General features: G+C 42.1%; 63 protein-coding genes (2 of these 63 running past the window's edge). 43 read left to right on the top strand and 20 right to left on the bottom strand.

The window, feature by feature from the left end; translation table 11 throughout:
* The 7 genes from vanXY to A5870_RS12160 form a co-directional block, all read right to left on the bottom strand.
* Positions 1-95: the start of a D,D-carboxypeptidase/D,D-dipeptidase VanXY gene (vanXY, locus tag A5870_RS12190; RefSeq protein ID WP_086293086.1), read on the bottom strand. 478 nt of this gene lie to the left of the window's left edge; the window shows 95 of its 573 coding nt (coding positions 1-95); it begins with the start codon at positions 93-95; its stop codon lies off the left edge, out of view.
* Positions 92-1,144, bottom strand: coding sequence for a D-alanine--D-serine ligase VanC (gene vanC, locus A5870_RS12185; RefSeq protein WP_086293084.1), 1,053 nt, complete (start codon positions 1,142-1,144; stop codon positions 92-94). The genes vanXY and vanC overlap by 4 nt, the downstream gene beginning before the upstream one ends.
* A 338-nt stretch (positions 1,145-1,482) precedes the next feature.
* Positions 1,483-2,031, bottom strand: a complete 549-nt coding sequence (locus tag A5870_RS12180; RefSeq protein WP_077453516.1) for a TIGR01440 family protein — start codon at positions 2,029-2,031, stop codon at positions 1,483-1,485.
* A 5-nt stretch (positions 2,032-2,036) separates the two neighbouring features.
* On the bottom strand, positions 2,037-2,516 hold the full coding sequence (locus tag A5870_RS12175; RefSeq protein ID WP_015510153.1) for an ECF transporter S component: 480 nt from the start codon (positions 2,514-2,516) through the stop codon (positions 2,037-2,039).
* On the bottom strand, positions 2,513-3,301 hold the full coding sequence (gene thiD, locus A5870_RS12170; protein ID WP_086293079.1) for a bifunctional hydroxymethylpyrimidine kinase/phosphomethylpyrimidine kinase: 789 nt from the start codon (positions 3,299-3,301) through the stop codon (positions 2,513-2,515). Before thiD ends, A5870_RS12175 begins: the two co-directional genes overlap by 4 nt.
* Before the next feature lie 103 nt (positions 3,302-3,404).
* Complete coding sequence (gene zwf / locus A5870_RS12165) at positions 3,405-4,931, bottom strand: glucose-6-phosphate dehydrogenase (protein WP_086293078.1); 1,527 nt, start codon at positions 4,929-4,931, stop codon at positions 3,405-3,407.
* 9 nt (positions 4,932-4,940) lie between these two features.
* A complete protein-coding gene (locus A5870_RS12160; protein WP_008377371.1) occupies positions 4,941-5,588 on the bottom strand; it encodes a metal-dependent transcriptional regulator in 648 nt (215 codons plus the stop codon).
* A 240-nt stretch (positions 5,589-5,828) separates the two neighbouring features.
* Between A5870_RS12160 and A5870_RS12155 the strand changes: the two genes are divergently transcribed.
* Positions 5,829-7,124 carry an ISL3 family transposase gene (locus A5870_RS12155; protein WP_086292156.1) on the top strand — a complete coding sequence of 432 codons (1,296 nt, stop codon included), beginning with the start codon at positions 5,829-5,831 and terminating at the stop codon, positions 7,122-7,124.
* 128 nt (positions 7,125-7,252) lie between these two features.
* Here A5870_RS12155 and A5870_RS12150 read toward each other — a convergent pair whose 3' ends face one another.
* A complete protein-coding gene (locus tag A5870_RS12150; RefSeq protein ID WP_086293076.1) occupies positions 7,253-8,488 on the bottom strand; it encodes an aminopeptidase in 1,236 nt (411 codons plus the stop codon).
* 231 nt (positions 8,489-8,719) lie between these two features.
* Here A5870_RS12150 and A5870_RS12145 point away from each other — a divergent pair, with 231 nt between their 5' ends.
* Entirely contained in the window at positions 8,720-9,295 is a 576-nt protein-coding gene (locus tag A5870_RS12145) for a TetR/AcrR family transcriptional regulator (RefSeq protein ID WP_005228861.1), read from the top strand.
* A 54-nt stretch (positions 9,296-9,349) separates the two neighbouring features.
* On the opposite strand, the gene A5870_RS12140 is transcribed toward A5870_RS12145, so the two are convergent.
* Positions 9,350-9,796 (bottom strand): flavodoxin, encoded by a 447-nt coding sequence (locus A5870_RS12140; protein ID WP_086293074.1) that lies wholly within the window; start codon positions 9,794-9,796, stop codon positions 9,350-9,352.
* A gap of 176 nt (positions 9,797-9,972) precedes the next feature.
* Here A5870_RS12140 and map point away from each other — a divergent pair, with 176 nt between their 5' ends.
* The 8 genes from map to A5870_RS12100 all read left to right on the top strand — a co-directional run bounded on the left by map (position 9,973) and on the right by A5870_RS12100 (position 18,324).
* A complete protein-coding gene (gene map, locus A5870_RS12135) occupies positions 9,973-10,737 on the top strand; it encodes a type I methionyl aminopeptidase (RefSeq protein WP_008377375.1) in 765 nt (254 codons plus the stop codon).
* A 79-nt stretch (positions 10,738-10,816) separates the two neighbouring features.
* Positions 10,817-11,740 (top strand): YihY/virulence factor BrkB family protein, encoded by a 924-nt coding sequence (locus tag A5870_RS12130; protein ID WP_086293072.1) that lies wholly within the window; start codon positions 10,817-10,819, stop codon positions 11,738-11,740.
* Between the two features lie 19 nt (positions 11,741-11,759).
* On the top strand, positions 11,760-12,986 hold the full coding sequence (locus tag A5870_RS12125; protein ID WP_086293070.1) for a glycosyltransferase family 4 protein: 1,227 nt from the start codon (positions 11,760-11,762) through the stop codon (positions 12,984-12,986).
* 285 nt (positions 12,987-13,271) lie between these two features.
* Positions 13,272-14,258 carry an aldose epimerase family protein gene (locus A5870_RS12120; RefSeq protein ID WP_086293068.1) on the top strand — a complete coding sequence of 329 codons (987 nt, stop codon included), beginning with the start codon at positions 13,272-13,274 and terminating at the stop codon, positions 14,256-14,258.
* A 141-nt stretch (positions 14,259-14,399) separates the two neighbouring features.
* On the top strand, positions 14,400-14,846 hold the full coding sequence (locus A5870_RS12115) for a CopY/TcrY family copper transport repressor (RefSeq protein ID WP_008377382.1): 447 nt from the start codon (positions 14,400-14,402) through the stop codon (positions 14,844-14,846).
* Positions 14,847-14,883: 37 nt separating this feature from the next.
* On the top strand, positions 14,884-15,093 hold the full coding sequence (gene copZ, locus A5870_RS12110; protein WP_005228873.1) for a copper chaperone CopZ: 210 nt from the start codon (positions 14,884-14,886) through the stop codon (positions 15,091-15,093).
* A gap of 127 nt (positions 15,094-15,220) precedes the next feature.
* Positions 15,221-17,695 carry a heavy metal translocating P-type ATPase gene (locus tag A5870_RS12105; RefSeq protein WP_086293066.1) on the top strand — a complete coding sequence of 825 codons (2,475 nt, stop codon included), beginning with the start codon at positions 15,221-15,223 and terminating at the stop codon, positions 17,693-17,695.
* Between the two features lie 101 nt (positions 17,696-17,796).
* Positions 17,797-18,324, top strand: coding sequence for a hypothetical protein (locus A5870_RS12100; protein WP_010749742.1), 528 nt, complete (start codon positions 17,797-17,799; stop codon positions 18,322-18,324).
* A gap of 161 nt (positions 18,325-18,485) precedes the next feature.
* On the opposite strand, the gene A5870_RS12095 is transcribed toward A5870_RS12100, so the two are convergent.
* Positions 18,486-19,205, bottom strand: coding sequence for a DUF2087 domain-containing protein (locus A5870_RS12095; RefSeq protein WP_086293064.1), 720 nt, complete (start codon positions 19,203-19,205; stop codon positions 18,486-18,488).
* A gap of 178 nt (positions 19,206-19,383) precedes the next feature.
* Here A5870_RS12095 and A5870_RS12090 point away from each other — a divergent pair, with 178 nt between their 5' ends.
* From A5870_RS12090 to A5870_RS12080, 3 genes are all read left to right on the top strand, one after another.
* Complete coding sequence (locus A5870_RS12090) at positions 19,384-20,553, top strand: pyridoxal phosphate-dependent aminotransferase (protein WP_086293062.1); 1,170 nt, start codon at positions 19,384-19,386, stop codon at positions 20,551-20,553.
* Positions 20,554-20,740: 187 nt separating this feature from the next.
* Positions 20,741-21,649 (top strand): phosphate ABC transporter substrate-binding protein PstS family protein, encoded by a 909-nt coding sequence (locus A5870_RS12085; protein WP_016608721.1) that lies wholly within the window; start codon positions 20,741-20,743, stop codon positions 21,647-21,649.
* A gap of 120 nt (positions 21,650-21,769) precedes the next feature.
* A complete protein-coding gene (locus A5870_RS12080) occupies positions 21,770-24,007 on the top strand; it encodes a GH25 family lysozyme (RefSeq protein WP_086293060.1) in 2,238 nt (745 codons plus the stop codon).
* A gap of 70 nt (positions 24,008-24,077) precedes the next feature.
* Here the strand turns inward: A5870_RS12080 and pnpS are convergent, their stop codons facing one another.
* Positions 24,078-25,808: a two-component system histidine kinase PnpS gene (pnpS, locus tag A5870_RS12075; RefSeq protein WP_086293058.1), complete on the bottom strand. Its 1,731-nt coding sequence runs from the start codon at positions 25,806-25,808 to the stop codon at positions 24,078-24,080.
* Entirely contained in the window at positions 25,808-26,512 is a 705-nt protein-coding gene (locus tag A5870_RS12070; protein ID WP_081118430.1) for a response regulator transcription factor, read from the bottom strand. Before A5870_RS12070 ends, pnpS begins: the two co-directional genes overlap by 1 nt.
* Positions 26,513-26,662: 150 nt before the next feature.
* Between A5870_RS12070 and A5870_RS12065 the strand changes: the two genes are divergently transcribed.
* The 4 genes from A5870_RS12065 (at position 26,663) to A5870_RS12050 (ending at position 29,479) form a co-directional block, all read left to right on the top strand.
* Positions 26,663-27,136, top strand: coding sequence for a DUF523 domain-containing protein (locus A5870_RS12065; protein WP_077453503.1), 474 nt, complete (start codon positions 26,663-26,665; stop codon positions 27,134-27,136).
* Entirely contained in the window at positions 27,126-27,464 is a 339-nt protein-coding gene (locus A5870_RS12060; protein ID WP_005228897.1) for a putative DNA-binding protein, read from the top strand. Before A5870_RS12065 ends, A5870_RS12060 begins: the two co-directional genes overlap by 11 nt.
* A 14-nt stretch (positions 27,465-27,478) precedes the next feature.
* On the top strand, positions 27,479-28,897 hold the full coding sequence (gene ffh, locus A5870_RS12055) for a signal recognition particle protein (protein ID WP_005228902.1): 1,419 nt from the start codon (positions 27,479-27,481) through the stop codon (positions 28,895-28,897).
* A 381-nt stretch (positions 28,898-29,278) separates the two neighbouring features.
* On the top strand, positions 29,279-29,479 hold the full coding sequence (locus A5870_RS12050; protein ID WP_008377398.1) for a CsbD family protein: 201 nt from the start codon (positions 29,279-29,281) through the stop codon (positions 29,477-29,479).
* Between the two features lie 46 nt (positions 29,480-29,525).
* Here A5870_RS12050 and A5870_RS12045 read toward each other — a convergent pair whose 3' ends face one another.
* Genes A5870_RS12045 through A5870_RS12035 form a run of 3 tightly spaced genes read right to left on the bottom strand, consistent with a single transcriptional unit; the run spans position 29,526 to position 31,963 of the window.
* Positions 29,526-30,686 carry an ABC transporter permease gene (locus tag A5870_RS12045; RefSeq protein ID WP_086293056.1) on the bottom strand — a complete coding sequence of 387 codons (1,161 nt, stop codon included), beginning with the start codon at positions 30,684-30,686 and terminating at the stop codon, positions 29,526-29,528.
* 12 nt (positions 30,687-30,698) lie between these two features.
* Positions 30,699-31,580, bottom strand: a complete 882-nt coding sequence (locus A5870_RS12040) for an ATP-binding cassette domain-containing protein (protein WP_086293054.1) — start codon at positions 31,578-31,580, stop codon at positions 30,699-30,701.
* Positions 31,577-31,963, bottom strand: coding sequence for a GntR family transcriptional regulator (locus A5870_RS12035; protein ID WP_005228910.1), 387 nt, complete (start codon positions 31,961-31,963; stop codon positions 31,577-31,579). The genes A5870_RS12040 and A5870_RS12035 overlap by 4 nt, the downstream gene beginning before the upstream one ends.
* A 100-nt stretch (positions 31,964-32,063) precedes the next feature.
* Here A5870_RS12035 and A5870_RS12030 point away from each other — a divergent pair, with 100 nt between their 5' ends.
* Both A5870_RS12030 and A5870_RS12025 read left to right on the top strand, forming a co-directional pair.
* Entirely contained in the window at positions 32,064-32,633 is a 570-nt protein-coding gene (locus A5870_RS12030; RefSeq protein ID WP_034869182.1) for a DNA-3-methyladenine glycosylase I, read from the top strand.
* 13 nt (positions 32,634-32,646) lie between these two features.
* Positions 32,647-33,180, top strand: a complete 534-nt coding sequence (locus A5870_RS12025) for a dihydrofolate reductase family protein (protein ID WP_086293052.1) — start codon at positions 32,647-32,649, stop codon at positions 33,178-33,180.
* A gap of 82 nt (positions 33,181-33,262) precedes the next feature.
* Here the strand turns inward: A5870_RS12025 and A5870_RS12020 are convergent, their stop codons facing one another.
* Positions 33,263-33,814, bottom strand: a complete 552-nt coding sequence (locus A5870_RS12020; protein ID WP_016613846.1) for an NADPH-dependent FMN reductase — start codon at positions 33,812-33,814, stop codon at positions 33,263-33,265.
* Between the two features lie 254 nt (positions 33,815-34,068).
* Here A5870_RS12020 and rpsP point away from each other — a divergent pair, with 254 nt between their 5' ends.
* From rpsP to rplS, 7 genes are all read left to right on the top strand, one after another.
* Positions 34,069-34,344, top strand: coding sequence for a 30S ribosomal protein S16 (gene rpsP / locus A5870_RS12015; RefSeq protein WP_005228917.1), 276 nt, complete (start codon positions 34,069-34,071; stop codon positions 34,342-34,344).
* Positions 34,345-34,355: 11 nt separating this feature from the next.
* Positions 34,356-34,601, top strand: a complete 246-nt coding sequence (locus tag A5870_RS12010) for a KH domain-containing protein (protein WP_005228918.1) — start codon at positions 34,356-34,358, stop codon at positions 34,599-34,601.
* A gap of 112 nt (positions 34,602-34,713) precedes the next feature.
* Positions 34,714-34,971, top strand: coding sequence for a hypothetical protein (locus A5870_RS12005; RefSeq protein ID WP_005228919.1), 258 nt, complete (start codon positions 34,714-34,716; stop codon positions 34,969-34,971).
* 87 nt (positions 34,972-35,058) lie between these two features.
* Complete coding sequence (locus A5870_RS12000; RefSeq protein WP_086293050.1) at positions 35,059-35,883, top strand: hypothetical protein; 825 nt, start codon at positions 35,059-35,061, stop codon at positions 35,881-35,883.
* A 155-nt stretch (positions 35,884-36,038) separates the two neighbouring features.
* Positions 36,039-36,563 carry a ribosome maturation factor RimM gene (gene rimM, locus A5870_RS11995; protein ID WP_081118437.1) on the top strand — a complete coding sequence of 175 codons (525 nt, stop codon included), beginning with the start codon at positions 36,039-36,041 and terminating at the stop codon, positions 36,561-36,563.
* Positions 36,553-37,299, top strand: coding sequence for a tRNA (guanosine(37)-N1)-methyltransferase TrmD (trmD, locus tag A5870_RS11990; RefSeq protein ID WP_086293048.1), 747 nt, complete (start codon positions 36,553-36,555; stop codon positions 37,297-37,299). The genes rimM and trmD overlap by 11 nt, the downstream gene beginning before the upstream one ends.
* Positions 37,300-37,465: 166 nt before the next feature.
* Entirely contained in the window at positions 37,466-37,813 is a 348-nt protein-coding gene (rplS, locus tag A5870_RS11985; protein WP_002357176.1) for a 50S ribosomal protein L19, read from the top strand.
* 229 nt (positions 37,814-38,042) lie between these two features.
* Here rplS and A5870_RS11980 read toward each other — a convergent pair whose 3' ends face one another.
* Positions 38,043-39,095, bottom strand: coding sequence for a zinc-binding dehydrogenase (locus A5870_RS11980; protein WP_074536033.1), 1,053 nt, complete (start codon positions 39,093-39,095; stop codon positions 38,043-38,045).
* A gap of 544 nt (positions 39,096-39,639) precedes the next feature.
* Here A5870_RS11980 and A5870_RS11975 point away from each other — a divergent pair.
* From A5870_RS11975 to A5870_RS11935, 11 genes are all read left to right on the top strand, one after another.
* Positions 39,640-40,062 carry a hypothetical protein gene (locus A5870_RS11975; RefSeq protein ID WP_236598521.1) on the top strand — a complete coding sequence of 141 codons (423 nt, stop codon included), beginning with the start codon at positions 39,640-39,642 and terminating at the stop codon, positions 40,060-40,062.
* A gap of 344 nt (positions 40,063-40,406) precedes the next feature.
* Entirely contained in the window at positions 40,407-41,420 is a 1,014-nt protein-coding gene (gene adhP, locus A5870_RS11970; RefSeq protein WP_086293046.1) for an alcohol dehydrogenase AdhP, read from the top strand.
* 50 nt (positions 41,421-41,470) lie between these two features.
* Entirely contained in the window at positions 41,471-41,875 is a 405-nt protein-coding gene (locus tag A5870_RS17665; protein WP_242596030.1) for a response regulator transcription factor, read from the top strand.
* Positions 41,796-42,104 (top strand): helix-turn-helix domain-containing protein, encoded by a 309-nt coding sequence (locus A5870_RS17800; RefSeq protein WP_369596787.1) that lies wholly within the window; start codon positions 41,796-41,798, stop codon positions 42,102-42,104. Before A5870_RS17665 ends, A5870_RS17800 begins: the two co-directional genes overlap by 80 nt.
* The gene (locus tag A5870_RS17660) at positions 42,085-42,243 is read left to right on the top strand and encodes a helix-turn-helix domain-containing protein (protein WP_252086074.1); all 159 of its coding nucleotides are present in this window, start codon (positions 42,085-42,087) and stop codon (positions 42,241-42,243) included. Before A5870_RS17800 ends, A5870_RS17660 begins: the two co-directional genes overlap by 20 nt.
* Before the next feature lie 270 nt (positions 42,244-42,513).
* Positions 42,514-42,918: a VOC family protein gene (locus A5870_RS11960; RefSeq protein WP_086293044.1), complete on the top strand. Its 405-nt coding sequence runs from the start codon at positions 42,514-42,516 to the stop codon at positions 42,916-42,918.
* A 191-nt stretch (positions 42,919-43,109) separates the two neighbouring features.
* Positions 43,110-43,535 (top strand): Rrf2 family transcriptional regulator, encoded by a 426-nt coding sequence (locus A5870_RS11955; protein ID WP_034878711.1) that lies wholly within the window; start codon positions 43,110-43,112, stop codon positions 43,533-43,535.
* 135 nt (positions 43,536-43,670) lie between these two features.
* Complete coding sequence (locus tag A5870_RS11950; RefSeq protein ID WP_086293042.1) at positions 43,671-44,321, top strand: NAD(P)H-binding protein; 651 nt, start codon at positions 43,671-43,673, stop codon at positions 44,319-44,321.
* A 176-nt stretch (positions 44,322-44,497) separates the two neighbouring features.
* Positions 44,498-44,959 (top strand): GAF domain-containing protein, encoded by a 462-nt coding sequence (locus tag A5870_RS11945; RefSeq protein ID WP_086293039.1) that lies wholly within the window; start codon positions 44,498-44,500, stop codon positions 44,957-44,959.
* Positions 44,960-45,139: 180 nt separating this feature from the next.
* The gene (locus A5870_RS11940) at positions 45,140-45,367 is read left to right on the top strand and encodes a hypothetical protein (protein WP_005237217.1); all 228 of its coding nucleotides are present in this window, start codon (positions 45,140-45,142) and stop codon (positions 45,365-45,367) included.
* Positions 45,368-45,537: 170 nt separating this feature from the next.
* On the top strand, positions 45,538-46,311 hold the full coding sequence (locus tag A5870_RS11935) for a hypothetical protein (protein WP_086293037.1): 774 nt from the start codon (positions 45,538-45,540) through the stop codon (positions 46,309-46,311).
* Between the two features lie 74 nt (positions 46,312-46,385).
* Here the strand turns inward: A5870_RS11935 and A5870_RS11930 are convergent, their stop codons facing one another.
* Positions 46,386-46,721 carry an antibiotic biosynthesis monooxygenase family protein gene (locus tag A5870_RS11930; RefSeq protein WP_086293035.1) on the bottom strand — a complete coding sequence of 112 codons (336 nt, stop codon included), beginning with the start codon at positions 46,719-46,721 and terminating at the stop codon, positions 46,386-46,388.
* A gap of 707 nt (positions 46,722-47,428) precedes the next feature.
* On the opposite strand from A5870_RS11930, the gene A5870_RS11920 reads away from it, so the two are divergent.
* From A5870_RS11920 to A5870_RS11905, 4 genes are all read left to right on the top strand, one after another.
* Positions 47,429-49,090, top strand: coding sequence for a peptide ABC transporter substrate-binding protein (locus tag A5870_RS11920; protein ID WP_086293033.1), 1,662 nt, complete (start codon positions 47,429-47,431; stop codon positions 49,088-49,090).
* Positions 49,091-49,278: 188 nt separating this feature from the next.
* Positions 49,279-50,352: a dipeptide epimerase gene (locus A5870_RS11915; RefSeq protein WP_086293031.1), complete on the top strand. Its 1,074-nt coding sequence runs from the start codon at positions 49,279-49,281 to the stop codon at positions 50,350-50,352.
* A 21-nt stretch (positions 50,353-50,373) separates the two neighbouring features.
* Entirely contained in the window at positions 50,374-51,288 is a 915-nt protein-coding gene (locus A5870_RS11910; RefSeq protein ID WP_170924072.1) for a C40 family peptidase, read from the top strand.
* A gap of 36 nt (positions 51,289-51,324) precedes the next feature.
* Positions 51,325-52,089, top strand: coding sequence for a serine hydrolase (locus A5870_RS11905; RefSeq protein ID WP_086293027.1), 765 nt, complete (start codon positions 51,325-51,327; stop codon positions 52,087-52,089).
* A gap of 53 nt (positions 52,090-52,142) precedes the next feature.
* Here A5870_RS11905 and A5870_RS11900 read toward each other — a convergent pair whose 3' ends face one another.
* A complete protein-coding gene (locus tag A5870_RS11900) occupies positions 52,143-52,844 on the bottom strand; it encodes a GntR family transcriptional regulator (protein WP_077454231.1) in 702 nt (233 codons plus the stop codon).
* A gap of 171 nt (positions 52,845-53,015) precedes the next feature.
* Here A5870_RS11900 and A5870_RS11895 point away from each other — a divergent pair, with 171 nt between their 5' ends.
* Entirely contained in the window at positions 53,016-54,320 is a 1,305-nt protein-coding gene (locus A5870_RS11895; protein ID WP_015510115.1) for a PTS sugar transporter subunit IIC, read from the top strand.
* A 15-nt stretch (positions 54,321-54,335) separates the two neighbouring features.
* Positions 54,336-55,751 carry a glycoside hydrolase family 1 protein gene (locus A5870_RS11890; protein WP_086293025.1) on the top strand — a complete coding sequence of 472 codons (1,416 nt, stop codon included), beginning with the start codon at positions 54,336-54,338 and terminating at the stop codon, positions 55,749-55,751.
* A gap of 53 nt (positions 55,752-55,804) precedes the next feature.
* Here the strand turns inward: A5870_RS11890 and A5870_RS11885 are convergent, their stop codons facing one another.
* Positions 55,805-56,543, bottom strand: partial view of a mandelate racemase/muconate lactonizing enzyme family protein gene (locus tag A5870_RS11885; protein WP_086293023.1) — the 3' portion only. 362 nt of this gene lie beyond the right edge of the window; the window shows 739 of its 1,101 coding nt (coding positions 363-1,101); its start codon lies beyond the right edge, outside the window; the stop codon is at positions 55,805-55,807.

Below are 56,543 nucleotides of genomic sequence, written 5' to 3'. Positions count from 1 at the left end.
TCGTCTTCACTAAAGGCAGCAAGGACCAAATGAGGCGGTTCTTGTTTTTTTTCTAATGGAAACTCTTTGCTAACTAACTGTAGATAGGGATTCATTTGACTTCCTCCTTTGCTAAGACAAGCAGTTTTTGTAGTAGTTCTTGATAGGATAAGCCGACCGCTGCCATCATGGCAGGATAGCGGGAGTGACTCGTAAAGCCCGGCATAGTATTGATTTCATTCAAGTATAGTTCTCCTTGATCCGTGACAAAAAAGTCGATGCGAGCAAGACCTTTAAGACCAAGACTACGATAGAGCAACTGAGCTTGTTCTTTGACCTTGGTTTCAATCGTTTCAGGCAATGGCGCAGGAACGGTGATCTTGGCGCTGATCAGCTGGTACTTTTCTTCAAAATCGAAAAAGCCGTCTACTAATGAAATAGCGTCACAAGCACCGACAGTCAAAGAGTCGTTACCCAAAATACCGCAACCGATCTCAACACCGGCAATATTTTTTTGTAGGAGCACTGCGGAACAATAAGCGAAGGCTTCCTTCAAGGCAGGAGCGATTTCTTCAACACAAGTTACTTTTGTGATCCCTTTTGAGGAGCCCGCTTCATTAGGCTTAAAGAAAACTGGAAAGCCATGGGTCTGGATGAAGGCTTCGATTTGTTGCTGTTGGTTGTCTTGATTTGTCAAGAGAATCGTAGGGGCGCTTTGTACGCCAATGGTTGCTGCAGCTTGATGCAGCAACCATTTGTTCATACATAAGGCAGAGGCTGCCACCCCACAGCCTACATAAGGCAGCTTCATCAATTCAAACAATCCTTGGATACTGCCATCTTCCCCGTATTTACCATGCATAATGGGAAATAAAACATCAGGTACCAACGTTTGCTGCGCTTCACTTAGCCAAAAGCCGTTTCCTTCGAATAGCGGCTGGATTTTCTGTGTATGTTTCCTATCCAACAACCACGTGTCTTGTCGGATGTTTTCCAGTTCTCCTGTATACAAATACCAATCCATAGCATCAGGGGCGATCCCGATCAGAGAGAGGTCATAGTCATAGGGAGATGATTGGAGTGCTTCGATTGCGCTAGTTGCTGAGGCTAAAGAAACGGTGTATTCCGGTGAATTGCCTCCAAAAATAATGGCGATTTTTTTCATGTTTTTCTTCCTTCCACTTTTCGATTCTTGCTACATTCAGTCTATCAAGGAAAGAAAAAAGAAATTTACGGGCTTACTGGTATCTTTCTTTTCTTTTTGTGATGAAATTCTGACGAATTTATGACAAAAGGAAGGCGACAGCTGCCGCTCTTATTACACCAGAAAGAAACTAGCCTTTGAAGTAGAAAAAGCTGCCATATGATGGAGTGGAGAAAATAGTGAAAGGAGAGCACTCTTAAGGAAAAGGGAGACAATAGCAGGTTTGTTGACACAAAAAAAGCACGCCGAAGCATGCTTTTTGCTTTTGAAGATGGCTTTTCGCTTATTATACGATTCGCTTATTGTGCGTAATGCGCACGAGGACCACCAATATATTTGGGCCGTGATCCCAGAGCTGTGACATGGGCAGCGCCGAGGGTCTTAATAGAGGGACGGATCGGGATTTGTACATGTTTGACATGCATGCCGATCGCTGTGTCACCAATATCGATGCCAGCTTTTGCCACTATGTGCTCCACTTCAATAGGCTCATCGAACAGCTGGAAAGCCGCGACTGAGCAAGCACCGCCTGCATGCAGCTGGGGCACTACAGCGACTTCTTCTAAGTGATAGAGCTGAGCCGTTTTACGCTCAACGGCTAAAGCCCGATTGAGGTGTTCACAGCCTTGAACGGCTAAATGAATATTTTTAGGACGCAAGATCGCTCGCAGTGTTTCGACGATGATCATGCCTACTTCTTGACTGGAATTTTTGCCAATCAAGCCGCCCACGACTTCACTTGTTGAACAGCCAAGGACAAAAAGATCGTTTTCACCAACGTTCGCTGTCGTAATGACTTCTTCAACGATCGTAGTTAAATCCGTTTTTAATTGATTGATATCTGTCATAAGAATCACCTTTCATTTAAAGAAAACTTTTTCGTGCGGCGCAAGGCATGCGTCAGAGGTAAAGCAACGATGCTGCCAAAGACCGTTTGGATCAAATTACTTGGAATCGAGGCGATCCCAGCGCCTAACCCGAATAGTAAAACTGTTGCTGCTGCATAGCCAGCAATCATGATCAAGCTGCCGACAATGACGGCTGCTAGTGGCCGGTGGCTCATTCTGCCTACGATCCAGCCTTGTACACCATGAATCACGATGGAAAAGAAGGCCCATTCAGGGTAACCTGATAGAAAATCAATGATGCCGCCGCTCATTCCACCGACGAAGGCCCCGGCGCTAGGTCCAAACAAAAGGGCCGAGATATAGATTCCTGCTTCACATAAGGTCACAAAACCCTTCGTTTGCGGAACAGGAATGATAAAGGTCAAAGAAAGTGCACACGTGAGTGCGGTCAGCATGGCGATCGTCGTTAGGTTTCTTACTTTCATACGTATTCATCCTTTCTGAAGTAGGCAAGTTGATTGATGTTTCCGGAGGTACCTAAAGGTAGCCCTTCTTCAATTCCTGCCCAAACAAATGCTTTTGCAGTTTGAACAGCTGTTTCCAATGAAGTACCTTTGGCAAGTAAAGCGGCAATCGCCGATGAAAGGGTACAACCAGCACCGTTGGTTGTGGGTCGGGTACTTTTTTCTGCTTCAAAAACAGTATACTGTCCAGAGTGGTATAAAAGGTCGTAGGCTGTTTCCCCGGTTAGTCGACTGCCACCTTTGATCAGAACATTTGGGGCACCCAATGCATGGATTTTTTTTGCCGCCGTTTTCATCTCCGCTAAGGAGGTAATCCTTTGTCCAGATAAGTGTTGTGCTTCGAGCAGATTAGGTGTCACTAATGCTGTGTAAGGAAACAAGGAGATCAATCCTGCTTGATAGGAGTTGTTAAAGGCAGTATCTCCTTCTTTGAAGGCGAGAACGGGATCGAGCACGATTGGTCCGGTAAATGCTTGTAAAAAATCCCGCAGCAATTCAATGATGGCCGTTTGATGAAGCAGCCCGATTTTGATTGCATCTAGTGATACGACCGAACGCAGTGAATCTAGCTGTGCTTGGACCACAGGCTCAGGAAGATCATGGAACATAAGATCATCCTTGATGGCGACCACACATGTTAATAGGGCATGGCCAAACACCCCGAATTCCTCAAATGTTTTCAAATCAGCCGTCATGCCGCCACCTGCCAAACTGTCGAGACCGGCGATCGATAAGACTTGTTTCATGTCTGCTGCTCCTTTCATTTCTCATTTCTTTCTATTATAAACAGTCGGTAAAAAAGAAAAACGGCCAATTGGATGTTTTTTCCTCATCCAATTGACCATTTGCTTATTTCTCATTTAGTAAATCTCGCTCACGATACCATTCATCGGGACGCCAGATCCATTCAAAGCCATCGGCAGCTAAGAGATCATAGGCAGCTTGAGGTCCCATCGTTCCTGCGGCATAGTTTGGAAAATCAGGTGTTTCTTGGTCCCAAGCGTGACGGATCACATCAACGATGCGCCAAGATTGGGCAACTTCATCCCAGTGGGTAAAGTTAGTGCCATCCCCGTTCAAAGCATCTAAAATCAATTTTTCGTAGGCTTCAGGGGTGTTTTCGACGATTTCAGTACTATTTCGGTAATCGAGCTTCACTGGCAATGTTTCAAACCCTTGGCCAATCTCTTTTCCGTTCAAGGAAAGAGAGAAGCCTTCCGTCGGTTGAATGTAAATCGTCAGCACATTCGGTGCCAAACTCTCGATTTGCTTTTGTTCATTCAGGTCTTGCTTAAAGACATTGACTGGGACTTGTTTAAAGACAATGTTGATGCGAGTGCCTTTTTCCGTCAAGCGTTTCCCGGTGCGTACATAAAATGGTACGCCGGACCAGCGGAAGTTATCGATCAAGAATTTCCCAGCAACGAAGGTTTCCGTTGCCGATTTTTCATCGACATTGGCTTCTTCACGGTAGCCAACAAATTTCTTGTCTTCTAATTGTCCTTTATCGTATTGACCACGAACGAAGTGTTGTTTCACTTCTTCTTCGGAGTAGATACGGATCGCATTTAAGGCTTTGATTTTTTCTGTCCGTAACTCTTTTTCAGAAAAAGCCACTGGCGGCTCCATGGCTAATAAGGAAAGAATCTGCAGAATATGGTTTTGGACCATATCTTTTAAGGCGCCGCTCTTATCATAATAACCACCGCGTTCTTCAACACCTAAGTTTTCTGCGATATTGATCTGAACATTGTCAATGTACCGATTGTTCCACATCGACTCAAAAATGTTATTGGCAAAACGAATCGCAGAAATGTTTTGGATCATTTCTTTTCCTAAATAATGATCGATCCGGTAGATTTCTTGTTCTGTAAAGACTTGATTGATCTCTTCATTCAATTCTTTTGCTGAGTCGTAGTCGCTTCCAAATGGTTTTTCGATGATCACCCGATGGTAGCCGTCAGTATCCAGCATCCCTTGGGATTTCAAGTGAGAAACGATCGTCCCAAAGAAGTTAGGAGACATCGCTAAGTAAAAAATTTTATTGCCTTCTAAATGGTATTTCTGATCTAAGGTTTCCGCCAAATCCTTTAAGGAATCATAATGGCTCGTATCTGTTACATCATGTGATTGGTAGTAGAAATGAGAAGCGAATGTCTCTGCTTGTTCTTGTGAGTCACTCAACTCTTTGATCGTACCCATCACCACTTCACGATAGTGTTCATCCGACCAAGGACGGCGTGCAGTACCAATGACTGCAAAATCTTCTTTCAAATCGCCTTTTTTGTACAACCGAAACAAAGAAGGGTATAGTTTGCGTTGGGCAAGGTCGCCCGTACCGCCAAAAATCGTAAAAAGGACCTTTTTTTCCATCATCTTCACTCCTTACAGTTTATCGACAAAAATCGTGCTGGCGGCTTTGTAGCTGACAGCAATTTCTTTTGTATCATTTTTGATCGTAATCGGACCCTCGTATGCTGCCGCATCGATGATCTCGTATTCTTCATGAATATTCAATTGGATCGAAACGAGGTAATCCAGCAGTTCTCGTTCGTCAAGGACACGGGCGATACGAATCTTGGTTCCTACCGGATAGGAACTCATGGTGTTTTTTTCGCCTTCGTGAATGAGTTCTCCTTGTTCAGGGATCATTCCGCCATGTGGGCAATACCGAGGATGATCAAGGTAGGCTTCTAAGCGGCTCGCCAGTGTTTCCGAGGTGACGTGTTCTAAAACTTCTGCGTCATCATGAACTTCATTCCATGAGTAATGCAGGTGCTCCACAAGAAAGACTTCCCATAAACGATGCTTGCGGATCAGAGCACTTGCAGAAGCTAAACCCGTTTCAGTCAACTGTACCCCTTGATAAGGTGAATGTTCCACTAAGCCTTCTTTTAATAATTTTGAAATCATTTCACTTACTGAAGCTGCTGAGACGTCCAGACCTGACACGATTTGTTTGTTATTGATTTTCTTTTGGTCACCACCAAGCTCTAAGATGAGCTTTAAATAATCTTCACGATTTGGTGTCATCGGATCCATCCTCTCTTATCAAAGACTATCAAAGTAGATTTTATCAAAAAAGCCGGCTGATTACTACGAAAAAAGCCGCCGGTTTCCAATATTCTATGTAAAAGGGCTCTATAATTTATGGGACTGATGAATCAGAATTGATTCTTCAGCCCCATTTTCATTTTAGGTATTAAAAAACATATCGTTCTCTAGTATGATTAAATCACCACAAAATAAACAACTGAGAGGACGATATGCTATATGAATGATTCTATCAAAAAAATGCTGAGAATAACAGAGAAAGATTTGATGATTACAGAGGTCTCTTACGAGACCCTTCAGAAGAAAAAGACATTGGTCGTCGATGCTGTTCTCTCGCCTAATCCTCGTGCTTGTAGAAGTTGTGGTTCTACTGTGGTAGATGGAAACGGGAAATCAATTATAGTGAAAAATGGGAAGAAGGAAACGATTGTCCGTTTTGAGCAATACAATCATATGCCTTTGGTTATGCGCCTAAAAAAGCAGCGCTATACCTGTAAAAACTGTCGCACCCATTGGACTGCTCAAAGTTATTTTGTCCAACCCAGACATTCAATCGCAAATCATGTGAGATATAAAATTGCTTCTTTACTGACTGAAAAAGTATCTTTATCTTTTATTGCGAAAAGCTGTCAGGTATCTTTGACCACCGTTATTCGTACATTAAAAGAGTTTAAAAGCTATTTACCAAAACAATCTAAGAAGATTCTCCCAAGAGTATTGATGGTTGATGAATTTCGTTCGCATGCTTCCATAGAAGATAAAATGAGCTTTATTTGCGCAGATGGTGAAACAGGAAAATTAATCGATGTTTTGCCTACGCGTAAATTACCTCGATTAACAAGCTATTTCTTAGGGTGTACCAATCCAGAAGAAGTAGAATTTTTGGTGACAGACATGAACGCCGCCTACTTCCAGCTCACCAAACGTGTTCTGCCAAAAGCGAAAATAGTGATTGATCGGTTTCATATTGTCAAACACATGAATCAAGCGTTCAATGAGTTGCGTATCCGTGAAATGAATGAACTTCGTAAAGCAGGACAGAAAAGCCAGGCAGAAAAACTGAAAAAGAATTGGCGCTTTTTGCTAAAAAATCGTGCAAACATCAACCATTATGAATACAAAACATGGAAAAGTTTCCGAGCACCAAAATACCCATTTCTTACTGAAGCAATGATGATTGATCGATTGCTTGAGTTTTCTACGCCCCTGAAGGAGGCGTATCCCTTTTTTCATGAATTAGTTGAAGCCTTTCGAGACAAAGACCCTGACTTATTTTTCTCCTTATTGACAGAACTTCCTGAAACGTTAGATGACAGCTTTCGGGAAAAGCTTCAAAACCTTCTTACCCATGAAGAAGGCATCACCAACGCAATGATCTATCCTTATTCCAATGGAAAAATAGAAGCGAAGAATACCCACATAAAGACAATGAAACGAGTATCCTACGGATTTAAATCATTCGAGAACATGAGAATTAGAATCTTTTTGATCAATCAATTAATCAAAGTGAGATAACAAAAAATCTGAGCCAGAATGTGGTTCATTCTGACCCAGATTTGATTTTGCACAACTCATCAGTCCTTATTGACAAAGAGCCTGTAAAAGAAGGCCGAGGGGAGCAACTCCACCTCAGCCTTTTTTTATTAAGCCCAGTCACCATTGCGGAAGACAGGAACCGTGGTGCCATCTTCTTTGATGCCATCGATGGACATTTGGTCAGAGCCAACCATGAAATCTACGTGGGTTTGGCTGCGGTTCAAACCAGCCGCTGCCAGTTCTTCTTCACTCATCTCAGTGCCACCTTGCAAGCTGAAGGCATAAGCGGAGCCTAAAGCTAAGTGGTTTGAGGCATTTTCATCGAACAACGTATTGAAGAAGATAATGCCGGATTGTGAGATAGGGGAAGGATCAGGAACTAATGCGACTTCACCTAAAGATTTTGCTCCTTCATCGATTGCTAGCAGTTTGCCCAGCACTTCTTCGCCTTGTTCCGCAGAAAAGTCCACGACTTTGCCGTCTTTGAAGGTGAACTTCATCCCAGAGATGATGGTGCCTGCGTAGCTCAATGGTTTTGTACTTGAAATATAGCCATCGATGCGACGATTATCTGGGGCAGTAAAGACTTCTTCTGTTGGCATGTTCGCCATGAATTTTTCATTGCGGGTATTGTAACTGCCAGCACCTTCCCACAAGTGGTTTTTAGGCAAACCGATGATCAAATCGGTACCCGGTGCCGTATAGTGTAATGCGCTGAATTGTTCTTTGTTCAATTCTTCGGCTTTAACTTGCAAGGTTTCATCGTGTTTTTTCCAAGCTGCGACAGGATCTTCTTCATAGATACGTGTTGTTTTGAAAATTTGATCCCAAAGCTTGTCTTGTGCTTCTTCAGGGGAAGCATCAGGGAAAACTTTTTGGGCCCAATCTTGACCAGCAGCCGCAACCACAGTCCAGCTGACTTTGTTGGCTTGTGTTGCTTGACGTAATTTCATCATCGCTTTACCAGAAGCAGCTTGGAAAGCGGCCACTCGGTCTGAGTCAACGCCCGCTAACACATCGGGATTGGCAGAAACGACACTGATGCGGCTCGCACCTTTTTCAACCCAATCTTCTGTTTGATCAATTTTATGCTGAGGAATCGTAGACAAACGATCTTCGGCCGCATGAGTAAGAAATTCTTTTTGGATCTCATCGTCGGTCCATTGGACGATTACTTCGTCTGCACCTAATTCATACGCTTTTTTCGTTAATAGACGAGCTAACGGTGCTTGGTCCACGGCGATTTGGATGACGATCGTGTGCCCTTTTTGGACATTTACGCCAACTTCAGTGATCAGTTGGGCATATTTTTCAAGGTTCTGATTAAAGTTTGGTAAAACCATTAAAATTCCTCCATTTATTCTAAATTTATAACTGTCTTCATGATAGCACTAAGTATTTTTGAAAACAAACGAAAAAGTGAGCAAAAAAACAGTGGTCTTCAAATTGAAAAACTGGAAACACTAAGGGCAATAATTTTAAAAGTTTTTTTGCAAACTTAAAAAAACATGATACAATAAGTAAAAGGTATTTCTGAAAGCGATGTATAGCAGAATTAAGGAGATTAAAAAATTATGGCAAGAAAGAAAACTATTACTAGAGACCAGATTTTAAAAGCTGCCTATGAAGTTGTCGCAACCGAAGGATTTACACGTTTTACCGCACGCAATATCGCAGCGAAGATGAAATGTTCAACGCAACCGATCTACTTAGAATTTAAAAATATGGATGACTTAAAAAATGCATTGATCAATCAGATTTACGACTACTTAGCGACAGAAGTCTTTCCAGTTGAGAGACGGGGAGATGTCATCGTTGACTTAACGTTAAATTATATTGGCTTTGCAAATAAAGAAAAACGATTATACCGAGCGCTATACTTAGAAGAGCATGGTGGTGGGGATTCCATGCAACAGTTTTCATTTGACCTTTTTGTGAAATCAGTGAAAAAAGAACCAAAATATCAAGATCTATCTGATGTAAAATTACAATCTTTGCACACCGGTGTCTGGATCGTCGCTACTGGCTTAGCGGCATTGATGTCTTCGGGAATCATTCATCCGACAGAAGATCAGATTGCTAAGCTGATGACGGAAACCACCGATAATATTTTAGCAAGAGAAACACCCATCGATATCAGCTATCATTAAGCAAACAATAAACCTCCGGCAGAATCAAGTGATTTTGTCAGAGGTTTTCTTGTTTTATTCAGCGAATGCTTCTGCTAGTTTATTGGCAAAGGCTTCTAAGTTTTGAATATCGTCTTCTTCTGCAGCCAAGTCAACTTTGACGCTGTCTGCTCCTTTTGTCGCACCAGTTTTGCTAAAGGCGGCTTCAAAGTCGTCAACGGATTTACAAAAGTCATCATAAAACGTATCGCCGGAGCCACAGACTCCAAAGATTTTGCCGCTTAAATCAAGTTCTTGCAAATCTTCATAAAAATCGACGATCTCATCCGGTAGTTCTCCGTCTCCATATGTATACGTTGCGACGATACAGATATCAGCATCTTCAAAGTCATCTGCATCCACTTGGGTACACTCATTCATTTCTACTTCCATGTCAAGGTTTTCAAGGGCTTCAGAAACGATATCCGCAATTTCTTCCGTATTCCCCGTCATGCTTGCATAGACGATTTTTGCTAAAGCCATGGGCTTTTTCCTCCAATCTCATTCCTATTCTCAAGGAAAACTCTCTTACAGATTATAGCAAATGCAAGAAAGTTTGAAAACAAAACTTGAAAAACTCTTTACAATGTCTGTGAATTTTGTAAAATAAGGGATTTCTATGGTAAAATAAGAGGAATTTAATTAAGGGAGACGAGAACATGATTACATTAAAATCTGCCAGAGAAATTGACCGCATGGCCGAATCCGGCGCGCTGTTAGCAGATGTCCACAAACAATTACGCAGTTTCATCAAACCAGGTATCACGAGTTGGGATATCGAAGTGTTTGTCAGAGATTATATTGAAAGCCACGGTGGCATCGCTGCCCAAATTGGTTTTGAAGATTACAAATATGCCACTTGCTGCAGTATCAATGATGAGATTTGCCACGGGTTTCCTCGAAAAAAACCATTGAAAGACGGCGATCTGATCAAAGTCGACATGTGTATTGATTTAAAAGGCGCTATTTCTGATTCTTGTTGGAGTTATGTCGTAGGGAACTCGACGCCTGAGATTGATCGATTAATGGAAGTAACCAAAAAAGCGTTGTATCTAGGAATCGAACAAGCCCAAGTGGGCAACCGAATCGGTGACATCGGTCATGCCATTCAAACGTATGCGGAAAAAGAAGGGTATGGGGTTGTGCGTGATTTCGTAGGACACGGTATTGGCCCAACGATCCATGAAAGTCCGATGATCCCTCACTACGGAGAAGCCGGCAAAGGGTTACGTTTAAAAGAAGGAATGGTTATTACCATCGAACCTATGATCAATACAGGGACGTGGAAAATGAAAATGGATCCTAATGGCTGGACCGCCTATACATTAGATGGCGGCTTAAGCTGCCAATATGAACATAGTTTGGCGATCACCAAAGATGGTCCGAGAATTTTAACTTCTCAAGGAGAAGAAGGAACCTACTAAATTTTGGTGGTAGGAGACTTCTGATTGTTACGTATGACAAAGAAAAAAAGGCAAATGATTCGCTGGCGGAGGAAGAAACATGAAAATCGTTGATAAAGTAAAAAGCAATCAAAAGCTGATACGTTTCATTGAAACAACGCAAAATAGAATAACCGATTCAGAAATGGGGACTACATCAGTCGTTGTGGCCTACTATTTATTGCTTTCACTTTTCCCATTAATGATTGCGCTGGGGAATCTTTTGCCTTATTTATCAATTGATCCGAACACGGTTTTATCTTATGTACAGGAATTGATCCCGAATCAAATCTATGATTTTATCGGACCAGCGATCGAAAACCTCCTCACCACCAGCTCTGGTGGACTGTTATCGATCTCCGCCTTGGCTGCGTTGTGGTCTGCGAGTCAAAGTATCAATGCCTTGCAAATTGCGATGAACAAAGCCTTCGGTGTGGACCAGCGTTCCAATTTTATCGTGGTGCGCGCAGTATCGTTTGTGATCATTCTGCTCTTTATGATTGCGATCGTTGGTGTTACGATGGTATTCGGGCTTGGAAAAATCATTCTTGATTTTTTACAGCCGATTTTTAAGTTTCAAGACAATCTGATCGATACGTTCCAAACAGTCAAATGGCCAGTCACGATCGTTGCTTTGCTGTTCATCATGATGCTGATCTATTGGTTAGTCCCTAATGCGAAGGTCAAGTTGCGTTCGACTTTGCCGGGGGCGATCTTTGCAACGATTGGCTGGATGTTGCTGTCACAAGTGTTTGGCTTATACGCCCGTTACTTTGCTGCGAAAATCATTGGCTATCAAATTATTGGAAGTTTTATTGTTTTAATGATCTGGTTGAATCTTGCTGCGACGATTATTATCTTGGGTGGAATCATCAACGCAGTGGTAGAAGAGTATGTATCGGGACAAGAGATCAAAGAACGAACAGATCCTGTTCAGCGGATTTCTTCGAAAATCGAGGATACATTTACCAATAAAGAGAAATAACGGAAAGCGAGAATAAACGATGGATTTTGCATTCAAATTTGTAATGCGCTTATTTATAACAATGATCGTGTCTTTAATCCTAACACCGATCATTAAATTGATTTCTTTTAAGATCGGCGCAGTCGATCGACCAGGAGATCGACGAATCAACACCAAAACAATGCCGACCGCAGGGGGATTAAGCATCTTTCTCTCCTTCTCTTTTGCATTGCTTTGGGAATTTCGCGCAATGATTCCTTTTGACTACGTCTGGCCGATGCTTTTAGGGGCAGCCATCGTCGTAGTTACTGGATTATTGGATGATATCTTCGAGTTGACCCCTATGCAAAAAACGCTAGGCTTGACGTTAGCGGCTTTGGAGATCTATTTTGTTGCCGGCATCAAAATCAGTACGGTTTCGATCCCTTATCTTGGGGTTTTTGATTTGGGGTGGCTTGGACTGCCTATGACCATCCTGTGGATTTTGGCGATCACGAATGCAGTCAACTTGATTGATGGTTTGGATGGTCTAGCGAGTGGGGTCTCTATTATCAGTCTGACGACCATTGGGATCATCAGTTACTTCTTTTTACCGAATTCAGTTGAAGTACCGATGGTGATCTTTACGCTGATCGCTGCGATCGTTGGCTTTTTTCCTTATAATTTTTATCCAGCCACGATTTTTTTAGGGGACACTGGGGCACTTTTTCTAGGTTTCATGATCTCCGTCCTATCGTTGCAAGGCTTAAAAAATGCGACCTTCATTACAGTGGTTACCCCGATGCTGATATTAGGAGTACCGATCACGGATACCGTCTATGCCATGATTCGCAGAAAATTTAATAAACAAAAAATCTCATCGGCGGATAAAATGCACTTGCATCATCGCTTACTTTCATTAGGGTTTACCCACCGTGGCACGGTCTTGACGATCTATGCCTTGGCGATGGTTTTTTCATTTATTGCGTTATTGATGAATTATGCCAGCAACACCGCAATCATTTTACTGATCATCAGTACAGGATTCGGTATTGAATTGTTTATCGAATTGATTGGTTTGGTAGGAGAAAATCGTCAACCATTGATGTGTGCACTGAAATTCCTGGGAAACCGTCGATTTAGGCAAAAAGTCCTCATGGCGCGGGCAGAAAAAAGACAAGACAAGCAAGAAGAGAGAAGCGAGGATTTGGATTTGGCTTCCAGTGCTTCTCAAATCAAAGAAAAGCGACGAAAGAGAAAACATTACCAAGCAAAACACAAAAAATAAACGATACAATTGCGGCATAAGAGCCTAACAGGTGAAGCGAATGTGATTGATCATTGAAGAAAAGACAGGAGCAGCCAGTGCTTCTCCTAGTACTTTCTCTCACGATCGGCTGACCATGATTCAATCAACCCGTTGGCCCTTCTTGCCGCTTTTTATTTGTGTAAAACGGCCCGGCATAAAATAAATTCCTACTGAATCCTTCCGTCTTGAATTGACGGATCTAGCCCATAACGGCTATACTTAAAAAGAGTAGCAGACTAATCAAAGAAAGAAGGATATGAACGAATGCCAAATGTGAAACAACTGACGTCAGAAAGAATGGGAACAATTTATGAGCTTTCCAATGATAGCGGTACCATCGTAAGGCTAAGTCCTGAAGGCGCACGCTTATTGGATTGGGTCGTTCCAGTAGAAGAAGGTCGCGACATCGTGGTCGGTTATGACACGATCGAAGGACATCGCCAAGCACGTTATTATGGCGCAACGATCGGCCCTGTGGCGGGAAGGATCGCAGGTACTCGCTTTGAGATCGACGGACAAGAATACCAAACGGAAGACAATGATGGCGGCAATACGCTTCATGGCGGTTCAAAGGGGCTGGATACTGATACATGGATCACTGAAACCTTTGAAGAAGCAGACAAAGCTGGGGTGATTTTTACTACCACACGGCAAGATGGCGATGGCGGGTTTCCTGGGAATGTTCGTTATCAAGTCACCTATACGTTGACGAATGACAATGAACTATTGCTTGCTTATGATGCCAACACTGACAAAGCGACTTTATTTAACCCAACGAACCACGGTTATTTCAATTTGACAGGTGATACCCAACAGCCGATCGATGACCACTTGGTTCAAATCAATGCCGAACATGTGGCTGAAACGAATGACGATGTGACGACGACCGGTGAAAAAACGCCTGTCGCAGGCACAAAGTTTGATTTTAGACAAGAACGCCCGATGGGAACGACGATGTTGGATGATCCGTTCTTATTAGACCATGTGCAAGAGTGGGATCTAAAAGTAACCAGTCCCGATCAAAAAGTGCAGCTGACTGTAACTACTGACCGTCCTGCCGTTGTTATTTACACAACGGGTGAGGGAGAAGCTGGTGCACCAATGAAGACTGGTCCTTTTGCCAATCATGGCGGGATGGCGATCGAAACACAAGGTGTTCCTGGCTCTGAGAAATTTACCCACTTTGGTGAGATCGTGTTGCGTCCAGAAGAACCCTTCCACTCTGTGACGACGTATCAGGTCCACTTTTAAGCATAGGAACCAAATCATTTTTAATGAAATAGAAAAAAGCATTGTCAAAACTCAGAAAGTTTGGCGATGCTTTTTTTTGACAAAATCCGATTACAGATGTAAACTTAAAAGTGTGAATCACTTATGAAAGGAAGTGGACAAATGCAATCTGTGGTCGAACCAATCAAAATCAGCGATTCTGAATGGGAAGTCATGCGTGTGATCTGGACATTAGGACAATCCGACGCGAAAGAGATCACCGCTTTATTGAGCGAAAATAAAAATTGGAAAGCAGCAACGGTCAAGACGCTTTTAGGACGACTCGTCAAAAAAGGCGTATTGAAAACAGAAAGCCAAGGGAAAAAATTTGTTTATTCGCCGCTTGTTTCCGAAGAAGCAACCGTTCGCAGCGCAGCTGAGAATCTTTTTTCTCATATTTGTGCCAAAAAAGTTGGGCAGACATTAGCAGAAATGATCCAAGAAGCAGCATTGACGGCAGAAGATTTGGCGATGCTCCAAGCAGCAGTCGACCAAAAAGTGCCAGTAGCAGCGATTTCATGTAATTGTATTCCTGGTCAGTGCCAATGCAAAACCCATGCAACAAAATAAGTAGCCAACGAACTGTTAAAAGAAATGAGGAATCGTAATGAAAAAAAACATGCAAATCAGCGGAATGAATTGTGCCCATTGTGCCGCAAAAGTTGAAAAAGCGCTTAGTGAAGTACCGGGTGTGAAAAAAGCCAAAGTGGACTTGAAAAAAGCTCGCGGAACAGTCAAGTTTGACGAGTCGCAAGTGACAGAAACAGCCTTAGTCAATGCGGTCACCGAAGCGGGTTATCAAGGGGTATTTGAGTAAGCAATGGAATTGCTAAAGTGAAAAGGAAAAAATCAAAACAAATGAAAAGTGTCCAGCCGCTTGAAGCTTTTGTATGAAGGAGCAAGACTGTACGCACATTCAGTGAAATAGGAAGGGGAATACTAGGATGAATCAGAAAAAAACGTCTTCCGCAAGTAATAGTCAGACGTCAAGCCATCATAGGCATGAACCTGCTTTGAATGAGCGGGATAATGGTACACAGGGAAAAGAGCAACATGCGCAATCACAAGTGACAGAAGTCCCTGAGCCTAGCCATGAGATGAATGGGATGGATCATCACAAGGCGACATCAAAACAGCAGGAGCATGAAAGCTCCGATAGTAACCATGGTCCTATGGATCATGAAGTGTCCAGCATGGACTATAGCCATAAGGGCCATGAGATATCTGGCATGGATCACGGCCACAAGGACCACGAGATGTCTGGCATGAACCATAGTCACATGAATCATGAGATGTCTGGCATGGAACATAGTCACACGGATCATGAGATGTCTGGCATGGATCACGGCCATAAGGACCATGAGATGTCTGGTATGAATCATAGTCACATGAATCATGAGATGTCTGGTATGGATCATAGTCATATGGATCATGGAATGGGTGGCATGGATCATAGTATGCATATGGGAAATTTTAAGCAAAAGTTTTGGCTATCCTTGGTTTTGGCGATTCCAATCGTCATTTTATCACCAATGATGGGCATCGAATTGCCCTTTCAGTTCACGTTTCCCGGCTCAGATTGGATCGTATTGCTTTTAGGAACGATCCTGTTTTTCTATGGCGGTCAGCCGTTTTTAAGTGGTGCGAAAATGGAATTGAAACAAAAAAGCCCAGCCATGATGACGTTGATTGCTATGGGGATCACGGTTTCTTATTTTTATAGTCTTTACGCGTTTATCGCCAATCATTTTCTTGCTGTTCCTCATGTAATGGATTTCTTCTGGGAACTAGCGACTCTGATCGTGATCATGTTGTTAGGGCATTGGATCGAGATGAATGCCGTTTCTAATGCTGGCAATGCATTACAGAAATTAGCAGAACTATTGCCAAAAGAAGTGATTCGGAAAAATGCGGATGGATCAGAAGAACAGATTCCATTAGAAGAAGTGACCAACAAAACACAGTTGATCGTTCGCTCAGGAGATAAGATTCCTACAGACGGAACGATTCTTGAAGGAGAAACAACGATCGATGAGTCGGCAGTTACTGGTGAATCCAGACGGGTACCTAAAACCATCGGCAGTACTGTCATTGGAGGATCGGTCAACGGCAATGGTACCATCACGATGGAAGTCACAGGGACTGGGGAAGACAGTTACTTAGCGAAAGTCATGGAAATGGTACGAAAAGCCCAAGCTGATAAATCCCGCTTAGAAGCACTTTCGGACAAAGTGGCAAAATGGTTGTTTTATATTGCGTTAGTTGCTGGTGTCTTGGCATTTGCTGTGTGGCTGTTTGTTGCTGACCTACCGACTGCTCTTGATCGAATGGTCACGGTATTCGTCATTGCCTGTCCCCATGCGTTAGGTCTAGCGATTCCCCTCGTAGTGGCTCGTTCGACCTCGATCGCTGCCAAAAATGGCTTGCTCTTAAAAAATCGCAACGCACTGGAGAATGCGCATCATGTTGATTATCTGATCCTCGATAAGACCGGTACGTTAACAGAAGGAACGTTTACCGTAACTGGCATCGAGGCGACAGGCAGCCTTTCTGCATCAGAAGTACTATCTTACCTAGCAGGTCTTGAGAAAACCGCCAATCATCCGATCGCAGAAGGCATTTTAGCCCAAGCAGAAAAGGAAAACATTACAGCCAAAAAGGCGACTGATGTTCAAACAAGGACAGGGATTGGTCTGGAAGGCGTGATCGATGGACAGAAGTGGTTGATCGTCAATCAAAAAGGATTGGAGCAATTAACCATTCAATATCAAGGGAACTCCTTGAAAAATTATCAAGAACAGGGCAATACCATCAGCTATTTGGTTCATGACGTCAAAGTGGAAGGAATCGTCGCATTAGGGGATAAGGTGAAACCAGAAGCGAGTCAATTTATTCAAAAAGTGAAAGACTTAGGCATCACGCCAGTTATGGCTACAGGGGACAACCAAGAAGCGGCGCAAGCCGTAGCCGATTACCTAGGAATCGAAGCCTTCCATGCGGCAATGTTGCCAGACGATAAAGAACGTCTAGTCAGCGACTATGTCAAAGAGGGCAAGCGCGTCGTAATGGTAGGCGATGGGATCAATGACGCCCCAAGTCTTGCAAGAGCGACGATCGGGATTGCGATCGGAGCGGGTACCGATGTAGCGATCGATTCAGCCGATGTCGTTTTGACGAATAGCGAACCTCAAGACATCTTGCACTTCTTGACTTTGGCGAAAAAAACAAGACGCAAGATGATTCAAAATCTCTGGTGGGGCGCAGGATACAATATTTTTGCCATTCCTTTGGCAGCTGGCGTCCTCGCACCGATCGGGATCATTTTGAACCCAGCAGTCGGAGCTGTCTTGATGTCTATGAGCACGATCATCGTTGCCATCAATGCAATGACCTTATCAATCGAAAAAAGCGGCGATTAGCCGCTTTTTTGTTTCTTTTCCTAGGAGCAGTGAAATACCTCTATAATCTGCTTCTGGATTTATGCTATAATGTGTTCGTTGAGACAAGGAGGATGTTGATTATGGAACTGAAGAAATTGGATGTTCCCACTACTTCAATTACTGAAGTAAAAAAATCTCCGATGGATGTATTTAATCAAGCGCGAGAAGCAGGAACAGCAGTATATGTATTCAATCGTGAAAAAGTGGCGGGGGTCATGTTGACACAAGAGCAGTATGAAACGTTATTGCAGGAATTAGATTATTTGCGTCAGCGACCGATGATGGAAGAAGAACCCGAACAGCCGCCAGTGGCAGGGCTAGAGGAATTCTTACAAATCATGCGGCAAGCGCTGATCACCGGTGCGAGCATCTCGGCAAAAAATTTAGATGAGCGAATGGTGGCGTTGGGGTTCATCACTCGTAAAACTGGTTTTGGCGGTGTCGTTGACATGGTGAACGAATTGAAAGAAACAGGCAAGATCGTTTACCAGCTACGTAAAAAACAAGATGGTAAATCGGTGACCGCTGAAGTCATTGGAGAACAAGACAATCAGACGCAATTATTTGATAAATTGATCATCAAAAAAATCTTTCTAAAAGAAAAATAAACGCTGGAACTTGTCCCAGCGTTTCAGACAGTAGACAAAGTACGGGTGTTTTCGTACTTTGTCTTTTTTTTGTAAAAAACTGGAGCTTTTTGACTTTTTAACACTGTGAAAGATACTGTCCATCCAATCAACAAAAGTTCCAGACAGTTACAGACTAGGTTTTAAGTCAACCAGTAAGTTTTCCCGTCTTTCGTCCGTTGCATAAATCCGTATTCGATCAAATAACGTCGGACAGTGACGTAATCGGTGATCGCTTGTTTTAATACATCGTTGACGGCAGCTTCTGAATAATTTTTCTTCGGATCAAATTTTTGTGCCAGTACACTTAAGACAACGATCTTGCGCTTTTCTTTGCTGGGAAATTGTTTGATAAACCCCGTTTCATCAAAATAAGTAGCAATGATCTTTTCTCTTTCACTAGCCGTAATGGCATAGCGATCATCAAGCATCGTTGCCCCTTTGTGAGGCGGCAGCAGCGGGCTATCTTGCAACAAGGACATGATACTTAGAAAAACAGTCGCTTGTCGCTGCTTTTCTTTTAGCTTAAAGCGATGATTCCTGACAGTCGAAGAAGAGATACCTAAGCGCTGGGCAATCACAGTATCGCTAATATCTTGGGCAAATAATTGTAAAATCTCCTGTTGGCTCTCTGATAAGCCTGTTTGTTCTTTGGGTAAAGCCAACAATGCGGATAAAACGGTTCCGTGATGCTCAGTGATATGCTGCATCATTCGTTTTTTTGCTGTAAAAAAGGCGCCATCAACGGGATAGATTTCTTCTTTGTCGAAGGTCTCCTGACAAAATACGCAACAATAATCCGTTGTTGTTTCGACATATCCTTGCTGATAATCAGAAATGGTAAACTCTTGATAAGGTTTCATTTTAGGTTCTCCTTTTATTGTTTATATATATACTAACATAATTTTATTTTGTTTGTAAATAAGTAAACGAATTTATCGTTAGTAGATTAATTTCATCCGTTGCTTAAAATCGTCGCCTTTTTGTGTTAGGATTAACAACAATAGCGAATGAATTTGCTTAATTCAAAGGAGTGATACTATGGCAGACGTAAGCCAACGCTTCAATCACGAAGTGTACAATATAGCTGTTTCATTGATTCGTAAATTTGATGAACGGGTTTCTTCAATTCCTGATATTTTAAAGTTAACGTTAGGCGAGCCGGATTTCAACACACCGGAGCACGTGAAAAAATCGGGTGTCCAAGCAATTGAACAAAATTTCAGCCACTATTCTGGAATGGCCGGCTTAGCAGATGTTCGGCAAGCAGCCAGTCTCTTTTTGAAAAATAAATATCAGCTTGATTACGACTTTCAATCAGAAGTATTAGTGACGATCGGTGCAACGGAAGCAATCTCAGCTTCGTTATTAGCCACGCTGGAACCTGGTGATAAAGTAATTCTACCAGCACCAATTTATCCAGGCTATGAACCAGTCATCCATTTAGCTCATGCCCAACCGATTTATCTTGATACGACGAACAATGACTTTGTTTTAGCGCCAGAAGTTTTAGAAGCAGCCTTAAAAGAACATGGGGAACAAGTCAAGGCAGTCATTTTGAATTATCCCAGCAATCCAACAGGGGTCGTTTATACCCGAGAACAAGTCAAAGCATTGGCAGAAGTTTTAGAAAAATACCCCGTTTTTGTTATTAGCGATGAAATTTATAGTGAGTTGACTTATGATGAAACCCATGTATCCATTGCCGAATACTTGCGTGACCAAACGATCGTGATCAACGGCTTGTCGAAATCTCACGCGATGACTGGGTGGCGCGTCGGCTTCATTTTTGCACCAGAAGCGTTGACTGCTCAGATCATTAAGGTCCACCAATACTTAGTGACTGCGGCATCAACGATTTCTCAAAAAGCCGCAGTGCGGGCATTGATCGAAGGCATCAATGATACAGAAGTCATGAAAGCCGATTACCGTGAACGCCGAGATTACTTGTTTGAAAAAATGACTGCCCTTGGTTTTGAAATGGCGAAGCCATCTGGTGCATTCTACATTTTTGCCAAAATACCAGCAGGTTTCAACCAAGATTCAATGGCTTTTTGTGTCGACTTAGCCGAAAAGAATCAATTAGCAATCATCCCGGGTATCGCCTTTGGTCCCGAAGCAGAAGGCTATGTTCGTTTAAGCTATGCGGCAAGTATGGAAAACTTGGTGGAAGCGATGGATCGCTTGACACGCTATATGCAAAGCAATTGATTCTACAAACGTTTCTTTCGTTTTTAGATAAAGTAAGCCCCCTCTGATGGATGCAGCGGGGGCTTTTTTAGGCAATCGACGAACTTTACAAAAGATTTACATCGCTTTATCGATTCTTTACATGAAATCCATCAAGGGTTTACACCGCCTTGCTAAACTAAGCATATAACGAAAGGAGATTTACTAAATGAAAAAATTGGGACTTTTATTTTTTGCAACTGGTTTATTATTAGCTGGCTGTGGGAGCGGTGGCGCAAGCACTGAGAGCAGTCAAGCATCAGGCGGATCTTCATCAGGTGCCGCATCAAATGAAAATGTAGAAATTTTAGCGGTAGGCTCAACTGCATTGCAACCCTTGGTTGAAGCAGCAGGTGAAAGCTTCTCAGCAGACAATCCCAATTATACAATTACTGTTCAAGGTGGCGGTAGCGGAACTGGCTTAAGTCAAGTAGAAGCAGGCGCTGTGACGATCGGTAATTCCGATGTTTTTGCGGATGAAAAAGATGGTGTGGATGCCAGCAAATTAGTTGACCATAAAGTAGCTGTAGTTGGTATGGCACCAGTGGTGAATAAAGACGCAGGCGTTACGGATCTTAGCCAACAAGATTTAATTGATATCTTTACAGGCAAAGTGAAGAATTGGTCTGAACTAGGTGGAGCAGATCAAGAAATCTCTGTAATCAACCGCGCATCAGGCAGCGGTACGAGAGCGACCTTTGAAAAATGGGGCTTAGATGGTGCAGAGACGATCCAAACACAAGAACAAGATTCTTCTGGAACAGTCCGTAAAATTGTTGCTGAAACACCAGGAGCAATCAGCTACCTTGCTTTATCCTATTTGGACGATTCGATCCAAGCGCTATCTCTTGATGGGGTAGAAGCGACTCCTGAAAATATTGCAGATAACAAATGGCCAATCTGGTCTTACGAGCATATGTACACGAACGGCGAGCCAGATGCTAACGTCAAAGCCTTTCTTGATTACATCATGACAGACGATGTCCAACAAGGAATCGTTATCGAATTAGGATATTTGCCAATCACTGATATGAAAGTAGAACGCAGTGTAGACGGCGAAGTAACGAATGTTGAATAAACAGTTTTCATAAGGTACAAAAAAAGAAGGGAAGAACTCCTTCTTTTTTTGTACCTTTTTTTTATTTTTTATGTAAAATAGATAGTGAATATAGATGAATATTCAGTGAAAGGGGAAAAAATGAGAAGATTTCCAAAAAAAATGTTAATAGCAGCATTGTATGCGGGAACGGCCTTTGTCATTTTTGGCATGCGTGTTGGTTTTGCAGACACGGAATCAACAAGTGAGTCAAAAGAGGCTGCTATTGTTTACTCTGAGACGAATGATGTGACAAGCAGTGACAGCCAAACAATTCGCTCGAATACAGGTGAAACCAGCGAAGACTCAATTGATTCAACGAGTGAGACAACATCATCAAGTAACCGCAGTGAAACGGGCAGTACGACTGTTGATAGCAGTACAGCCGAAAGTGAAGAAAAAAGCCCAGACAATGCTTCGGATTCTGTCTATGATATCAGCTCAGGATTAGACCCAACCTATCGAAGCCGTTCAGATTTGAAAGTCAGCTTAAGCCGTTCGGCACGGTCTGTTTCTAGTGTACCTTATATTTCAGCAGGAGATCCCTCAACCCCAAAGCAAGACTTTATTGATATTTCCTCCCACAACGGAGAGATCACTGTGGAGCAGTTCAAGTTGATTAAAAGTTATGGCGTTTCTGCAGTGGTGGTGAAATTGACAGAGGCAACTTCTTATCGAAATCCCTTAGCTGCAAGTCAAATCGCAAATGCTAAAGCTGCAGGCCTGATTGTACATGCTTATCACTACAGTTGGTTCACCACTGAGGCACAGGCAAAAGCGGAAGCAGATTATTTTGTAAGCTATGCCAAACAGCTAAAACTGCCGACCTCTGCTTTGATGGTCAATGACATTGAAGAGCCAAACATTAAGAAAAAAGCAGACCATACACAATTGTCAAAAGTTTTTGAAAATAGATTAAAAGAGTTGGGTTATTCAAATACGCATCATTATATAGGTGTGTCGTGGGTCACGGATAACGCGATCGACCCTGTTGCTTTAGGAAAAAACAAAGTTTGGATCGCACAATATCCATACGAACCGCAAAATCAGAAGTATACGGATTATAGTGCATGGCAGTGGACATATAACGTTACATTCCCAGGGATCAATGGCACCTTTGATATGAATTCAGATTATAACAAGTATTTTATCAGTCAAGGACAAGGTGGTGCGATCAATGATGGCCGTTATGCCACCGTTGTAAAAGACAATTATACGATTTGGCAAAATTTCTCTTGGACAAAAAAAGCAGACTCTAAAGCTTATCTGGGTCAGACCCTGCAAATAAAAGTGCGTTATGAGCATATTAACGGTAGCACCTATTATTCGTTATACGACAACCAAGGGAATTGGGTTGGGTACATTAACTCTGGTGGCGTCAAAGTTGCTGATGGTCCTCAAGGGAATTGGCAATCAAAACAAACCTATGTCAAATTTAAAGAGCCAGGAATAATATATCGAGATTTTACGTTTACTAAGACTGCACCGATAACTTCAGATATGGTGAAAAATACCTATAAAGTAACCGGTACTTACCATCACTTTGATGGCACGTATTATGATTCAGTTTATGATTTTTCTGGAAAATGGATTGGGTACATCGCTTCAACGAAATTAGCAGTTCAAACGAATCAAGGCCCCGCATTGGCCGATGGACGCTATGTAACGATCACCAGTGGAAATTACTCGATATGGCAAAATTTTTCGTGGAAAGTAAAGGCATCCAGCAAGGATTACTTGAACAAAACAGTTCTAGCGAAATATCGCTATGAACACTTAAATGGCAGTATTTATTATTCACTATATGATCAATCTGGTACATGGTTAGGCTATATGAACGCTAATGGTACCAAAACAGCGAATAATGCAGGTGGAACAGCTATTTCAAGTGGTAAATATGTCACTGTTACAAGTAAAAATTATTCGATTTGGCAAAACTTTTCTTGGAAAGAAAAAAATAAAAGCAGTAATTTTTACGGTCAAACACTCCAAGTAAAAGTATACTATAACCATTTCAATGGAAGTACCTATTCATCATTGTACGATAACAAAGGAACTTGGCTTGGCTATATCAATGCCAATGGAACAAAGGAAGCCAGTAATGCTGCCGGAATAAACCAAAGTTACCATAAAAAAATAACGTTTACTCAGAATTTTCCACTCTGGCAAAATTTCTCTTGGAAGCAAAAAAGTACGGTGACTAATGCCATGAAAGGACAAACTTTCGAAGCGCGCTATGTGTATCGCCACTTTAATGGTAGTAATTACCTGTCAATTTATGATAATAAAGGAACTTGGTTAGGTTACGTTAATGAATCCGCAACAAAAGTTGTTAAGTAAGCATGATTCCAAAAAAACAGCCGAGAAAATGCCACTAGGCGTTTTCTCGGCTGTTTTTTATCCATAATATTCATCTTTCTTCATGAAGCGGCAAAGTCACTGTAAAGGTAGAACCAATTTTAGGGAAACTGTCCACCTTGATGCTGCCGCCTAATAATTTGGTATAGTCTTTGACGATAGCCAGTCCGAGTCCAGTGCCGCCAGAATTGCGGGCGCGGGCTTTGTCTACCCGATAAAACCGTTCAAAAATCCGTTCTTGATCTTCTTCATCGATGCCGATGCCTTGATCCTGCACTTGGAATAGCAGCTGGTCGTCTTGCTCGGAAAAGGATAATTTGATGGTTCCACCAGGTTTTGAATAGGTGACCGCATTTTCAACTAGATTTTTTACGATGGGCTGCAGCAGCTCTTTTTTGGTAGACAAAATGTAGTGTTCTGGTCCTTCAAATTGAAAGGTTAATTGCTTCTTAGCAGCTGCGGGACCATAGGTTTGAAGGACTTGTTGCAGCAGTTCGGAAAAGTCGATTGGCTGATTGATATACTGGAAAGAATCGCTGTCTTGAGACAATTGGATGATATCTTGTATTAGATTTTTCAAGCGATAGGCATCTTTTTGAATGATCTCTAAGAAGGTTTGTAATGTCTCAGGGTCTTCTTTGGCACCGTCCAGCAATGTTTCAGTAAACCCGATCAAGGAAGTTACCGGTGTTTTTAATTCATGAGAAACATTGCCGACAAAATCTTTTTGCATCTTTTCTAATTGTCTGATGCGCGTCAAGTCATAGGAAATACCAATCAACTGGTTTTCTTGGAAACTCCGCAAGGTAACATCCAGGACTTTTGAACGTTCTCCGCTAAGGGTGGTCTCCGCATGGAAAATAGGGGTCTCGTCATTAAATTGATAGATCAACTGGATCAATTGTGTGTCATGAATCACTTCAGTAAAAGGTTGCGGCAAGGTGGGCACAGTTTCCATCCCCAACTGATCTTGCATCGTCGGATTCAACAGCAGCAGTTGATTTTCTTCATTGATGATAAAGACACCGATCATCAATTCACTGAGCAATCCGTAAAGTTGTTGTTCAGATGCTGCATAGGCACGATAGGTCTGGCTCATTTGTTCGCTCAGCTGATTGATCAGTTGATACAACTCATCATGTTCAGGTGTTTCTTGCATAATGATTGCTTGTTGATCGGGCGAGCTGATCATTTTCTTTACGACGGGCAGAATCGTTTGGATCGGACGATTCCGCTGACGCAAGGTATGGAAAATCAGTAGGCTGATCAAGAAACAAAAGACAAGATAGACAATCAAGATCGACTGCTTGATTCCTTGGTTTTTTGCAAAAAATGCAGCAGTCGGTTCGGCGATTCGTAAGATTTGCGTCAGATTTCCTTCCTCTTTGACAGGGACTGCCACGTAGAGCAATTCTTCATGTAAGGTATCACTTTCCCTCAGAGACTGACCGACGGCGCTTCCACGCAAAACGGCTTGGACTTCTGGACGATCGGAGCGGTTTTCATGCAGTGTATGATCATAGGTATCGAAAATAATCTGACCTTGATCATCTAACAAAGTGATGCGACTATTGCTATCTTCCACATAGGTATCCGCAAATTGTTCTAACGCCGCGGTTTGGTTATCTGAGAGATTCAAAAAAACGGTGGCTTTCTCTTGGAGAAAAGACACTTGCTGGGCAATGACTTGCTGACGGTAAAAACTGCTAAGAACTTGCCAGCTTAGAAAAAAAATCAGCAATAGGCCAATCGACCATATACCATAGCCATAGCGTTTTTTCATTAGACTGGCTCCTGAAATTTATACCCGAATCCCCGAACCGTTACTAAGTATTCCGGCCGTTTTGGATCAGCTTCCAATTTTTCTCTTAAATGACTGATGTGAACATCCACGATGCGACTTTGTCCATCAAAGTCGAAGTTCCAAATGCGATTGAGCAAGGTATCGCGATCGATCACGCGGCCTTTACGTTTCATAAAGTAAACTAGCAGCTCGAATTCTTTTGGCGTTAGGAAGATTTTCTCACCATCCACACTGACTTGGAAATTCGTCAGGTCTGCTTGGATCCCACCGACTTGCAGAATCTCTGCAGGTTGATCTTCTTCTCGTGTTTGTTGACGGGGTTCTAAACGACGGAAGATGGCTTTCATTCGAGCCAATACTTCTCGAGGGCTGAAAGGCTTCGTCAAATAGTCATCGGCGCCGATTTCTAAGCCTAAGATCCGATCGATTGGATCATCTTTTGCGGTCAAGACGAGAATCGGGGTCTCGATTTTTTCTTGGCGCAATTTCTTCGTGATCTCGATACCGTCCATATTTGGCAGCATGACATCTAAGATGATAAAGTCAAAAGGCTTAGACAAAGCTAATTCGTAAGCTTTTTTTCCATCTGCGGCTGAGACGACTTGGTAGCCTTCTTTTTCTAAATTAAAGGTTAAAAGTGTGACGATGGAAGGTTCATCATCGACAACGAGAATTTTTTTCATGATACACTCCTTTCGTTTCTTTTTTTCAAGAAACGATTAAATTTCAACGAACAAGTCCTATTTTAGCATGAATAGACAATTGGTACTATTGCAACCACTAAATAAATGCTATAATAAAGGACGATTTCATAGGAAAGCTGAGGGTGCGAAATGATCGGAATCAGTGCGTGTCTAGGCGGTGCACTTTGCCGCTATGATGGAAAACACCAAGCAGTGCCACAATTGATCGAACTGGTAAGAGCAGGTCAAGCCATGATGGTCTGTCCAGAAGTTCTTGGCGGTTTGCCGATCCCACGGGAACCGGCCGAAATCGTCGGTGGTGATGGGGTGGATGTTTGGGCACAACGGGCGAAGGTCGTCACCATCTCAGGAGAAGACGTGACCGAAGAGTTTACTACCGGCGCGAAAATTGCTTATCAAAAATTACAAGAGCAAGGCATCACCCAACTGATCCTAAAGGAGAAAAGTCCCTCTTGTGGCAGTCAGACGATTTATGATGGCAATTTTTCTGGAATCAAAAAAACAGGGGTCGGTGTCGCTTGTGCGTATTTTCGACAACAAGGCATGACTGTTTTGTCCGATGTCGAATGGCTTGCAAAACAGGAGGAAGCAAATGGAAATTGAAAAGACCAATCGCATGAATGCGTTGTTTGAGTTTTATTCCACGTTATTGACGGAAAAACAGATGAATTACATGGAATTGTATTACGCAGATGATTTTTCTCTAGGAGAAATCGCTGAAGAGTATCAAGTAAGCCGTCAAGCAGTCTATGACAACATCAAACGCACCGAACGTATTTTAGAAGACTATGAAAAAAAACTACATATGTTTTCGGACTATATCATGCGGGAAGACTTGCTGGATCAGCTAAGCGAGTATACGAAAACTCACTATCCAAAAGACGAAACCTTACAGGGGTTTATTCAACAGCTCCAAGAAATTGAAGAATAAAGGAATGAAAAAAAATGGCATTTGAAAGTTTAACTGAACGCCTCCAGCAGGCAATGAGCAAACTGCGCAGAAAAGGAAAAGTATCTGAAGCAGATGTAAAAGAAATGATGCGTGAGATTCGTCTAGCTTTATTAGAAGCCGACGTCAATCTCCAGGTTGTAAAAGAGTTTACCAAAAATGTTCGTGAACGAGCAGTTGGGGTAGAAGTATTAGAAAGCTTATCTCCAGCGCAACAGATCGTTAAAATCGTTGATGAAGAATTAACTAAAACATTAGGATCAGAAACAGTTGGGATCGAAAAATCACCGAAGATTCCAACGATCATCATGATGGCTGGTCTGCAAGGGGCAGGGAAAACCACCTTTGCTGGAAAATTAGCCAACCATTTGATCAAAACCGAAAACGCTCGCCCATTAATGATCGCTGGTGACGTGTATCGTCCAGCCGCGATCGACCAGTTGAAAGTATTAGGGCAGCAATTGGATGTACCTGTTTTTGATATGGGAACAGATGTCAGTCCAGTTGAAATCGTGCGTCAAGGACTGGCTTTGGCTCGGGAAAAGAAAAATGACTATGTTTTGATCGATACGGCAGGTCGTTTGCATATCGATGAAAACTTGATGGAAGAGCTAAAACAAATCAAGGACCTGGCACAGCCAAATGAAATTTTACTGGTAGTTGATGCGATGACCGGACAAGATGCTGTCAACGTGGCAGAAAGCTTCAATCAACAACTGGGGATCACAGGGGTGGTCATCACCAAACTAGATGGTGATACTCGTGGCGGGGCGGCATTGTCGATTCGTCAAGTTACTGGCGCTCCAATCAAGTTCACTGGTACCGGTGAAAAATTGACCGACCTTGAAGTATTCCATCCAGATCGGATGTCTAGTCGGATTCTCGGTATGGGTGATATGCTGACTTTGATCGAAAAAGCACAGCAAGATTACGACGAGAAAAAAGCAGAAGAACTTGCTCAAAAAATGAAGGAAAACTCTTTCGACTTCAATGACTTTGTCGAACAGATCGATCAAGTCATGGGCATGGGCCCAATTGAAGATCTCTTAAAAATGATTCCGGGAATGAGCCAAATGCCTGGTATCGAAAATGTCAAAGTTGATCCGAAACAAATTGCTCGGCAAAAAGCCATGGTTTATTCTATGACACCAGCTGAACGGGAAAATCCTGATTTGTTAAATCCAAGCCGCCGTCGTCGGATTGCCGCCGGTTCTGGAAACAGTGTCGTTGAAGTCAACCGCATGATCAAACAATTCAAAGAATCTCGCAAAATGATGCAGCAAATGAGTAAAGGGAATATGAACATTCCTGGCATGGATCAAATGTTTGGCGGTGGGGTCAAAGGGAAACTTGGAAAAATGGCCATGAACCGCATGGTTAAAAAACAAAAGAAGAAAAAGAAAAAACGCAAATAATCGTTTAACACTGATAGGAACTGAGAACTGAACCTTATCTTTGTGTAATTAAAAAACATGATCTGAAAAGGCACCAAATCGAGAAGCTGTACCTGCTGATTCTAGCAACTGCAACTCCTCAGATTGCCTTCTTCAGGTCATGGTTTTTTATGCTCACAGCGTCCTCTTTAAATGAACTTCTTCAAAGAACATCTAAAGAACATCCCATTTTATAGAGAAAGCCAGCTTTCTACCGAATATCCTAAATCGTCCAAGAGTCAAAAACAGTGAACAACACTAGTTGCGGACAACTCGAAGAATAGGATAGAAGCAGAACATTCGTGCTTTCTGTCAAATGATGCTACTATTAACTTATAGCAAGTATGAAAGGAGTTTTTTACGATGACAAACAAAGATCGCATTGAAGGAAAAGTAACCGAAACAAAAGGGAAACTTACAGGAGATGACTCCGAAGAATTAAAAGGGAAAACCCAAAATAAATATGGGAAAGCCAAAGATAAGGTTGAAGATTTTGCGGATGATGTTTCTCGCAAAGTAAATGACTTCTTTGACAAAAAAGACGACGACAAACCTAAACATTAAATATAAAAGCGTCCCTACAACAAGAAATTGTTGCCGGGACGCTTTTTTAAATATTGCTGACCTGTTTGTTTTTTCGTTTGTACCACCAATTCATCAGTGCTTTAGGATAGACAAGCAACAAACTGATGAATAAGCAAGCAACCAGCAACAAACCAAGCCGGAGGGCGATATTCCAAAGACTGACATCATATCCTTCGTAGAGATCACGGTAAAAAATTTCTAACGGGTAATAAGATATCATGGATAGATAGAACCAGGTTCCCAAAGAAAGCAGCCAATAAACCGGGGCGCGCAATTTAGGGATCGTTAAATAATCACCATCATTTTCTAAAGAAATTTTCGAGAACACTTTTTCGGCAGCAAGAATCAGCAAGCCGCTCAAGCCGAGGTAAAGGAGCAGCAGCCACCAAGGGTAGACATATCCTTGCGGCCAATCGATCCACGTTTGAAAAGGAAGCAGAAAATCCCCATGACCAAGAAATACAAAACTAAAAAACTCGCGGGTACATTGGAAAAAGCTATACCCCATTGATCCTAGAGAAATAGTGAAGAACACCGATAGCACGCCAGTAAACAGATTCCCCAGCAAAACGCCCAACAGGAGGCCTGTAGCAAATACGAGCAGATTCGTTGCCAAGGTACTAAGGGCAGAAAGCAGCACGTCTTGAAGCGGCACAGCGAGATAGCGAGCTGGGATCATCGCGTATTCGATCAGGATATGACCTAACAGACCCAACACTAAACAAGCCGTCAAGGGTAAGCCGATAAAAAGCAGTTTCTTGCGAAAGACCTGCTTTCTGCTAAAGGGTAAAGCAAATAAAAAGCGATTGAAATGGGTGCGGCCATCGACAAAAAAGGACAAAAAGCCTATAAGAAACAGAAAGACAATCACAAATTGATTCATGGTAGTCATATAAGGGTGACTGTAATAAATCTCATCAGAGTACTCTTTGTTGATCGTCAATGCCGCATCGCGGTACTCTGCCGCCGAATCAAAGTAAACCGGGGTTTCACCGTTGTAGCTTTTGACATAGTACTCTCGATTTTCGTTGAAATCTTTGATAAATTCTTCAGACGCCAAATAGCGTTCTTGCTGATGCCAGGCTTTTTGTGATTGCCAGCCAGCACTAATATACATGAAGAGCACGACAAAACAAAAGCCGATCAGCAGCTTGCCGTAGCGTTCTTTAAATAAATTGCTTAACATCGTTTTTCACCTCTATCCTTCCACCAATGCTTCTTGTCGTAAATTTGCTTCAAACAGATCTTCCAAAGTCAAAGGTAATTCTTCAAAAACCAAAGGATCAAGTTGCTGAATCTCAGCCGCCAGCTCCTCTGTGTAATTGTCAAACAAAGCGGTCAAGACTCGGCCTTGCTTTTGAATCAGCTTGGAGTGCTGCTTGATAAGGGGAGGAATCTGTTTGCTGCGAAAGACGAGTTGGAGTTTGCGAGATTGTTCGCGAATCGTTTCCAAACGGTAGTCTCCTTCAATCGTTTTCCCTTTGATCAACAAGGCACGATCAATAATATGTTCTAATTCATTTAGATTATGAGAAGCGATCAATGCGGTACGATTCGATTCGCTGAGGCTTTCCAGCAATAGTCCGATCACTTTTTTACGGACGATCACATCAAGCCCATCAAAAGGTTCATCTAAAAGTAAGAACGTCGCATTTGAGGCAATCGCAAGAATCATTTTATAAAGACCTTGCATACCTTTTGACATCCGTCGGTAGGAAAGCGTCAGAGGAAGACCGTGACTTTGCATCAATTCTAAATAAAGATTTTGATCGAAATTTGGATAAGCAAGCCGATAAAATTGATTGATTTTTTTTAACGAGTAGGCAGCCAGAAAGTTTTCTTTTTCATCAATATAAAAAAGTTGTTCTTTTAATTGCGGGTACTGATCCAGGCGTTGGTTATCGATGGAAATCTCCCCATCATCTAGTAAATAATGTCCAGCGATCGTTCGAAACAACGTGGTTTTCCCAGAACCATTGCGGCCGATCAATCCTACGATTTCTCCTTTTTCCAAGGAGAAGTTCACGTTTTCTATGATAGTTGTTTGCTCCATTTTCTTGGTCACATGTTCGATCTTCACTGTGGGTCGCCTCCTAACTCTTGTTCAAAGCCATTCATCCAATCGCTCAGCTCACGCATGCTGATCTGTAAATGGCGTGCTTCGATCACCAATTCTTTCAAGCGTTCTTTCACTTGTAAGATCCGAATCTCATCGCGTGGCAGATCCTCAGTAACTTTCACAAAGGTGCCTTTTCCTTTGATGGTGACAAGCACTTGCTCATTTTCCAATACTTTGTAGGCTTTGCTGACGGTATTTGGATTCATCAACAGGTGCTTGGCCATTTCACGAACCGAAGGCACTTGGTCTCCAGCGGTTAGAACACCGTTCAGAATATCTTCTTTGATACTTAAAACCAATTGCTCATAGTAAGGTTTGCTGCTGGCTTTGTTAATGCGAACCACAAAATCAGCTCCTTTCATTTATGTGTACTAGTATACGTAGTACACTAGTGGAAGTAAAGTCTTTTATGATAAAATAAACAAAAAGGAGCTGATGAGGACAATGGAACGATGTGAGTGGGCCAACAGTACACCAGCGATGCAGGAGTATCATGATACAATCTGGGGGAAACCTGAGTATGAGGATCAGCAGTTGTTTCGAAAATTGGTGTTAGATATGAATCAAGCAGGGTTGAGCTGGCAAACGATTTTAAATAAAATGGCGAATTTTGATGCGGCGTATGATCAGTTTGAAATCACCAAAGTAGCGAACTATACGGAAGAAAAAGTGGAAGAACTGATGATGAATCCAGGAATCATCCGCAATCGGCGAAAGATTGAAGCGGCGATCAGCAATGCCCAAGAAGTTTTAAAAATCCAGCAAGAATATGGTAGTTTCTCCGCATTCTTGTGGCGATATGTCGATCATCAGCCGATCATTAATGAATTTGAGCAACAATCCGATGTACCGACCCATTCGGAAATCTCTGATCAGCTAGCGAAAGATTTGAAAAAGCGAGGCTTTAAATTTGTCGGAACGACCATTATTTACGCCTTTATGGAAGCTGTCGGCATGGTCAACGATCATTTAGTCACTTGTGTTTGTCGAACATCAGCAGCAAACAAAGAATAAAGGAGCGAGCATAATGGGAAAAGTGATATTCTATGGTGCGATCAGCCTCGATGGCTATTTAGCAGGTCTGAAGGATCAACTGGACTGGCTGTTTCAAACCGATACCGGTGTCGCCACGACTTATGAAGCATTTTTTGCATCCATCGATGCGACAGTGATGGGGAGAAAGACCTATCAAGAAGCAAAAAAACTTATGGATGGTGGACTGTTATATCCCGAAACGACAAATTATGTTTTTTCCCGAACACAAAAAGAACCGTTGCCAGATGCAACGCTAGTGTCAACGGATCCAGTGGCATTTGTTTCAGCATTGAAACAAGAGAAAAACGTATGGGTAGTGGGTGGGGGTTCCCTATTAAAACCCTTACTAGAAGCGGATCTGATCGATGAATGGTTTATTCAAATCGCGCCGGTGCTTTTAGGAGAGGGCAAGCCACTGTTTGAAGCAGGGGATTACGCGAGGCGCTTGACGTTTGTTGAAACAAAACAGATGGGGGAACTGACAGAACTTCATTATGTTCGAAAAGCTGAGCAAGCAAGCGAGTAAAAAATACAAACTATTTTTCTACGCAAAAAAGACCAAGAAACTCAACGCTGAGTTCCTTGGTCTTTTGATACAGATTCATGGATTAGTTGAATCGTTGAAAGAGTTCAATATATTTTGCAATGATCGTTTCAAAGAAGCTTACTGTATCTGGATTGATTTCGTTGTTTTCATCAATCAAGTTGGTGATTCCACCGATATAGGCTTCTGGTTGTTGCAGAGTAGGCATATCCAAAAAGACTAATGATTGACGTAGGTGATGGTTTGCACCAAAGCCGGCGATCGCTCCTGGAGAAACGCTGACGACTAATGCTGGTTTACCACCCCAGCTGCTCGCACCATACGGACGAGAACCGACATCCAAAGCATTTTTCAACGCTGCAGGAACAGAGCGATTGTATTCTGGTGTAAAGAAGAAGACACCATCAACGGCGCTTAATGCTTCACGAAATGCTGTCCATTCAGCAGGAACTTTTCCTTCAACTTCCAAATCTTCATTGTAAAATGGCAAGTTGCCGATCTCAATGAAAGATGCTTCAAAACCTTCTGGTAATAATGATGCGAATTTTTTCGCTACGAGTTTATTAAATGATCCTTCCCGTAAACTGCCGACGATAAAACCAATTTTTTTTGTCATGTAAAATTCCTCCTTGTTGTTTTCTACTCTTTTAGCTTACCAAAAGTAAGTGAATGGTGCAAATAAAACGATTTGACTTTAAAAAGTTTCTCTATCACTAATGATACGCGTCCTGATCCATTCTGGCAAAAGATAACCATGCTCAGAAAATAAGAAAGAAGAAACTTTTTTTTGCTGTAAAGAAAAAACTCTTTACACCACCAGAAAAACCTGTTAAACTAGCTCTTGTGATTAAATCAATGGAGGTGTAAATAATGGCAGTAAAAATTCGTTTAAAACGCATGGGTTCTAAAAAGAAACCTTTTTACCGTATCGTCGTAGCAGATTCACGTTCTCCTCGTGACGGACGTTTCATCGAAACAGTTGGTACTTACAATCCTTTACTAGACCCAGCTGAAGTAACAATCAAAGAAGATCTAGTTCTTGATTGGTTATCTAAAGGTGCGCAACCTTCAGATACAGTTCGTAACATCCTTTCTAAAGAAGGCGTTATGAAAAAACACCACGAAGCAAAATTCACTAAGAAATAAGGTGACTTTGGATGAAAGATTTGCAAGAATTAGTCTTAACGATCGTTTCACCACTTGTTACCAAACCTGAGGATATCAAGCTTGAGCTGGTAGAGTCAGATGATTTCTTGGAATATAATCTTACTGTGGCACCAGAAGATATTGGTCGTATCATCGGTAAACAAGGTCGGGTTGCCAAAGCAATTCGAACGATCGTTTACAGTGTACGGACAAATGGACCAAAGAAAGTTCGTTTGAATATCATTGATGGTAAATAAGCAAGAATGAAAAGCATTTCTCTTTGAGGAATGCTTTTTTTGTAAAATTCATGCTTAAGATGGAGGACAAAAAAAGGTGGTTTTGAGATAATCAAAAGGAGGAGGTGCTTGTATGTCTCAACTAATCGCATGGATCGTCGTTCTTTTGATTCTCGTATTTATTTATAAAATTGGTTCTTTTCTTTGGCGAACGCTAGGGATCTTGTTGTTGCTCTTTTTAATTTGGGTCTATCGTGAGGAGATCATGACGCAATTGAACCAATGGACACAAAACTTTCGTTGGGGCGACCTATCGACGATCGCCAATCAAGTTTGGCAATGGATCAAGGATGGCTTTCAATCACTGCAAAATTGGGTGACAAATCTTTAAAAAATCAACAAAAAAAATGACAGACAATCTGACTTGTTTGTCATTTTTTTTATTGAGGGGTATCCTTTGTATAAGGAGGGGAACATCATGAAAAAAGAACTAGGATTACTCGTTACGCTGCTGACGATGGGCGCCTTAGCTGGCTGCAATAATCAACAGGAACCAGAAACAAGTCAAGCCAGTAGTGCCGAAACAACAGCGACGAGTATGGTGGAAAGTACCCAAACGCAAGCAAGTAGTCAATCAGAAACCAGTCAATCAAGTACGTCTTCTAGTCAGACGGCTTCTAGGGATTCTTCAAACACGAATAGTACTGCAGATATCTACGCTCAAATACAAGCGGTATTCCCTGATCTTGTCTTGCCCAAGGACATTCCACTTGCTTCAGGTAAAGTGTTGAATGCAGCCACAGCTGGCAGCCAAGCCGATGCCTCAATTCTTTATTATGGACTTGATCAGCAGTTGCCTCTCAATGACAAGGCTTTGAACGAGGAAACACCGATTGCTGCTTTTCAATCAAAAGACTATCAATCAGCGGATGAAGCTGCTGCAGCGGTCAATGTAACAGCTGATGATGGCGGACAAGCCGTTGATCTCGGATATGGCATTACTGGGCATATGCAAGGAGCTGCTGGCTCCAGTTATTTGAGCTGGCAAGAAGGAAATTGGTCATTGACTGTTCGAGCAGTCAATCAAGAGGAACAAGATCCAGTTCCGGTTGCCAAAGAAGTGGTAGCGTATCTGGAAGAAGCTATGCTCCCAGCGCCTGAGGTCGGTCAAATCACCATCGATATGGGAAAAAATGACCATACAGCAACTACCGTGGTCTGGCAACAAGAAAAGACCCTTCGAACGGTGCAACATCAAGATGCACGTTCGGCATTGAAAATGGCCGTTTCTATGAATCAATAAAGCTTATATTAGGACAATGCCCCTTTGATCAAGCGTCGAAGGGGCGTTTTTCGCGCGATGATTTTGAGGAAAACATGGGGCGCTAGGAAACGGCTAGAATTCACTACTTTGCTATGCTAAAATAGAACAGAAGCTAGAAGAAATGGGGAACGAACGTGACAGAATATTTAAACGTAGGGAAAATCGTCAACACACATGGGATCCGTGGAGAAGTACGTGTGATATCACAAACGGATTTTCCAGAGGAACGCTACCGAAAAGGGGCCGAATTGACACTTTTTCGTGAAAATAAAGAGCCATTACCATTGATCGTTTCAGGTCATCGCAAACACAAAAATTTTGATTTGTTAACATTTGAGGGCTATCCCAACATCAACGACGTTGAACCGTTTCGTAACGGCATTTTAAAAGTTACCAAGGATGATTTGGTGGATCTAGCAGAAAATGAGTTTTACTACCATGAAATTATTGGTCTGGAAGTCGTCGAAGAAGATGGCACAATCATTGGTAAAGTAAAAGAGATCCTTTCACCAGGTGCCAATGACGTTTGGGTCGTTCAACGAAAAGGGAAGAAGGATGCCTTGATTCCTTATATCGAGTCGGTTGTCCACACGATCGATCTTGAAAATGGTCAGGTCACTGTGGAAATCCCAGAGGGGTTGTTAGACGATGAGAATTGATGTGTTGACACTATTTCCGCGAATGTTCGAAGGTCCTCTAGGAGAGTCGATCATCGGCAAAGCACGGGAAAAGGGACTGTTAGAAATCAACGTCTCTAATTTCCGTGACTATTCCGATAACAAACATCAAACAGTGGATGACTATCCTTATGGAGGCGGAGCAGGAATGTTATTAAAAGTCCAACCTGTCTATGACAATATCAAAGCGATCGAAGCAGCGGCACCAAAAACGAAAAAGCGGGTGATCCTATTAGACCCAGCGGGAAAACCCTTTGATCAAAAGATGGCGGAAGAATTCTCTACCGAAGAGCACCTTGTTTTTATTTGCGGTCACTATGAAGGCTATGATGAACGAATCCGTTCATTGGTCACTGATGAAGTGTCACTGGGGGATTACGTCTTGACTGGTGGCGAATTGGGGGCCATGGTCATGATTGATGCGACAGTCAGGCTATTACCAGAAGTTTTAGGCAATCAAACCTCCGCACAAAATGATTCTCATTCCACTGGTTTATTAGAGCATCCGCAATATACACGCCCGGCAGCGTTCAAAGGCATGAAAGTGCCGGAAGTTTTGATAAATGGCAATCATAAATTGATCGAGCAGTGGCAATTAAAAGAATCATTGCGCCGCACCTTTCAGCGCCGACCTGATATGCTAGAAAATTATCCGTTGACGGCAGAAATGCAGAAGCTTTTAAAAGAAATTGAAGAAGAAGCGAAAGCTGGTAACTAAAATAGTGCCAGTTTTTTTGATATTCTGCGCCATGACAAGAAAATTCTCTTTACAGCCAGTGGTCGACTGTGGTAAGATGTTTCAGTGAGTGTAAACTCAACTATTACGATGTTCCGCTGGAGCTTTCATGCTTTAAGAATGTTTGGGAATAAGGAGAATGATAAACATGAATCCATTGATTCAAGAACTAACTCAAGAACAATTACGTACGGACATCCCAGCTTTCCGTCCTGGGGACACTGTTCGCGTTCACGCGAAAGTTGTCGAAGGAACTCGCGAACGTATCCAGTTATTTGAAGGTGTTGTCATCAAACGCCGCGGTGCTGGTATCAGCGAAACTTATACAGTTCGTAAAGTATCAAACGGTGTAGGTGTTGAACGTACCTTCCCATTGCACACACCACGTGTTGCACAAATCGAAGTTGTTCGTTACGGTAAAGTACGTCGTGCAAAATTGTACTACTTGCGTGCATTACACGGAAAAGCAGCTCGTATCAAAGAAATTCGTCGTTAATCATTTATTATCAGATGAAGCAAAAGCCCTTGATTTCAAGGGCTTTTTTCTTTTGCTCTGCGTTATGTTCTATCATTTTTAAGTTCTAGGATTGATTAATTGTGGAAAAAGGGTAGGCTGTTACAGTGTTTTCTTTCTTCATGGATAAAAAGACAAAGTACTGGTTATAATACTTTGTCTATCGAGAGGCTGTCCATTGTTAGGACGAGCTTTTTTTAATTAGCTTTGTCTATTCATCCCTTGAAACAACAACCATAGATTTGATCGTTTTTCGTTCCTGCATATCGGCATAGGCTTGGTTGATATCATCTAAATCATAGGTTTGGGTGAAAACGCGGCCTGGATTGATAGTACCATCAAGCACCGCTTTTAACAGGATTTCCTTATCATATGTTGTGACCGATGCAGATCCTCCCGCAATGGAAATGTTTTGAGCAAAAGTGGAACCGATTGGTCGATTGTCATAGTGAGGGACGCCGACATAACCTACACGACCACCATTATGCAATACACCAAGGGCTTGTGTAATGGCAGCTTCTGTACCAACACATTCAAGAGCAGCATCCGCGCCTCCGCCAAGGATCTCGCGTACCTTCGCGATTCCCTCTTCACCACGCTCAGCCACAACAGCTGTAGCACCTGATTGAAGAGCCATTTCTTGTCGATCTTTATGACGGCTCATTAAAATAATTTGGGAAGCCCCACGCATTTTTGCCGCGATGACAGCACATTGTCCTACGGCACCATCGCCAATCACGACGACTTTATCCCCTTTTTCTACATGTGCACAACGTGCCGCATGATATCCTGTGGGCATAACATCTGCCAAAGTTAAAAGAGACTTGATCATACCTTCCGTATAATCAGCTGGCTGACCTGGAACTTTTACAAGGGCCCAGTTGCCGTAATGGAAGTTAATATACTCAGATTGGAAACCGTTAGACCAATTCGTTGTACCTTGATGACGGTCGCATGTGCCATCAAAGCCGGCACGGCAAGCATCACATTCACCACAACCATGGGTGAAGGGGACGATGACAAAATCTCCAGGTTTCACAGTCGTAATGTCTGGACCGATTTCTTCAACGATGCCTAATGCCTCATGACCATCATTAACTGAATGAGGTTCTTTACTATCGCCATGGGCATACGACCAAAGATCAGAACCGCAAACACATGCTCGGACAACTTTAATAATAACATCATCGGCTGCTTGTAAAGTTGGCTTTTTTACTTCTTCCACTTTAACTAATCCTGCTTTTTCAAAAATTGCTGCTCTCATATAAATCCTTCTTTCTTAAGTTAGTATTGTTAGTATAAATGTTAAAGTTAACTTTAGGTCAAGAAAAAGGCACATCAAGAAATGACGTTCTCTAAAAAATTCCATTCAGGTTTTCCTTCAAGAGCAAACGTAGTGCTAACAAAAATAATTATTTCTATTCGTTAGCCGTTTCTTACGATGTTTCAAGTGGAGCATGCGCAAATGACGCCTGGAGACGGTTTGTCATTCAAACAGCCTGCCGTTTCTGAAACTTCTATCCAACTTCCCTCAATGCTTCATTTGGCGCAACAAAAATTACATGTACGTCAGAGTAACTTTTTTCATAAATGATTTTAGCTTATCTAGCAGAGGATACCATGAAATGATCGTCTAAAGTTTTGCGAAGACAGAATACTTTCTTCAGATTCAAGTTTATTTCCCTCTCAACAACTGTTACTGATCAGCAGTTTTTTATAAAAAAGGCAAAGAGGCAATAAACGGAGATTTTAATTAAACGTTCACTACACATTTAGGCTATAGAAGTTCATTTTGAGTGATTAGGTAGTTGCTGATTGATTACTATATTTTTCCGTATTATGTGCCGATCGTAGTTGGGGAGCCTTTTGGGCTTTTTGATTTTGACACAGTAAGGCCAGGAAGCAGGTTATGGGATGTTTCTTATGCTGCGTACCGCTGGGTACCCTTGTATTTTGATGGCAACAGTCGTCTGAGTGAAACACAATGCCATCGATTGAAACTTTTTGTGGATACTTATCGGCTGTCCAATAATGACAGAGTACAGATTGTCGATTGTTTGATCGACCGCCTTTGTGCACTAGTTGCTTTTATGAGTAGAAAAGGAGAAGAAGGGAATGGGAATTTTCAGAAAAACATTGACGAGGGACATCTTGCTAAATACCAATATGACATTCAGCGCCTGAAAGAAAATAAATCGCAAGTCATCGAAGGGATAAAAATAGAAGAATAGAAGAACAGTGAGTACAAATCATCCTACAGTCTTCTATCAGATCGTCTAGGTGTTTTTTATTGAAACGATTGTTATTTATAGAAATGAATTATCTCTATCTTTTTAATTTTTAATTTTATGTAATCTGGAAATAAAGAAAAAATTTTGAATGATTTCATTATTGTTTTCTAATAAATGATTACAGAAAAAAAGCAATATATTCCCCTTTTTTCGATGATTTCTATGGTAATCTTCTCGATAAAGAACTTTCTTTTATCTAGCTATTACTGACCTCTATGCGTTAGTTAATTACTTCGCAAATAAAAGGAAGTTCTTTATTTAAACGAATTGAAAGAGGTGTCTTTGTGAAAGCAGCTGTAGTATCAAAAGATAAGGTTGTAAAAATCGAAGAAAAAGAATTGAGAGCGCTTCGTCCGAATGAAGCATTATTAGAAATGGAGTGTTGCGGTGTCTGCCACACTGACTTGCATGTAAAAGATGGCGACTTTGGCGATGCGTCTGGAATCGTACTTGGTCACGAGGGAATCGGTAAAGTCGTTGCGATCGGTGATGATGTTACTTCTCTAGCAATTGGTGACCGTGCAAGTGTTGCTTGGTTGTATGAAAGCTGTGGATCATGTGAATACTGTGTGAACGGGAATGAGTCATTATGTCGTTCTGTTAGAAATGCCGGCTATTCTGTAGATGGTGGTATGGCTGAAGAGTGTATCGTTGTAGCTGACTATGCAGTGAAGGTGCCTGAGGACTTAGGTTCTGCTGAAGCCAGTAGCATTACTTGTGCAGGCGTAACGACATATAAAGCGGTGAAAGTTTCTGATATTAAACCAGGTCAATGGATCGCCATCTATGGTTTAGGCGGATTAGGAAACTTAGCCTTGCAATATGCAAAAAATGTCTTCAATGCAAAAGTGATTGGGATCGACATCAACGACAAGCAGTTGGACTTTGCAAAAGATCACGGCGCTGACCTTGTGATCAATCCCGCGAAAGAAGATGCAGCGAAAGTCATTCAAGAAGTAACCGGTGGCGCACATGCAGCTGTTGTAACTGCTGTTTCAAAAGCAGCCTTCAACTCTGCTGTCGATGCCGTTCGTGCGGGCGGTACGATTGTAGCAGTCGGTCTTCCACCAGAAAGCATGGACTTGAACATTCCGCGGCTTGTATTGGACGGTATTAAGATTGTTGGCTCTCTTGTCGGAACACGAACTGATTTAGCAGAGGCTTTCCAATTTGCAGCTGAAGGAAAAGTCGTTCCTAAAGTTGTTATGCGTCAGTTAGAAGAGATCAATGATATTTTTGATGAAATGCTCTCTGGCCAAATCAAAGGGCGGATGGTCATAGATTTTCAAGAGAAATAAATGGAAAGAGAAATACCAACAGATAAATTTTAAACGAAGGAGAAAATTTCGTGTGTAATTTATTGATCATTGACAGCAATGAGCGAGGAGCAGTTAATGATATGATTCGTTTGATCGATCGTCATTTCCCAAATGTCATCTTACTTCCGACGGTTGATTCGAAAAAAGCGCTTCAGCGAACATGTCTTGAGCAAACGGTTGAAATTGCAGTGATCAATGCGGATGGCGAAGGAGACTGTTTTGAATTATACAAAGAATTGCTCTCTTTTTGCCCGAATGCAAAAGCAATTTTGTATTCTGCAGTAGAAAGCTTTGCTATCGCTCAAAAAGCGTTGCGTTACGGCTTGATCGATTATTTAGTGGAACCGATCACCAATGATTTTGTTTATGCATTGGACCGGGGGGATTCAATCCATCAATCAGATTTCCTTGCTGCACGTCGAGAAAAACAATGAAGCTTCTCCTTCGCTTTCTTTAAGACATAAGATATTGCGCTATATTCATGAAAATTATAGAGAACATATTACGTTAGACACTTTAGCAGATCACCTGCATTTAAGCCGGTATCACACCAGCCGTTTGATCAAGAATACCTTAGGGATGACCTTTTCATTGTACTTGATGATTTATCGTATTGAGGTTGCTAAAAAAGAACTTTCAACAAGTGATCGATCAATCAGTTGAAATCTCTGTCAGAGCGGGATTCAATGATCCAAATTATTTTAGTAAGAAATTTAAAAAAGCAACTAGTTATACGCCCAAAGAGTATCGAAAAATTTATCGTGGGAAAGCTACCGTGATCGATTCAAGACTTGAGTTTTGAGTATTAAAAAAAGTAGAGTAGCTTGCGTTGAATTGATCAGCGAAAAAATGGCTTCTATGCGATGCGTATTTGGTTACTTTTTCATAGGTAAGAAAAGCAAAAAGGTCTTGCATGCAAAGGCCTTTTTTTTACTTAAAAAAAACATTTTTGGATGAGCTGATAGAAACCAATAACAAATGATAAGGTTTGATGTTTTTGTGAATCAACTGATAGGTGGTATAATGAGAGCGGATTCGTTAATGCAGCTTATCAAAGAAAAGAGGCAAGAAAATGGCGAACAAAATGGTGTTTATAAATTTGCCTGTCACTGATATCAAACGTGCAACCTCCTTTTATGAAGCGTTGGGATTTGTCAAAAATGAAGAGTTCTCAAACGAGACTAGCAGCGGGATGGTTTGGAGTGAATCGATTTGGGTGATGTTGTTAGAACATGCGTTTTATCAACAGTTTCTGAATGGCAGACGTATTGCGGATACGAAGAACACAAGTGGTGCATTGATTGCGTTTAGCTTCGATACTCCAGAAGAAGCGAAGAATTTTGCGAAGATTGCAGAAGAAAATGGCGGTCAATCGTTCCAAGTTGACATGGGTATTCCAGAAGACATGATGGTCGGTTATGAAATCGTTGATCCCGATGGCAATCAGCTTGAATCAGCATGGATGAATGGCTATTAGCAAAGTGATCGTTTAAATAAAAAGTAAAAAAGTGGTTCAGTATGCAGTTCCTTCAAGAAGTTAGGCTTTTGTGCTAACTTTTTGAGGGCTGTTTTTTTTGACGGGATTCTTGAGTTTTGTAAGATTGATCAGTCCCCTTTGTCTAAATGCTAAAAAAGAGGTATGATACAAGAAAAAGGAGTGGAGACGAAGTGAAATATTCAACCAAATACAGCGACGCCATTCACATCCTCGCTTATATCCACCTCTTTAAAGGAACTGATTTATCAAGTGATCGGATCGCCCAGAGTGTTGAAACGAATCCTGCCTATGTTCGCCGGATTATGAGTGATTTACGGGTTGCTGGATTGATCGAAAGCCAAAGAGGAAAACCAAACCCTAAACTAACGAAGGAACCAAATGAGATTTCTTTGTTAGACATTTATGCGAGTGTTGAAAAAGATCACCATCTTTTACATGCAGACAAAAAAACCAACCCCAACTGCTTAATTGGGGGGAATATTCAAGGGGTATTAGAAGAAACCTATGATGTGCTGCAAAAGAAAATCGAGCAGGAGATGAGTGCCATCTCGTTGCAATCAATCATTGAAGGCATTCGAGGAGAAGCCAAACAGTAGATTGAACGGACACAACACAGTAAAAAGAACTTTCACCTGCTAAGCAATTTCTTGACAGGAAAGAAAGTTTCTTTTATACTCTAGTTGTAACTTGATTAGTAACAACTGTTTTAGTCAAACAAAAGATGAGGAAGGATGATTATCATGAAAATCGGTGTTATTGGCGCAACAGGAAATGCAGGTTCAGCTATTTATCAAGAAGCAGTACAGCGAGGACATGAGGTGACTGCTATCGTTAGAAATGAAGCTAAAGCCAAAGAACAATTTGGTGATACAGTCAAAACACTTACAAAAGATGCTTTTTCGTTAACAGAAGGAGACCTCGACGGGTTTGACGTGTTGGTCGATGCGTTTGCGACAAGTCCTGACCAAGCGTACTTGCATGTGGATCTGGCAACAAAATTGGTTCATTTGTTTCGAGAAAAGGACACACGCTTGTTCTTCATTTTAGGAGCTGGTAGCTTGCTCAATGAAGCGGGCGAACGCAATCTTACCGAATTGAAAAAAGCCCCAGGAAGTGAAAGCTGGATCGCGATTCCAGAAAACCAGTTAGATGAGTACCTCTTTTTAGAAACAGTCAAAAATGTCCCTTGGGTTGGGGTTTCTCCTGGAAACGTCTTTCAAGAAGGACCAGCTAAACCAGCGATTTTAGGGAAAGATCACTTGCTATTCAATGACCAAAAGGAATCAGTAACATCCAGTGGTACGTTAGCCAAAGCAATCCTTGATGAAATCGAAACAGTGCGACATGAAAATACTCGTTTTACTGTGATTGATGCAGAGTAGTTCAGCGATGATTGAGAAGGAGAACCCAATCGATCAAGATCGGTTGCTGATAAAGGTTAGTAAGTAGACTGATTCAGGCGACTTCTCTTTATTCACAATTTTTGTTTCCAGTACCCAGCAATTTAGACGAGACAAATCCTCTGTGTTTGCTTATAATCAAGGACAGAGGTGAGAAAATGAATAAAAAAATCGAAGCGTATGAATTGATGCTTCTGCAATTAAAAGGGTTATTAGAAGCGGAGAGTAATTGGATCGCCAATCTAGCCAACTCTTCTGCTTTACTGAATGAAACATTGGAAGATACAGTATTTGCCGGCTACTACTTATTTGAAGAAGGCGAACTGATCTTAGGCCCATTCCAAGGAAGAGTATCTTGCACCAGAATCACATTAGGCAAAGGGGTTTGTGGGGAATCAGCGGAGAAAAAAACCACATTGATCGTACCCAATGTCAAAGAACATGAAAATTATATTTCTTGTGACTCAGCAGCAATGTCTGAAATCGTAGTTCCCATGGTAGCTGGTAATCAGCTGCTTGGCGTGTTGGATATCGATAGTGGAAAAACAAACAGCTATGATGCGATCGATCAGAAATATCTGGAAGAATTTGCGGCGTTATTGGTAGCAAGTCGCCAATAAAACACTTGTTTTTTAATATTAACGTAAAAACAACATAATGTTTAAAACGAAGCGTTCATTGGATTATGAACGCTTTTTTTAGTTATTATTTACAAATTACGGGCATATTGCTTTATTTAATTAAAATTAGATGATAATATGATAATACAATTAGAAAAATGAATTTTTAAGGAGAGAATTATGGAAGCAGAAACAATTGTATTAGGTAAAGCATATGAATGTAAACCAGTTGGCTTACAAAGCCGTGTGATCGGTGAAGTGGTCAGAAAAATGGAAAGGTGTGTCGTATTAAATGTGATTCGCTATGATGGAATCGATCATGAAGATATCGAAGAACGTTGCGGACGAGTAGTTGCAAAATACAATGAGATCTATCAACCAGCACTAGTTGAGTGCTTTTTTAGCTGATCCATTGGTAATCACCCAATCAAAATAAAATGAAACCATGCACGTAAACCAATTCCCTTAAAAAAAGGGGCTGTTTCTTGGAAGCAGCCTCTTTTTTGATTCTTCGACACAGCTGCGTAGAAAAATACATGCTATAATGGGCGAGAAACTAGCAGAAAGCAGGGAGCAAAATGGAATTAGAAAAAACGGTCATTGATGACAAACAGATGCTTTTTGAATTGCCGCAGGAAGCAGGGCAACTGCAAATTGTTAAAGGAAAACTTATTGAAGCAAAAGACAATACCGTCCTCTTAGCCATAAAAAAAGGCCAATTACTATCAGTAACAGATGAGAAAACATTTGATGACAAGCAAGAATATGACCGCTTAATAATCCTTACACCACCTTGGGAGATCATGGCTCCATACTTAGCGGCCTACTACCAAGAGAAATACCAACTGACCAACGCTTCCAACGCACCTATCGTGATTCCACAGGAACTGCAACAAGGGGTCGCTGTTTGTGCGGAACCATTTGATTGCTTGATCGATTTTCTGGGTTATGTATCCACCAGCAAAAAGGAAACGAAAGAGGTGAAAAAGGGGGGCAAACCTCGTCATAAATGGTCAAAAGAATTACAAGATGAACCCTTTATGGTGGATTATCAAGGAAGTACAGCAACGGTCTATTGGCAGAAACGCAACGAGGTTCGAATTGAAAAAGGCGCTACCTTGCGTCAAGAGGTTCCTTTGAACAAAGACGGCTCGGTGGGCTTTTCAGCTCGATTAGCAGAAAAGATACGGCAAGAGAATCAATCAGCGATCAAAGAGGGACGAACGATTGAAGACGTCGTATTAAAAAGTGTCAATGAGGTCGGCATGTTTCTTTACTATGGGGGGACCAATGGCTGGCTTCAATTAAAAGATCAGCAAGGAAGAACCCTGAACGAGCGAACGGTGGAATAGAAAAGAGAGATACTGAACAAGAAAGCGATCCACCAAAGCGAACGGAATCAGCTTTGGTGGATCGCTCGTATCGTTTAACTAGGAGTAAGCTCTTCATCAATCAAGACAAATTCTTGGCCGGTCTTGGACAAAACAAGGCTCGGTTTTGCAGTTCCTTCCTTTTCTGCTCGATACGCATCTCGGTGCTTTTGCAGATGTTCGGGGCGTTTTAACCAAGCTTGAAAGGCTTTTTTCTCAGTCCATTTTGACACTAACTGGAAAACGAGGCTGTCTTTTGATTCTGAAAACCAAGCTTCAGCAGAGTGACACCCAGCAAATGTTTTCATTGAGGCTGTATCTTTTTTCATTTTAGCTAGAAAGATGTCTTTGCCTTCTGGAATGACTTCAAACGCAACGGTACGGATATACATGAAATTCCTCCTTGCTGTGAGTGATTTCATTTAGTATAGCCCTAATTGAGAATCATTGTCAATTAGCATTGAGAATTTGTACGTTTGTATCGATTTTTGCTTTTTGATTAAATCCTTCAAAAGCCTTGAACAAATGAAAAAAGTACGTATAATTAATATACGTACTGAAGAGTCTGAAGAGTATTGGAGAAAATGGATACTTGGGGAAGTCTTTCTTTTCTCACGTGCAATACTCTTCGTTTGTTTAGTGTACCACTCCCATTTTAAAATAGATACGTTTTTTTTACTTTCTGAGGAGATTTCTTTTATTCCTTGAGTTGAAAGGCAAAAAAGTGGGAAGGTTCTGAGAAAGCGCTATGAAGACGAAATTTGTGTCTTCTTTTTTTGTATGAAAGGTAAGGAAAATTAGGAAAGTTTTTTATCCATTTTACCTGCGAAATGATGTATAAGAGAGTAGCCAAAGTACTGATCACTAGAAGATCAGTACTTTTTTGTATGCTTTCTTGGCACGACTCCTGTCAACGATATTCAGCATAAAGTCACACTTTTCTACTTTTTACATTCAGAAGAGCGCTTCTGACACAACCATGTAACCTCTTACATTTTTTAGTCGAGTTAAATTGACAGGCTGCATAAACATGCGGTAAACTCGGTACAACAAACAGAATTTTTTGAATTATCTGAATGTTAGAAGGGGATGAGTAGAAATGGGGAAACGTAGCAAATATGCAGTATCGCTTGTGTTACTAGGCAGCTTCTTTTTAGCAGCTTGTCAAAATGGCGCGCAAGAAAACGAGACGGATTCATCAGCAGCTTCTTCTGCAGAGCAAGTGATCAATGTGCAATTTTCAACAGAGATGGGCAGTGCCGATATTTCTTTAGCAACCGACTCTTATAGCTTTATTACTCTGAACAATGCTTATGAAGGCCTTTATCGCTTGGATGAGAACAATGTTCCTGTAATTGCTGGGGCAAGTAAAGACGCTGAAGTCAGTGAAGATGGCCTGACCTATACCATTTCACTGCGAGAAGAGGCAAAATGGTCCAATGGTGATCCAGTTACAGCGGCTGATTATGTTTTTAGCTGGCAGCGAACCGTTGATCCAGCTACAGCTTCCAATTATGCCTATATGCTAGCACCCGTTAAAAATGCATCTGCTATTTCAGATGGCACGCTAGATAAAAGCGAGTTAGGGATCGAAGCAGTCAATGATCATGAGTTGAAAATCACGTTAGAAAAACCAACACCTTACTTTTTATCTTTACTGGCTTTTCCAACCTTCTTCCCACAAAACGAACGTGTCGTGGAGGAATTTGGTGATCAATACGCCTTAACAAGTGAAAACGCGGCGTACAATGGACCATTCCTATTGACCAATTATGCTGGCCCAGGCACCGATATCCAGTGGTCATTGGAAAAAAATCCGGATTATTGGGATGCCGATTCAGTCAAACTTGAAACAGTTAATTTCGATGTCGTGAAAGACTCATCGACTGCTTATAACTTGTACGAAAGCGGACAAGCCGATGACATTATTTTAAGCGGTGAATTGGCGATGCAGAATGTGAATCATCCTGATTACATTGTTCAGCCTAGTGCAACCACTCAGTATTTAGAAATGAATCAAGCACCAGAAGATTCGCCTTTTCGAAATGCAAATTTGCGCCAAGCCATTTCTTATAGCATGAATCGGCAACAAATCGTTGAGAATATTTTAGGCAACGGCTCATTACCGGCTGTCGGTTTTGTTCCTTCTGACCTAGCTTTCAATCCAGAGACAAAAGCTGACTTTGTTGAGGATGCGGCAACCACGTTAGCCTTTGACGAAGAAAAAGCCCAAGAGTATTGGGAAAAGGCCAAAGCTGAGCTGGGGATCGATACGTTGTCTTTCGAGCTGCTGACCTCAGATACCGACCAATCGAAAAAAATGGCGGAATACATTCAAGGAACCTTGCAGCAAACACTGGATGGATTGACTGTCGAAGTCACAAATGTTCCTTTTTCTGTTCGTTTGGATCGTTCCAATAGCGGCGATTTTGAGATGGTCATGAACAATTGGATCGGTGATTATGCAGATCCAATCAACTTTTTAGAATTGTTCAAAAAAGACAGTTCCTACAATCGTGGGAAATGGTTAAATGATGACTACGACCAATTGATCGAACAAGCCTCCAATGAAAATGCCAACAACCCAGAAGCCCGTTGGGAAAATATGGTGGAAGCAGAAAAAATCTTAAATGAAGATTTGGGCATTATTCCGCTTTTTCAAAGTGCAGAAGCACATCTGCGGTCGCCTAAGATCAAAGGTCTCATCGTTCATAGTGTCGGTGCTGCCTATGACTATAAAAATGTGTTTGTCGAAGAATAAGTATAAAAATTGATTCTTTCATACATCTACTGACTGATGTAGTCAAACAGTACTGCAGAAAAGAGGAACGCGATTCGAGCGTTCAGCAACTTGAGAACAAGGAATACAGCCGTTCTTTATCTAGCAGTGAAGAGGAATGATTCATTCCAGCTAGATAAGAACGGCTTTTCTTTTTAGGGGGAACACCAATGAAAATCACAGCAGTTGAAACCAAACGAATTCCGATCCAGCTGAATGCACCGTTTAAAACGGCGCTCAGAGAAGTGCACGCCGTCGAAGTGATTCGAGTGCTGCTTTCTTTTGACAATGGGATCGTTGGTATCGGAGAAGCAGCACCTACCGAAGTCATCACCGGTGATACAAAAGAAAGTATTTTAAAAGATATCGAAACGGTCTTTGCCCCCTTCCTGTTAGGCAGAAAGGTAGATGCGCAATTGTCGGTAATGGATGAGCTTCATGCGTTGATCCAGCATCATACGAGCCCTAAAGCGGCGATCGATATTGCATTGCATGATGCACTGGCTAAAGCAGCTAACTTACCGCTTTACCGTTATTTAGGAGGTTCTGTCAATACACTGACAACCGATTATACGATCAGTGTCGGCTCACAGGAGCAGATGCTGCATGATGCCCAAGCGAAAGTCCAGGCGGGATTTCGCTCCTTGAAAATCAAACTAGGGGCAGGAACGATCGAAGAGGAAGTTGCGAAAATTCGCCGCATCAATGAACGCTTGGCAGGAAAGATTCCCTTTCGAATTGATGCCAATCAAGGCTGGACCAAAGAAGAAGCGGTGCAGATTTTAGACCAATGGCAAGACATTCCGATCGAGTTTGTTGAACAGCCAGTAAAAGCCCATGATTTTGCTGGACTCAGCTATGTGACTGCTCGTACGACGATTCCGATCATGGCCGATGAAAGTCTTTTTTTCTATGAGGATGCCAAACGTTTGATTGCTGAAAACTGCTGCAATTATTTGAACATTAAATTGATGAAAAGCGGCGGGATCAAAGAGGGACAAAAAATTTATCAATTGGCAAAAGAGCATCAAGTGCCGGTGATGGTCGGTTCGATGATTGAAGGGTATGGGGGAATGGCTGCCGCCGCCCATTTTGCCTTAGGGATGAACGATGTCCAATTTTATGATCTGGATGTTCCTTTTATGTGGGAGACCCAAACGACTTACCCTGAAACGCAAGGGATTCTTCAGCGTCCAGGAAGCTTGAGCGTCACCGAACGCATCGGACTAGGAATCAACGAATAAACAGTTATGAGAGGAGCAAAGATGAAACAAATTGTTCAGGCTGGCTCTTCCTTCTTATGGAAGGAACCCAAAGAAAACAAAGTACTAGCAAAAATCAAAGCATTTCCTTTAGAAGCGCTGCACACTTTTTTGACTGATGAAGATACGATGCGGCTTTATAAGGAAAACTTAGTGGACTCCGAAGTATTATATGGGACGATAGTAGAAGTCATCACCCAAACGGATGGTTGGTCCCAAGTGATCATCTTGGATCAAAAAAGCAATAAACACCCGCTTGGCTATCCCGGCTATCTACCAAACGAGGTATTGAAGCCATTGCCACCAGACTATGCAACAGCTAAAAGAATGCTCGGCGTGACTGCCAAAGAAGCTTTGCTTGTTTTTGACTCAGCGACACGGATCGTTTCTTTTGGGACGATTTTACCCCTAGTTGGGGAAACCGCAGATTCCTATCGAGTGGCTACGCCTAATGGACCAGCAACGATCGCTAAATCCTTTGCTCAAGTCATTGTGGATACATGGACAAATCTGCCCGAGAAAATGATTGCACTAGCAGAACAATTTTTGAATCAGCCCTATGTCTGGGCAGGCATTAGCGGCAGTGGCTTTGATTGTTCTGGATTCATGTATTCGCTGCATCGACTTCATGGTATTTTGATCCCCCGAGATACGATTGAGCAAGCACAACAAGCAAATATCGTGCCTTACAGTCAGGCACAACCAGGGGATCTGCTGCTGTTTGCTTATGAAGAAGGAAAAGGCGAAGTCCATCATGTTGGGTTGTATTTGGGGGATGATGAAATGATTCATTCAAGAACACCCGGATCGCGGGTCATGAAAACCAAAATCGCTGGTTCTAATTATGAACCAGAACTAGCAGTTGTGGCGCGCTATTGGCAAGACAAACCAAATACACCAATTAAATCGGGCACATGAGTAATCCTTTACTGACTTTGAGGAAAGGAGCGTTTGATGACAAAAGATGACGTTTATTTAGAAATAAATCATATCCTAAAAAAATATCAAGCAACATTGGAAATGGGGTTATGGATTGGTACGCCAACGAAATGTCTTGTTGACTATCAGAGTCATAAGTCATTTCCAGCAGCAAGTATCAGTAAGCTTGTATTGTATGCCTATTACCTTGAACAAATCATCGAAAAAAAGATCGATCCCCAACAGGTAATTTGTGTGAGCCCCGTTGATCTGACAGGTGGCGCTGGGGTACTCCGTCTTTTTCCTCAGAAAAAAAGCTGGGCTATCAGTGAACTGCTTACAGCGATGATCGCCGTATCTGATAATACCGCCACCAATGTACTATTGGACTTAGTAGGGTTGCCCACACTTCAAGCATGGATCCAGGAGCCGGAAATCCAATTTGAACGGTATATGATGCGACCGATCAAAGACAAAGAGAACCGCTTGACCCCTTCGGCGGCTGCCAAACTACTACTAAGGTGTGTTAAACAAGAAGAAGCTGCCCTAGGATTTTCAGCCTTAAATCAGCAGCAATTTCAAGAGGGCATACCAGGGTCTTTTGCTGAAACAACGCATCCTGCGTGCCGCATTTTTAATAAGACAGGCCGTCTTGACCGCATCGAACACGATGTAGCGTATTTACAAGCCAATGAAACGACGATCATCATTGCGGCGTTTTCCTATGATAAAACCGGTAGTGGTCAAGGGATCAGTTGGCTAAGAGAAATTGGTCAAACAGTCTATCAGCAATATTTTTAAGTAAAATACGCTGCGTATCGATCCTCACTCAGAGGTACTCGATACGCAGCGTATTAATTATTTACGACGATAAAATCTCCCATATCATAGCGGTGCCGTGACTGAGAAAATTCAAAAGGCGTCCCATCCCCGAGATAAACCGTTTGTTCCACTTCTAAGATGGGATCGGTGGCAGCACAAGCTAAGTATTGCTGATCATAGGTATCTGCACGATCCGCTTTGATGCGACGGACAGATGTCCCAATCGAGGAGTGTAGCTGGTTGGTGATATAACCGTAGACCGATGAGTTTAAGACTTCCTCGGTAATCCCGGGAATGACATGAAGCGGCATGATGGTATATTCTAAAACAACGGGTATATCGTCAAACAGGCGCAAACGAACGATATCATAAATTTGTTGGTCACTGCGGATTTTTAGTTTTTCTTGTTCTTTCTCATCGGGAAAAAGAATGGCAAAAGAAATGATCTTGCTGGTGATCTTTCCTGTTTCCCCAAGACGTTTGGTCAATCCACGATTGATCTTGGCGTTGTAATCGAAGGTTGAATAGGCGTCGCTGATAAAGGTACCCGTGCCTTTTTTACCGTAAATAATGCCTTCCATTTGTAAAATATTCAATGCTTTTTGAATCGTCACGCGGCTGGTCTGATAATGGACAGCCAGTTCGGATTGTTTCGGCAATTTTTTCTCTTCTTCGTAAAACCCGTGATTGATTTTGCTCCGTAGATCGGCAGCGATGTCATGGTAGTTCGCCATTTGCTTCACCTCAAAATAATAATAAGTGATAAAACGAAGTATGTAAACTTGCAGCTTTACATACCTTGTTTTAAAGGCTTTTCCTGCGTTTACATTCTTCAGGAAATGAATTACATTTGTAATGTAATCGTTTTCTAACGATTGAAGAATAGGGGTATAGGAGGGAGTTTTATGCAAGGATTTATGGATCGACTCGCTGACGTTTTAGGAAAGTTTGCCAATAGGATCAACAATTTACGCTACATCATGGTCATTAAAAATGCCTTTGCTGCTTTGATTCCAGTAATCATTACCGGGGCATTTGGTACTTTGTTTTCAGCAATGGTTTTTGATGCTGAAAATGGATTGGCACAAATCGAGGCACTGCGCTTTTTAGAAAGTTTAAAACCGATCTCATCTGCGGTCAGTTATGTGACGTTGAGTTTCTTAACGATCTATGCAGTGTTTCTGATTGGGATTGAGCTAGCAAAATTAAATAAGATTTCGGGGGTCTTTCCAGGAATCATCGCCGTGATGTCTTATCTTTCTGTTAATCCAATGATCTTTGAATTTTTGCACGAAGATGCGACGGTGGTTGCTGAAAACGTGCTGGCTAAGCAATATACTGACACGAAAGGCCTATTTTTAGGCATGTTCGTTGCGATCGTTTCCATCGAGCTTTATGCGTGGTTAGGAAGACAAAAACGGCTGCAGATCACGATGCCTGATAGTGTTCCTGGGAATGTTTCGGCAAGTTTTTCGGCATTGTTTCCAACGATTTTCACCGTGACCATCATCGCCACCGCTGGTTTTGCTATCAAAGCACTCACAGGGATGTATGCTTACGATATCATCTACAATGTCGTCCAACGACCACTGGAAGGGATCGTCCAAGGATTGCCAGGTATCTTGTTGTTGATGTTTATCGCACAAGTTTTTTGGGTCATCGGGATTCATGGGAACCAGATGGTCAAACCCATACGCGAACCATTGTTGCTGGCAGCGATCGCTGTCAATACGGAAGCTTTTGAAGCTGGAAAAGAAGTACCCAATATTATTACGATGCCGTTTTGGGATATGTATATGAGTATGGGCGGCTCTGGGGTTACGATTGGGTTGCTGATTGCGATTTTGATCGTCGGCAAGCGGGAGGACATGCGCCAAATCACTAAATTGTCATTAGCACCTGGGATTTTCAATATCAATGAGCCAGTGATCTTCGGAATGCCAATTATGCTGAATCCCATTTTGGCGATTCCCTTTATCCTGACACCGTTAGTAACAGGAACGATTGGGTACGTGGCGACAAGTCTAGGCTTTGCCGCTAAAGCCGTGGTAATGGTCCCATGGCCGATGCCACCGATCGTCAATGCTTATCTAGCTACTGCTGGGGATATCGGGGCTGTGATCACGCAAGTTATCTGTATTGTCGTGGCAATTTTGATCTATCTACCTTTTGTTTTGGTAATGAATCGTACGACCAATGAAGTTGCATAAAGGAGTTTTAAAAAAATGGTAAAAATACCTGAAACATTTATTTTAGGGGCTGCTTCGTCTGCTTGGCAGACAGAAGGCTGGCAAGGAAAGAAAGAAGGGCAAGATTCGTATCTCGACCGCTGGTACAAAGAAGAACGCTTTGTCTGGCATAATGGCTACGGGCCGGCTGTTGCGACGAATTTTATGGAAAAGTTTTCAGAGGATGTTGAACTGATGCAGGAGGTTCATTTGACCCATTACCGAACATCGATCAATTGGGCGCGCTTCTTTACCGACCATGAACAGCTGATCGTTGATGAAGATTATGCTGCTCATATCGATCAGCTTATCGACCAATTGCTTGCGGCTGGGGTCGAACCGATGCTTTGTTTGGAACATTATGAACTGCCAGCTAGTTTGATGGATGCCTATGATGGCTGGAGCTCGCGGAAAGTGGTCGATCTATATACTCGTTATGCCGAAATCGCCTTCGAGCGTTACGGTGATCGAGTCAAACAGTGGTTTACCTTCAATGAGCCGATCGTTATTCAGACTCGTTGCTATCTCGATGCGATCCGCTGGCCCCATGAGCAAAACACAAAAAAATGGATGCTTTGGAATTATCACAAAGTATTGGCTTCCGCCCAAGCGGTGGCTGTCTATCATGAAAAGGGCTACGAGGGGCGCATCGGTTGTGTGCTAAATCCAGAAATGGTTTACGCACGCTCTTCCTCACCAGAGGATCAAAACGCGCAAAAAATGTACGATCTTTTTTTCAACCGAATCTTTTTTGATCCAATGGTTAAGGGGCATTATCCAGATGAACTTATCACACTTTGCCAAACCTATGACATCTACTTTGATCCGACAGAAGAAGATTTGGAAACGATCCGCACCCATACGGTGGATTTCTTAGGTGTCAATCAGTACTACCCGAAACGCGTGCGGGCACCACGATATCAATGGCATTCGGATACACCATTTCATCCAGAAATGTTTTATGAGACCTTTGATTTGCCAGGAAAACAAATGAATAACTCCCGTGGCTGGGAAATCTATCCGAAGGTCATGTACGATATGGCAAATTATCTTAAGGAGAATTATGGCAATATTCCATGGCTGATCACTGAAAATGGTATGGGGCGGGAAAATGAAGAACAGTATATGGATGCCACAGGTCAAGTCCAAGATGACTATCGGATTCAGTTTATTACCGAACATCTTTACTGGCTGCTAAAAGCCGTCGAGGAAGGCGCCAACTGCGAAGGCTATATGCTTTGGGCATTTACCGATTGTGTTTCACCTATGAATGCGTTCAAAAACCGCTATGGTCTTGTACGAGTCGAGCTAAATGAAGAACGGACTCGGTCATTAAAAAAATCAGCCGCTTGGTATCGTTCCCTGATTGATGAACGGTGGCTTCCATTTGAAGAAAAACCATTGATTCTGTAATAAAAACCCACGCCGATTTCCTCATCCTAAAGGAAATCAGCGTGGGTTTTCAGTTAAAAGGGTTGTTTATGAGGAGCAAGTTTCTCCCAGTCAAAGGTGACGCCAATCCCTGGTTCTTCTGGTGCAATCGCACATCCATCGGATGGATCGATCACTAACGGTCTCGTGGTGTATTGATCGATTGGGAAACTGTGCATTTCGAGATACCCAGCATTAGGCATCGCTGCTAGTAGACTAACGTGCAATTCTTGCATGCCATGTGTAGAAACAGATAAGTTACTTGTTTGTGTTAAGGCAGCAATTTTCAACCAGCCGGTGATCCCACCGCAATTGGAAGCGTCGGGTTGCGGAAAATCGACATTGCCATATTTGATCATATGAGCAAATTCGATAGGGGTGCGCAAGTTTTCTCCGCCTGCCACCGCAATTTGCCCTTCTTTAGCGATACGAGCGTAGCCTTCGTAATCTTCGGGGATCGTTGGTTCTTCAAGGAACAAAATGTCATAAGGCGCCATCAGTTTGGCGGCTTTGATCGCCTTTTCAACAGACCAGCTCATGTTGGCATCCACCATAAAGACAACATCGGGACCAATCAATTCTCTGACCGCTTTTATGCGAGCAATATCTTCGGCAAGTGTTTTTTGTCCCAATTTGATTTTGACCGCTTTTAATCCCATGTCTAAATATTTTTGATTATTGGCTAAGAGTTTTTCAAGAGGAAAGTTTAGATCAATCGCACCACCATAGCATTTTACTTTGTTGCTTGCGCCGCCTAAAAGTTTGTAGAGGGGT

Origin of the sequence: Enterococcus sp. 2G9_DIV0600, from assembly GCF_002140615.1 — a bacterium.
Lineage (GTDB): Bacteria > Bacillota > Bacilli > Lactobacillales > Enterococcaceae > Enterococcus_D > Enterococcus_D innesii.
The sequence above is the reverse complement of the archived record's forward strand: the minus strand, read 5'-3'. Positions and strand labels throughout refer to the sequence as shown.

What these genes read in the sequence shown, in the direction of transcription:
- vanC (WP_086293084.1), bottom strand. Translation starts at nt 1,144, where the DNA reads ATGAAAAAAATCGCCATTATTTTTGGAGGCAATTCACCGGAATACACC.
- A5870_RS12180 (WP_077453516.1), bottom strand. Translation starts at nt 2,031, where the DNA reads ATGACAGATATCAATCAATTAAAAACGGATTTAACTACGATCGTTGAA.
- A5870_RS12175 (WP_015510153.1), bottom strand. Translation starts at nt 2,516, where the DNA reads ATGAAAGTAAGAAACCTAACGACGATCGCCATGCTGACCGCACTCACG.
- thiD (WP_086293079.1), bottom strand. Translation starts at nt 3,301, where the DNA reads ATGAAACAAGTCTTATCGATCGCCGGTCTCGACAGTTTGGCAGGTGGC.
- zwf (WP_086293078.1), bottom strand. Translation starts at nt 4,931, where the DNA reads ATGATGGAAAAAAAGGTCCTTTTTACGATTTTTGGCGGTACGGGCGAC.
- A5870_RS12160 (WP_008377371.1), bottom strand. Translation starts at nt 5,588, where the DNA reads ATGACACCAAATCGTGAAGATTATTTAAAGCTCATCTTAGAGCTTGGT.
- A5870_RS12155 (WP_086292156.1), top strand. Translation starts at nt 5,829, where the DNA reads ATGAATGATTCTATCAAAAAAATGCTGAGAATAACAGAGAAAGATTTG.
- A5870_RS12150 (WP_086293076.1), bottom strand. Translation starts at nt 8,488, where the DNA reads ATGGTTTTACCAAACTTTAATCAGAACCTTGAAAAATATGCCCAACTG.
- A5870_RS12145 (WP_005228861.1), top strand. Translation starts at nt 8,720, where the DNA reads ATGGCAAGAAAGAAAACTATTACTAGAGACCAGATTTTAAAAGCTGCC.
- A5870_RS12140 (WP_086293074.1), bottom strand. Translation starts at nt 9,796, where the DNA reads ATGGCTTTAGCAAAAATCGTCTATGCAAGCATGACGGGGAATACGGAA.
- map (WP_008377375.1), top strand. Translation starts at nt 9,973, where the DNA reads ATGATTACATTAAAATCTGCCAGAGAAATTGACCGCATGGCCGAATCC.
- A5870_RS12130 (WP_086293072.1), top strand. Translation starts at nt 10,817, where the DNA reads ATGAAAATCGTTGATAAAGTAAAAAGCAATCAAAAGCTGATACGTTTC.
- A5870_RS12125 (WP_086293070.1), top strand. Translation starts at nt 11,760, where the DNA reads ATGGATTTTGCATTCAAATTTGTAATGCGCTTATTTATAACAATGATC.
- A5870_RS12120 (WP_086293068.1), top strand. Translation starts at nt 13,272, where the DNA reads ATGCCAAATGTGAAACAACTGACGTCAGAAAGAATGGGAACAATTTAT.
- A5870_RS12115 (WP_008377382.1), top strand. Translation starts at nt 14,400, where the DNA reads ATGCAATCTGTGGTCGAACCAATCAAAATCAGCGATTCTGAATGGGAA.
- copZ (WP_005228873.1), top strand. Translation starts at nt 14,884, where the DNA reads ATGAAAAAAAACATGCAAATCAGCGGAATGAATTGTGCCCATTGTGCC.
- A5870_RS12105 (WP_086293066.1), top strand. Translation starts at nt 15,221, where the DNA reads ATGAATCAGAAAAAAACGTCTTCCGCAAGTAATAGTCAGACGTCAAGC.
- A5870_RS12100 (WP_010749742.1), top strand. Translation starts at nt 17,797, where the DNA reads ATGGAACTGAAGAAATTGGATGTTCCCACTACTTCAATTACTGAAGTA.
- A5870_RS12095 (WP_086293064.1), bottom strand. Translation starts at nt 19,205, where the DNA reads ATGAAACCTTATCAAGAGTTTACCATTTCTGATTATCAGCAAGGATAT.
- A5870_RS12090 (WP_086293062.1), top strand. Translation starts at nt 19,384, where the DNA reads ATGGCAGACGTAAGCCAACGCTTCAATCACGAAGTGTACAATATAGCT.
- A5870_RS12085 (WP_016608721.1), top strand. Translation starts at nt 20,741, where the DNA reads ATGAAAAAATTGGGACTTTTATTTTTTGCAACTGGTTTATTATTAGCT.
- A5870_RS12080 (WP_086293060.1), top strand. Translation starts at nt 21,770, where the DNA reads ATGAGAAGATTTCCAAAAAAAATGTTAATAGCAGCATTGTATGCGGGA.
- pnpS (WP_086293058.1), bottom strand. Translation starts at nt 25,808, where the DNA reads ATGAAAAAACGCTATGGCTATGGTATATGGTCGATTGGCCTATTGCTG.
- A5870_RS12070 (WP_081118430.1), bottom strand. Translation starts at nt 26,512, where the DNA reads ATGAAAAAAATTCTCGTTGTCGATGATGAACCTTCCATCGTCACACTT.
- A5870_RS12065 (WP_077453503.1), top strand. Translation starts at nt 26,663, where the DNA reads ATGATCGGAATCAGTGCGTGTCTAGGCGGTGCACTTTGCCGCTATGAT.
- A5870_RS12060 (WP_005228897.1), top strand. Translation starts at nt 27,126, where the DNA reads ATGGAAATTGAAAAGACCAATCGCATGAATGCGTTGTTTGAGTTTTAT.
- ffh (WP_005228902.1), top strand. Translation starts at nt 27,479, where the DNA reads ATGGCATTTGAAAGTTTAACTGAACGCCTCCAGCAGGCAATGAGCAAA.
- A5870_RS12050 (WP_008377398.1), top strand. Translation starts at nt 29,279, where the DNA reads ATGACAAACAAAGATCGCATTGAAGGAAAAGTAACCGAAACAAAAGGG.
- A5870_RS12045 (WP_086293056.1), bottom strand. Translation starts at nt 30,686, where the DNA reads ATGTTAAGCAATTTATTTAAAGAACGCTACGGCAAGCTGCTGATCGGC.
- A5870_RS12030 (WP_034869182.1), top strand. Translation starts at nt 32,064, where the DNA reads ATGGAACGATGTGAGTGGGCCAACAGTACACCAGCGATGCAGGAGTAT.
- A5870_RS12025 (WP_086293052.1), top strand. Translation starts at nt 32,647, where the DNA reads ATGGGAAAAGTGATATTCTATGGTGCGATCAGCCTCGATGGCTATTTA.
- A5870_RS12020 (WP_016613846.1), bottom strand. Translation starts at nt 33,814, where the DNA reads ATGACAAAAAAAATTGGTTTTATCGTCGGCAGTTTACGGGAAGGATCA.
- rpsP (WP_005228917.1), top strand. Translation starts at nt 34,069, where the DNA reads ATGGCAGTAAAAATTCGTTTAAAACGCATGGGTTCTAAAAAGAAACCT.
- A5870_RS12010 (WP_005228918.1), top strand. Translation starts at nt 34,356, where the DNA reads ATGAAAGATTTGCAAGAATTAGTCTTAACGATCGTTTCACCACTTGTT.
- A5870_RS12005 (WP_005228919.1), top strand. Translation starts at nt 34,714, where the DNA reads ATGTCTCAACTAATCGCATGGATCGTCGTTCTTTTGATTCTCGTATTT.
- A5870_RS12000 (WP_086293050.1), top strand. Translation starts at nt 35,059, where the DNA reads ATGAAAAAAGAACTAGGATTACTCGTTACGCTGCTGACGATGGGCGCC.
- trmD (WP_086293048.1), top strand. Translation starts at nt 36,553, where the DNA reads ATGAGAATTGATGTGTTGACACTATTTCCGCGAATGTTCGAAGGTCCT.
- rplS (WP_002357176.1), top strand. Translation starts at nt 37,466, where the DNA reads ATGAATCCATTGATTCAAGAACTAACTCAAGAACAATTACGTACGGAC.
- A5870_RS11980 (WP_074536033.1), bottom strand. Translation starts at nt 39,095, where the DNA reads ATGAGAGCAGCAATTTTTGAAAAAGCAGGATTAGTTAAAGTGGAAGAA.
- A5870_RS17800 (WP_369596787.1), top strand. Translation starts at nt 41,796, where the DNA reads ATGATTTTGTTTATGCATTGGACCGGGGGGATTCAATCCATCAATCAG.
- A5870_RS11960 (WP_086293044.1), top strand. Translation starts at nt 42,514, where the DNA reads ATGGCGAACAAAATGGTGTTTATAAATTTGCCTGTCACTGATATCAAA.
- A5870_RS11950 (WP_086293042.1), top strand. Translation starts at nt 43,671, where the DNA reads ATGATTATCATGAAAATCGGTGTTATTGGCGCAACAGGAAATGCAGGT.
- A5870_RS11945 (WP_086293039.1), top strand. Translation starts at nt 44,498, where the DNA reads ATGAATAAAAAAATCGAAGCGTATGAATTGATGCTTCTGCAATTAAAA.
- A5870_RS11940 (WP_005237217.1), top strand. Translation starts at nt 45,140, where the DNA reads ATGGAAGCAGAAACAATTGTATTAGGTAAAGCATATGAATGTAAACCA.
- A5870_RS11935 (WP_086293037.1), top strand. Translation starts at nt 45,538, where the DNA reads ATGGAATTAGAAAAAACGGTCATTGATGACAAACAGATGCTTTTTGAA.
- A5870_RS11930 (WP_086293035.1), bottom strand. Translation starts at nt 46,721, where the DNA reads ATGTATATCCGTACCGTTGCGTTTGAAGTCATTCCAGAAGGCAAAGAC.
- A5870_RS11920 (WP_086293033.1), top strand. Translation starts at nt 47,429, where the DNA reads ATGGGGAAACGTAGCAAATATGCAGTATCGCTTGTGTTACTAGGCAGC.
- A5870_RS11915 (WP_086293031.1), top strand. Translation starts at nt 49,279, where the DNA reads ATGAAAATCACAGCAGTTGAAACCAAACGAATTCCGATCCAGCTGAAT.
- A5870_RS11910 (WP_170924072.1), top strand. Translation starts at nt 50,374, where the DNA reads ATGAAACAAATTGTTCAGGCTGGCTCTTCCTTCTTATGGAAGGAACCC.
- A5870_RS11905 (WP_086293027.1), top strand. Translation starts at nt 51,325, where the DNA reads ATGACAAAAGATGACGTTTATTTAGAAATAAATCATATCCTAAAAAAA.
- A5870_RS11900 (WP_077454231.1), bottom strand. Translation starts at nt 52,844, where the DNA reads ATGGCGAACTACCATGACATCGCTGCCGATCTACGGAGCAAAATCAAT.
- A5870_RS11895 (WP_015510115.1), top strand. Translation starts at nt 53,016, where the DNA reads ATGCAAGGATTTATGGATCGACTCGCTGACGTTTTAGGAAAGTTTGCC.
- A5870_RS11890 (WP_086293025.1), top strand. Translation starts at nt 54,336, where the DNA reads ATGGTAAAAATACCTGAAACATTTATTTTAGGGGCTGCTTCGTCTGCT.